The sequence below is a fragment of the Geomonas sp. Red276 genome, from assembly GCF_054784495.1.
Map to the genome: position 1 here is coordinate 1 of NZ_BLXW01000026.1, position 57,671 is coordinate 57,671.

General features: G+C 63.1%; 44 protein-coding genes (1 of these 44 running past the window's edge). 16 read left to right on the forward strand and 28 right to left on the reverse strand.

Annotated features, from left to right (window positions below; translation table 11 throughout):
* Positions 1–291 precede the first annotated feature (291 nt).
* The 5 genes from hypE (at position 292) to mtaB (ending at position 6,319) form a co-directional block, all read left to right on the forward strand.
* Positions 292–1,305 carry a HypE family hydrogenase expression/formation protein gene (hypE, locus tag ACYVL5_RS16660; RefSeq protein WP_460596702.1) on the forward strand — a complete coding sequence of 338 codons (1,014 nt, stop codon included), beginning with the start codon at positions 292–294 and terminating at the stop codon, positions 1,303–1,305.
* A gap of 349 nt (positions 1,306–1,654) precedes the next feature.
* Positions 1,655–3,043, forward strand: coding sequence for a S41 family peptidase (locus ACYVL5_RS16665; RefSeq protein ID WP_460596703.1), 1,389 nt, complete (start codon positions 1,655–1,657; stop codon positions 3,041–3,043).
* A gap of 101 nt (positions 3,044–3,144) precedes the next feature.
* On the forward strand, positions 3,145–4,023 hold the full coding sequence (gene miaA / locus ACYVL5_RS16670) for a tRNA (adenosine(37)-N6)-dimethylallyltransferase MiaA (protein WP_460596704.1): 879 nt from the start codon (positions 3,145–3,147) through the stop codon (positions 4,021–4,023).
* A gap of 199 nt (positions 4,024–4,222) precedes the next feature.
* Positions 4,223–4,903 (forward strand): serine O-acetyltransferase, encoded by a 681-nt coding sequence (gene cysE, locus ACYVL5_RS16675; protein ID WP_460596705.1) that lies wholly within the window; start codon positions 4,223–4,225, stop codon positions 4,901–4,903.
* Positions 4,904–5,026: 123 nt separating this feature from the next.
* The gene (gene mtaB / locus ACYVL5_RS16680) at positions 5,027–6,319 is read left to right on the forward strand and encodes a MiaB/RimO family radical SAM methylthiotransferase (RefSeq protein WP_460596706.1); all 1,293 of its coding nucleotides are present in this window, start codon (positions 5,027–5,029) and stop codon (positions 6,317–6,319) included.
* An 89-nt stretch (positions 6,320–6,408) separates the two neighbouring features.
* Here the strand turns inward: mtaB and ACYVL5_RS16685 are convergent, their stop codons facing one another.
* The 11 genes from ACYVL5_RS16685 to ACYVL5_RS16735 form a co-directional block, all read right to left on the reverse strand.
* Positions 6,409–7,626, reverse strand: a complete 1,218-nt coding sequence (locus tag ACYVL5_RS16685) for a response regulator (RefSeq protein WP_460596707.1) — start codon at positions 7,624–7,626, stop codon at positions 6,409–6,411.
* Between the two features lie 143 nt (positions 7,627–7,769).
* Complete coding sequence (locus tag ACYVL5_RS16690) at positions 7,770–10,460, reverse strand: cation-translocating P-type ATPase (protein WP_460596708.1); 2,691 nt, start codon at positions 10,458–10,460, stop codon at positions 7,770–7,772.
* Between the two features lie 57 nt (positions 10,461–10,517).
* Complete coding sequence (locus ACYVL5_RS16695) at positions 10,518–13,214, reverse strand: UPF0182 family membrane protein (protein WP_460596709.1); 2,697 nt, start codon at positions 13,212–13,214, stop codon at positions 10,518–10,520.
* 149 nt (positions 13,215–13,363) lie between these two features.
* Positions 13,364–13,699 carry a hypothetical protein gene (locus ACYVL5_RS16700; protein WP_460596710.1) on the reverse strand — a complete coding sequence of 112 codons (336 nt, stop codon included), beginning with the start codon at positions 13,697–13,699 and terminating at the stop codon, positions 13,364–13,366.
* A gap of 99 nt (positions 13,700–13,798) precedes the next feature.
* Positions 13,799–14,983: an amylo-alpha-1,6-glucosidase gene (locus tag ACYVL5_RS16705; RefSeq protein ID WP_460596711.1), complete on the reverse strand. Its 1,185-nt coding sequence runs from the start codon at positions 14,981–14,983 to the stop codon at positions 13,799–13,801.
* Between the two features lie 222 nt (positions 14,984–15,205).
* Complete coding sequence (locus ACYVL5_RS16710) at positions 15,206–15,343, reverse strand: hypothetical protein (protein WP_460596712.1); 138 nt, start codon at positions 15,341–15,343, stop codon at positions 15,206–15,208.
* Positions 15,344–15,534: 191 nt separating this feature from the next.
* A complete protein-coding gene (locus ACYVL5_RS16715; protein WP_460596713.1) occupies positions 15,535–16,965 on the reverse strand; it encodes a serine hydrolase domain-containing protein in 1,431 nt (476 codons plus the stop codon).
* Positions 16,966–17,791: 826 nt separating this feature from the next.
* Positions 17,792–18,631 (reverse strand): cytochrome C, encoded by an 840-nt coding sequence (locus tag ACYVL5_RS16720; RefSeq protein ID WP_460596714.1) that lies wholly within the window; start codon positions 18,629–18,631, stop codon positions 17,792–17,794.
* Between the two features lie 252 nt (positions 18,632–18,883).
* Entirely contained in the window at positions 18,884–19,783 is a 900-nt protein-coding gene (locus tag ACYVL5_RS16725) for a cation diffusion facilitator family transporter (protein ID WP_460596715.1), read from the reverse strand.
* A complete protein-coding gene (gene recJ, locus ACYVL5_RS16730) occupies positions 19,783–21,498 on the reverse strand; it encodes a single-stranded-DNA-specific exonuclease RecJ (protein ID WP_460596716.1) in 1,716 nt (571 codons plus the stop codon). Before recJ ends, ACYVL5_RS16725 begins: the two co-directional genes overlap by 1 nt.
* Before the next feature lie 192 nt (positions 21,499–21,690).
* Positions 21,691–23,232 (reverse strand): cytochrome B6, encoded by a 1,542-nt coding sequence (locus ACYVL5_RS16735; protein ID WP_460596717.1) that lies wholly within the window; start codon positions 23,230–23,232, stop codon positions 21,691–21,693.
* Positions 23,233–23,684: 452 nt separating this feature from the next.
* On the opposite strand from ACYVL5_RS16735, the gene ACYVL5_RS16740 reads away from it, so the two are divergent.
* The 4 genes from ACYVL5_RS16740 (at position 23,685) to ACYVL5_RS16755 (ending at position 27,497) form a co-directional block, all read left to right on the forward strand.
* A complete protein-coding gene (locus ACYVL5_RS16740) occupies positions 23,685–23,990 on the forward strand; it encodes a hypothetical protein (RefSeq protein WP_460596718.1) in 306 nt (101 codons plus the stop codon).
* A 270-nt stretch (positions 23,991–24,260) separates the two neighbouring features.
* Positions 24,261–25,082 (forward strand): IclR family transcriptional regulator, encoded by an 822-nt coding sequence (locus tag ACYVL5_RS16745; protein ID WP_460596719.1) that lies wholly within the window; start codon positions 24,261–24,263, stop codon positions 25,080–25,082.
* 94 nt (positions 25,083–25,176) lie between these two features.
* The gene (locus ACYVL5_RS16750; protein WP_250678188.1) at positions 25,177–25,488 is read left to right on the forward strand and encodes a DUF485 domain-containing protein; all 312 of its coding nucleotides are present in this window, start codon (positions 25,177–25,179) and stop codon (positions 25,486–25,488) included.
* Positions 25,489–25,502: 14 nt separating this feature from the next.
* Positions 25,503–27,497 carry a solute symporter family protein gene (locus ACYVL5_RS16755; protein WP_460596720.1) on the forward strand — a complete coding sequence of 665 codons (1,995 nt, stop codon included), beginning with the start codon at positions 25,503–25,505 and terminating at the stop codon, positions 27,495–27,497.
* Between the two features lie 159 nt (positions 27,498–27,656).
* Here the strand turns inward: ACYVL5_RS16755 and ACYVL5_RS16760 are convergent, their stop codons facing one another.
* The 11 genes from ACYVL5_RS16760 to ACYVL5_RS16810 all read right to left on the reverse strand — a co-directional run bounded on the left by ACYVL5_RS16760 (position 27,657) and on the right by ACYVL5_RS16810 (position 39,980).
* Entirely contained in the window at positions 27,657–28,691 is a 1,035-nt protein-coding gene (locus ACYVL5_RS16760) for an AI-2E family transporter (RefSeq protein ID WP_460596721.1), read from the reverse strand.
* A gap of 151 nt (positions 28,692–28,842) precedes the next feature.
* Entirely contained in the window at positions 28,843–30,759 is a 1,917-nt protein-coding gene (locus ACYVL5_RS16765) for an MASE3 domain-containing protein (protein ID WP_460596722.1), read from the reverse strand.
* 422 nt (positions 30,760–31,181) lie between these two features.
* Positions 31,182–32,045 carry a hypothetical protein gene (locus ACYVL5_RS16770; protein ID WP_460596723.1) on the reverse strand — a complete coding sequence of 288 codons (864 nt, stop codon included), beginning with the start codon at positions 32,043–32,045 and terminating at the stop codon, positions 31,182–31,184.
* A 63-nt stretch (positions 32,046–32,108) separates the two neighbouring features.
* Positions 32,109–32,834: a transglutaminase domain-containing protein gene (locus ACYVL5_RS16775; RefSeq protein WP_460596724.1), complete on the reverse strand. Its 726-nt coding sequence runs from the start codon at positions 32,832–32,834 to the stop codon at positions 32,109–32,111.
* A gap of 173 nt (positions 32,835–33,007) precedes the next feature.
* The gene (locus tag ACYVL5_RS16780) at positions 33,008–33,589 is read right to left on the reverse strand and encodes a tetratricopeptide repeat protein (RefSeq protein ID WP_460596725.1); all 582 of its coding nucleotides are present in this window, start codon (positions 33,587–33,589) and stop codon (positions 33,008–33,010) included.
* A 10-nt stretch (positions 33,590–33,599) separates the two neighbouring features.
* Entirely contained in the window at positions 33,600–34,496 is an 897-nt protein-coding gene (secF, locus tag ACYVL5_RS16785) for a protein translocase subunit SecF (RefSeq protein WP_460596748.1), read from the reverse strand.
* Positions 34,497–34,514: 18 nt separating this feature from the next.
* A complete protein-coding gene (gene secD, locus ACYVL5_RS16790; RefSeq protein WP_460596726.1) occupies positions 34,515–36,116 on the reverse strand; it encodes a preprotein translocase subunit SecD in 1,602 nt (533 codons plus the stop codon).
* A 30-nt stretch (positions 36,117–36,146) separates the two neighbouring features.
* The gene (gene yajC, locus ACYVL5_RS16795) at positions 36,147–36,470 is read right to left on the reverse strand and encodes a preprotein translocase subunit YajC (protein ID WP_460596727.1); all 324 of its coding nucleotides are present in this window, start codon (positions 36,468–36,470) and stop codon (positions 36,147–36,149) included.
* Positions 36,471–36,681: 211 nt separating this feature from the next.
* Entirely contained in the window at positions 36,682–37,806 is a 1,125-nt protein-coding gene (gene tgt, locus ACYVL5_RS16800) for a tRNA guanosine(34) transglycosylase Tgt (protein WP_460596728.1), read from the reverse strand.
* 37 nt (positions 37,807–37,843) lie between these two features.
* Positions 37,844–38,869, reverse strand: a complete 1,026-nt coding sequence (queA, locus tag ACYVL5_RS16805; RefSeq protein WP_460596749.1) for an S-adenosylmethionine:tRNA ribosyltransferase-isomerase — start codon at positions 38,867–38,869, stop codon at positions 37,844–37,846.
* Position 38,870: 1 nt separating this feature from the next.
* The gene (locus tag ACYVL5_RS16810; RefSeq protein WP_460596729.1) at positions 38,871–39,980 is read right to left on the reverse strand and encodes a SpoIID/LytB domain-containing protein; all 1,110 of its coding nucleotides are present in this window, start codon (positions 39,978–39,980) and stop codon (positions 38,871–38,873) included.
* Positions 39,981–40,330: 350 nt separating this feature from the next.
* On the opposite strand from ACYVL5_RS16810, the gene ACYVL5_RS16815 reads away from it, so the two are divergent.
* The 4 genes from ACYVL5_RS16815 to ACYVL5_RS16830 all read left to right on the forward strand — a co-directional run bounded on the left by ACYVL5_RS16815 (position 40,331) and on the right by ACYVL5_RS16830 (position 45,117).
* Complete coding sequence (locus ACYVL5_RS16815; protein ID WP_460596730.1) at positions 40,331–42,520, forward strand: HD domain-containing phosphohydrolase; 2,190 nt, start codon at positions 40,331–40,333, stop codon at positions 42,518–42,520.
* Between the two features lie 310 nt (positions 42,521–42,830).
* Complete coding sequence (locus ACYVL5_RS16820) at positions 42,831–43,793, forward strand: ABC transporter ATP-binding protein (RefSeq protein ID WP_460596731.1); 963 nt, start codon at positions 42,831–42,833, stop codon at positions 43,791–43,793.
* On the forward strand, positions 43,790–44,767 hold the full coding sequence (locus tag ACYVL5_RS16825) for an ABC transporter ATP-binding protein (protein WP_460596732.1): 978 nt from the start codon (positions 43,790–43,792) through the stop codon (positions 44,765–44,767). Before ACYVL5_RS16820 ends, ACYVL5_RS16825 begins: the two co-directional genes overlap by 4 nt.
* A 71-nt stretch (positions 44,768–44,838) precedes the next feature.
* Positions 44,839–45,117: an ArsR/SmtB family transcription factor gene (locus ACYVL5_RS16830; protein ID WP_460596750.1), complete on the forward strand. Its 279-nt coding sequence runs from the start codon at positions 44,839–44,841 to the stop codon at positions 45,115–45,117.
* Here ACYVL5_RS16830 and ACYVL5_RS16835 read toward each other — a convergent pair.
* The 4 genes from ACYVL5_RS16835 to ACYVL5_RS16850 form a co-directional block, all read right to left on the reverse strand.
* The gene (locus ACYVL5_RS16835) at positions 45,114–46,457 is read right to left on the reverse strand and encodes a TldD/PmbA family protein (RefSeq protein WP_460596733.1); all 1,344 of its coding nucleotides are present in this window, start codon (positions 46,455–46,457) and stop codon (positions 45,114–45,116) included. The two genes, ACYVL5_RS16830 and ACYVL5_RS16835, sit on opposite strands and share 4 nt — an antisense overlap.
* A 24-nt stretch (positions 46,458–46,481) precedes the next feature.
* The gene (locus ACYVL5_RS16840; RefSeq protein WP_460596734.1) at positions 46,482–46,931 is read right to left on the reverse strand and encodes a GNAT family N-acetyltransferase; all 450 of its coding nucleotides are present in this window, start codon (positions 46,929–46,931) and stop codon (positions 46,482–46,484) included.
* Positions 46,928–48,592: a DNA repair protein RecN gene (gene recN / locus ACYVL5_RS16845; RefSeq protein WP_460596735.1), complete on the reverse strand. Its 1,665-nt coding sequence runs from the start codon at positions 48,590–48,592 to the stop codon at positions 46,928–46,930. Before recN ends, ACYVL5_RS16840 begins: the two co-directional genes overlap by 4 nt.
* A gap of 120 nt (positions 48,593–48,712) precedes the next feature.
* Positions 48,713–49,579 (reverse strand): NAD(+)/NADH kinase, encoded by an 867-nt coding sequence (locus ACYVL5_RS16850; RefSeq protein ID WP_460596736.1) that lies wholly within the window; start codon positions 49,577–49,579, stop codon positions 48,713–48,715.
* Between the two features lie 197 nt (positions 49,580–49,776).
* Between ACYVL5_RS16850 and ACYVL5_RS16855 the strand changes: the two genes are divergently transcribed.
* From ACYVL5_RS16855 to pfkA, 3 genes are all read left to right on the forward strand, one after another.
* On the forward strand, positions 49,777–52,275 hold the full coding sequence (locus ACYVL5_RS16855) for a glycogen/starch/alpha-glucan phosphorylase (protein WP_460596751.1): 2,499 nt from the start codon (positions 49,777–49,779) through the stop codon (positions 52,273–52,275).
* Positions 52,276–53,583: a replication-associated recombination protein A gene (locus ACYVL5_RS16860; RefSeq protein ID WP_460596737.1), complete on the forward strand. Its 1,308-nt coding sequence runs from the start codon at positions 52,276–52,278 to the stop codon at positions 53,581–53,583.
* Between the two features lie 145 nt (positions 53,584–53,728).
* Positions 53,729–54,688 (forward strand): ATP-dependent 6-phosphofructokinase, encoded by a 960-nt coding sequence (pfkA, locus tag ACYVL5_RS16865; protein ID WP_460596738.1) that lies wholly within the window; start codon positions 53,729–53,731, stop codon positions 54,686–54,688.
* A 3-nt stretch (positions 54,689–54,691) separates the two neighbouring features.
* Here pfkA and ACYVL5_RS16870 read toward each other — a convergent pair whose 3' ends face one another.
* Together ACYVL5_RS16870 and ACYVL5_RS16875 are read right to left on the reverse strand one after the other, a co-directional pair.
* Positions 54,692–57,295 (reverse strand): hypothetical protein, encoded by a 2,604-nt coding sequence (locus tag ACYVL5_RS16870; RefSeq protein WP_460596739.1) that lies wholly within the window; start codon positions 57,293–57,295, stop codon positions 54,692–54,694.
* A 105-nt stretch (positions 57,296–57,400) separates the two neighbouring features.
* Positions 57,401–57,671, reverse strand: the 3' portion of a protein-coding gene (locus ACYVL5_RS16875; protein WP_460596740.1) for a VOC family protein. 116 nt of this gene lie beyond the right edge of the window; the window shows 271 of its 387 coding nt (coding positions 117–387); its start codon lies beyond the right edge, outside the window — the gene reads right to left on this strand; its stop codon occupies positions 57,401–57,403.

Consider the following 57,671-nt stretch of genomic DNA (forward strand, 5'->3'; position numbering starts at 1 on the left):
TGACTGGAACTGGAAACGATTCTTCACGGCAGCCTCCTCGGATGGAATGTGCCGTGATTATATGAACCACCTACGACGTAATATGTCGCGCTTGTCTTCCAGCGGAAGATTGGCGCTAATCAGGAAAGCTAATGCCCCCATCCTCATCCTGTCCTTCTCCTTGAAGGAGAAGGAACGATTGGGCGGATCACCTCAGAGCTTACGTCTTTCTAAGACAATCTCCCCCTTCCCTGAGCTCCCCCTCCCCTTCAAGGGGAGGGCCGGGGTGAGGATGGGGTCAAGGAGCGCACCTTGGACAACGATCTCATCCTGCTGGGTCACGGCAGCGGCGGTAAACTCTCGCACCAACTGCTGGACGACCTGATCATCCCCACCCTTTCCGGCATCCCTCAGTCGGCCCAGAACGATGCCGCCGTGCTGGCGGTCAACGGGGAGCGGCTTGCCTTCACCACCGACTCCTACGTGGTCGATCCGATCTTCTTCCCCGGCGGAAACATCGGCGACCTCGCCATCAACGGGACGGTCAACGACCTCTCCATGGTCGGCGCGGAGCCGCTCGCGATCAGCGTCGGCCTGATCCTCGAGGAAGGGTTCAGCAAAAAGGAGCTGGCCACTATCCTCGCCTCCATGCGGGAAGCGGCGGAAGCGGCGGGGGTCTCCATCGTGGCGGGGGACACCAAGGTCGTGCCGCGCGGCAAGGCGGACAAGATCTTCATCAACACCTCGGGGATCGGCGTCCTGCGCCTTCCTTTCGGGATCACGGGGGACAACGCAAAGCCGGGCGACCGGATCATCGTGAACGGCACCATCGGCGACCACGGCATCGCGGTCATGGCCAAGCGGGAAGGCCTCGACCTGGACGTCGACATCACCACCGACAGCGCCGCCTTGAACGGCCTGGTGGCCGAGATCCTCGACGAGGCAGGCGAAGCGGTCCACGTCCTGCGCGACCCGACCCGTGGCGGGGTGGCCACCACCCTGAAGGAGATCGCCCTGCAGTCCCAGGCGACCCTTACCCTGGACGAGGAAAGCCTCCCCCTCAAGCCGGCCGTTAAGGGAGTCTGCGCCGTGCTCGGGTTGGATCCCCTCTACGTCGCCAACGAAGGGAAGCTCTTGGCCATCGTGGCCCCCGAGGTGGCGGACCGGGTCCTTGAGAGGATGCGGAAACACCCGCTGGGGACGGATGCGGCCATCATCGGGGAAGTCACCGCGACCGGGACCGGCCGGCTCCAGATGGTGACCTCGGTGGGCGGCACCCGCGCCGTCGACATGCTCTCCGGTGAGCAACTCCCCCGGATCTGCTGATCCCCAGTCCCTTCTCGCTAACAGGGTGTGCCCGAAGGGCGTCCTCGTTAATCCCTCGCCCCTTCAGGGGAGAGGGTGCCCGAAGGGCGGGTGAGGGAGGTTTTCCGAGGATCCGCCCCCTCACCCTGCCCCTCTCCCCCGGGGATGATAAATGCGAGTGAGGCAGATTTCTCCTCCCGTTGATTTCCCACGCTACTTATCGAAAAGCCCCCCAGGCATCTACCAGGGGGGCTTTTTGGTATCGGAAATATTTGTTGTATCACTAGGGAGTTGACATCTCCGTCGGCAGAATTTACAGTTCACCTTTAATTCTATCCACCGCCACTTTTCCACATAAAGGCGCCACGCAATGACCACCAAACGCACCGCCCTCACCGCCCTGACCGCCATCGTAGTTCTTTCCCTGCTGATCGTGCTGCTGGTCCCGATGATCCGCCACCTGGGAGGCGGGGGGCGAAGCGACGCCGAATACCTCAACATGTTCAAGGAAGTGGTCGAGATAGTCCGGACCAGCTATGTCGACAAGGTCGACGACAAGAAGCTGATGACCGGCGCCATCAACGGCATGCTGTCGGCCCTCGACCCGCACAGCGTCTACCTTCCCCTCACCGACTACACCGAAATGAAAGTCCACATGGCAGGCGAGTTCGGCGGCCTGGGGATCCAGCTGGAGATGATCGAGGGGAAACTGATCGTCAACGCTCCCATCGAGGACACCCCTGCTTTCCGGGCCGGGATCCAGGCAGGCGACCAGATCGTCAAGATCGACAACAAGTTCGTCAAGGGACTCAAAATCGACGAGTGCGTGAGCCGCATGAGGGGGACCCCGGGAACCAAGGTGACCCTCACCATCCTCCGCAAGGACAACCCACCCCTGACCTTCCCGCTGATCAGGGCCATCATCAAGACCAAGAGCCTCAAGGCAAAGCTTTTGGAGCAGGGGTACGGATACATCCGGATCTCGGAATTCCAGGAGCACACCGGCGAGGATTTCCGGCACGCACTGGAAACGCTGAAAGCCGACAACGGTGCACAGCTCTCGGGGCTGATCCTCGACCTCCGCTACAACCCCGGCGGCCTCGTCGACCAGGCCGTCATGGTGGCCGATCGCTTCATAGGCGAAGGGCTCAACACCGACGGACTCATCGTCACCACGAAGGGGCGCGAAGAATCCTCCCAGCGCAGCATGATGGCCTACGTCGGCGAGAAGGAACCGCATTACCCGATGGTCGTGCTGATCAACGGCGGCTCCGCCTCCGCCTCCGAGATCGTCGCCGGTGCGCTCCAGGACCACAAGCGCGCGGTGATCATGGGGACCCAGAGCTTCGGCAAGGGGAGCGTGCAGTCGATCATCACTTTACCCAACGGCGACGGCCTGAAGCTAACCACCGCGCGCTACTACACCCCCAGCGGCCGCTCCATCCAGGCCAGGGGAATCAAGCCGGATATCGTGGTGGAATTCCAGCGCAAGCCGGTCAAACCGGTCAAAGAGCACGACAAGGATGACGACCTGCGCGAGCAGGACCTCGACGGTCACATCATGGCTCCGGCGGATGACCAGACGAAGACGCAGGCACCAGCCAAGGAGCCCAGCAATCCGCACCAGAACCCGATGACCGTGAAGCCCATCCCCCACGGGACTATTGCCGACATTGATATCGTCAAGGCGGACAACCAGGTTGCCCGCGCGCTGGACCTCCTCAAAGGGGTCAACCTGCTGAAGGCTACCGGACGTTGATCTCCTCCGAGACGCGTACCACTGGTGCGTCCTCCCATCCAACTCACCCCTTCCCTCACCCGGAAGGGGGGGGAGTTTCCGCTCCCCGGCAGTGTAACCTGTTGGTTGTGCTGGGACCGACCGCTTCGGGAAAGACCAGGCTGGCAGTCGAGCTGGCCGAACGGCTGAACGGCGAGATCATCTCCGCCGACTCCCGCCAGGTCTTTAGCGGCATGGATCTCGGCACCGGCAAAGATCTGCACGAATACCGCGACGTCCCCTACCACCTGATCGACATCCTTCCCGCCGGCGAAGAGTTCAACCTCTTCCGCTTCCAAAGCCACTTTCTCGACGCCTTTCACGACATCTCGAACCGGGGGCGGCTCCCTATCCTGGCGGGCGGGACGGGAATGTACCTGGACTGCGTGCTGCGGGGCTACCGGCTGATCGAGGTGCCGGAGAATCCCGCCCTGCGTGCCGAGCTCGCCGGAATGTCGATGGAAGAGATGGCCGAGCGGCTGCGCCTTGCCAACCCGAACCTCCACAACACGACCGATCTCACCGAGCGGGAACGGCTGATCCGGGCAATCGAGATAGCCGAGCATCCGGTCGAAGTGGACGAAAGCTGGCCGGATATCAGGCCGCTCGTACTGGGTATCCGGTGGGAGCGCGCCAGGATTCGTGAAAGGATCACTGCCCGCCTCAAGGAACGGCTGGAATCCGGGATGATCGAAGAGGTGCAGCGGCTGGTGGACGAAGGCGCCTCGTGGGAGCGGCTCGACTACTACGGACTCGAGTACCGCTACGTGGCCAGGTATCTCAAGGGGGAGCTGAGCCGGAACGACATGTTCCAGAAACTCAACGCCGCCATCCACGATTTCGCCAAGAAGCAGGAGAACTGGTTCAAGAGGATGGAGAAGCACGGCATCGCCATCCACTGGGTGGACGGCGCGGGAGATCCCCTGGGGGAGGCACTCGCCGTCGTTGAGGCGGAAGGCTGAAGCCTCCCTCACCCGGCCTTCGGCCACCCTCTCCGCGCCCCTTTTTCCCTCTCCCCCCGGGAGAGGGACAGGGTGAGGATGGGGTGTGGGGTCTAAGATCACAGTTAAATGTTGACGTAAACAGTGTGGTATGCTACGAGATAATCCTTGACGATTGCGCTCGGCGTACATCGAAACACAAAACCGGGGAGGCACGCCGATGTTTAAGACTCTCAAGGCGGACATCAAGGCCGTATTTGACAGAGATCCCGCAGCACGCAGCACGCTGGAAGTGATCTTCTGTTACCCCGGCCTGCATGCCGTCTGGTTTCACAGAGTGGGCCACTGGTTCTGGAAGCATAAGTTCTGGTTCCTCGGCCGGCTTACCTCGCATATCGGCCGCTTCATGACCGGTATCGAGATTCACCCCGGCGCCACCATCGGCAAGGGGTTCTTCATCGATCACGGCATGGGAGTGGTCATCGGCGAGACCGCCGAAATCGGCAACAACGTGACCCTGTACCACGGCGTGACCCTGGGCGGGGTAAGCTGGGAAAAGGTCAAACGCCACCCTACCCTCATGGACAACGTAGTGATCGGCTCGGGCGCCAAGGTGCTCGGCCCCTTCACGGTCGGCAAGGATTCCAAGGTCGGCTCCAATTCGGTCGTGGTGAAGGAAGTTCCCCCCAACTCCACCGTGGTCGGCATCCCGGGGCGCGTGGTGATGGCCACCGAGAAGCCCCAGGAGAAGATGGACCTCGAGCACGGCAAGATGCCGGACCCGGAAGCGAAAGCCATCTCCTGCCTCTTTGACCAGATCAGGGAGCTGGAGAGAAAGTACGCCGCTCTCGCCAAGGAACACGAGGCCCTGAAACAGAAGATGGAAGGGACCGGCGCGTAAGGAAGATTTTTCAGCAATTTCCTCAGTGACAGAAACGGCGGCCGGAGTGTAATATAGCTCCGGCCGCGTTATTTTTATCCCGGCGCCGCCTTTACTACTCCTGCCAAGAGATCCGCACCCTTTATGACCAAAAAGATCGCCATCAGCACCCTTGGTTGCAAGATCAACCAGTTCGAATCCGCCGCTATGACTGAAGCACTCGCCAAGGAGGGATACGAGATCGTCCCCTTCTCCGAGCAGGCCGACGTCTACGTAGTGAACAGCTGCACCGTCACGGCCAAGACCGACGCCGAGTCCCGCCGCCTGATCCGGCGCGCCTCCCGGCAAAACGCCGATGCCCGGGTGGTGGTGACCGGCTGCTACGCCCAGATGTCCGCCGAGGAGCTCCTCAAGACGCCGGGAGTCAACCTGATCCTCGGAAACAGCGAGAAGAAGGACATCGTTTCCCTCTTGCGCGAGATAGGCGACGAGCCGAAGGCGGTGGTTTCCGACATATCCAAGAGGACCGCGGGAGAAGGCGCCAAGCTCGAGAGCTTCGCCGAGCACACCCGCGCCTTTCTCCAGGTACAAAACGGCTGCGACGCCCGCTGCGCCTACTGCATCGTTCCCTTCGCCCGCGGCGCCAGCCGGAGCGTCACTCCCGGCGAAACGCTCGAGGCGATCGCCTCCTTCGTGGAGCAGGGATTCAAGGAGGTAGTGCTGACCGGCATCCACCTGGGCGCCTACGGCCTGGATCTCGCGCCGAAGACCGACCTCCTCCGGCTCATGGAGATGGTTGAGGACCACGCCCTGGTTCCCCGCCTCAGGGTGGGATCGGTGGAGCCGACCGAAGTCCCGCAGGAGATGATCGACTTCCTCTCCCGCTCGAACATGGTCTGTCCGCACCTTCACCTGCCGCTGCAAAGCGGCTCCGACAGCGTGCTCGTCCGCATGAACCGCGGTTACGATACCGCCCTCTACCGGAGCGTGGTCGAGTCGCTGGTCAAGGCCGTCCCCGGCATCTTCATCGGCGCCGACGTCATCGTCGGCTTTCCGGGCGAAACCGACCAGGAGTTCGAGGAGACCTACCGGTTCATCGACTCCCTTCCGCTGGCCGCCCTGCACGTCTTCCCCTTCTCGGTACGCCCCGGCACCGCCGCCGCCGACATGAAGCAGCAGGTGAATCCGAAGCTCATCAAGGAGCGCGGCGATGCACTGCGCCTTCTGTCAGAGAAAAAGCTCAGCCAGTATGCCGCCGGTTTCATAGGGAAGGAACTCAAGGTGTTGCTGCAGAAGGACGCCGAGGGGAAAAAGGGGCTATCGAGGAACTACCTGTCCGTGTTGGTTGAAAATGGCGCGGGCCGGGTAAATGAGGAAGTATCTGTGCTGATCACCGGCTCAAAAGGTGGAGAGTTGACGGGAAGGATCGTCGAATAGCACTATCGCGCATCACGCTACAGGTAAGGGGAGAGGGTCCCTTCTCCTTCAAGGAGAAGGACAGGATGAGGATGGGGGGGCGGTAACTGTCAAAGAGTGAAGGTTACGGTGGCTCCCCTGTTCGGTTCGGCCTCGGCCTTGACCTCCCCGCCGTGCTTGTTGACGATCCTCTTCACGATGGCGAGCCCCATCCCGACACCGGGGAATTCCTGCTGGCTGTGCAGCCTCTGGAAGGGGGCGAATAGCTTTTCCGCGTAGGTGGGATCGAACCCGACCCCGTTGTCGCGCACCGCGTATGCCGGCCGGCCATCCCACTCGGTGACGAAGAGTTCCACTCTCGGCTGCTCAACCGGCGCCGTGAAGGCCCAGGAGTTGGCCAGCAGTTTCTCAAGCACCGTCTTCATCATCTTGTAGTCCGCCTTGACCTCCACCTTTTCGGGGACCAGCAGCTCGACCTGCCTCTCCGGATACAGCTTGGCCAGCTCCCCTCCCACCTCCAGGGCCAGCGCGGTAAGATCTACGTTATCCTTCAGCACCTTGGCCCGACCCGCCCGCGATAGCTCCAAAAGGCCGTCGATCATGTCGAACATCCGGCGGCAGGACTTCTGGATACGTTCCAGGTATTCGTTCCCGGTACTGTTCAGCTTCTCCGCGAACTCGTCGGAAAGCGCCTGGCTGAAACCGTCGATGTGCCGAAGCGGCGCCCTGAGGTCGTGGGAAACCGAATAGCTGAAGATTTCCAGGTCCTTCTGGGAAGCATCCAGCTGCCCGGTGCGCTCCATGACCCGCTTCTCCAACTCCTCGTTGAGCCTTCTGAGGCTCTCGTTGGCATCGGACAGATCCCTCACCCGCTCCTCGAGCTTCCCCGCTACGATCTGGCAGTAATTTCTGAGGAATTCCTCTTCCTTAAGTGTCTCATCGCCCCCGCCGCTCTGTGACGGCGGGATGGTCAGCGCTCTCCCCACCTCCTCCCAAAGTTCGTCAGGCCCCTTGGGCTTTTCCAGAAAGGCTCGCGCCCCCATGGCGAGGGCGAGGTCGGCCTCCTTGGAACCGGTGTAGACCGAGGAATAGAAAACAAAGGGGATCGACTGGAGATCGGGGTTCTTTTTCAGCTCGTGGAGAAACTGGAAGCCATCCATGATGGGCATCAGGCAATCGGAGATGATGAGGTCGGGTTTTTCGGCAGCCGCGATTTCCAGCCCCTGGCGGCCATTGGAGGCCTCGAAGACCTGGCAACCGTGCCATTCGAAGTTGAAGCGAATCACCTTGCGGTCACTGCGGGAGTCATCGACGACAAGCACCTTCATACTTCCACTCCCCTTCAAGGGTTGCTGCCACAGCAAGTCAGGTATGAGGCCCACGCGAAATCTATCTTATGATACCACGGAAATATTCCTTGTCCCCGTTAGGACATTCTTATCGGGATCGGCACCGGAGCGCTCAATCGCTCTCACGTCAGCTCTCCCAGAAACCCGCGCCGTACCAAGTATTTTCCCAACTCAAGCACCGGTGCCACCGATACCGCGGTCAAGACGATCATCCCCCAGTCGGTTCCCGACAAGGGGTAGCTTCCGAAGGCCTCGCGAAGCGCCGGGAGGTAGATAACCACCAGGAGCAGGAGCATTTCCCACAGGACCGCCGCGTTGAGCCAGTGGTTGGCGAAGGGGCGCCTGAACAGCGAGGCCCGGTCCGACCGGAAGTTGTAGGCCTTGACCAGCTGGATCAGCACGAGGGACACGAAGGTGACCATCATCGACTCGGCCGGCGACCGGCCGGACCAGCGGGCCCAGAGGAAGAGGAAAAGATTGGCCACGGTCGACCAGATGCCCCCCAGCAGGATCAGGAAGGTCACCGGTTTGGTGAAGATCCCCCCCGAGGCCTTGCGGGGCCGGCGAAGCATCAGGCCCGGATCGGCGGGATCGACCGCCAGCGCCAGGGCGGGAAGGCCGTCGGTGGCGAGGTTCACGTAGAGAAGCTGCACGGCGCTAAGGGGAAGCGGCAATCCCAAAAGCTGGGTGACCGCCACCAGCAGGATCTCGCCGGTATTGGAGGAGAGGAGGTACATCAGGTACTTCTTGATGTTGTCGAAGATCCCCCTCCCCTCCTCGACCGCAGCCACGATGGAGGCGAAGTTGTCGTCGGTGAGGGTCATGGCCGCGGCCTCCCGGCTCACCTCGGTTCCCCCGATCCCCATGGCGATACCGATGTCGGCCTTCTTCAAGGCCGGCGCGTCGTTGACCCCGTCGCCGGTCATCGCCACCACCTCACCCTTCTTCTGAAGGGCGGTCACCACCCGCAGCTTGTCCGCCGGCGAGACCCGGGCGAAGACGTCGATCCCTTCCACCTCCCGCTCCAGCTGGGCATCGTCCATGGCGGAGAGCTCTTTGCCGCTCACCACCCTCCCCTCGACCAGGATTCCCAGCTCACGCGCCACCGCCGCCGCGGTCACCGGATGGTCGCCGGTGATCATCACCGGGCGTATCGCCGCCCTCCGGCAGGTGGCCACCGCCCCGACGGCTTCGGGACGCGGGGGATCGTTGATCCCGACCAGGCCAAGAAAGAGCATTCCCCGCTCGGCCTCGATGCTGGTGGTGGCCGACTTGGAGGCGATGGCCAGCACCCGGAGCCCGACCGAGGCCATCCCGTTCGCGACTTCCAGCACCAGGGCGCGCCCGTCCGCGTCGAGCGGGCGCTCGCCCTCGCCGGCCAGCATCCGGTTGCATCCCGCCAGGATGACCTCGGCGGCCCCCTTGGCACAGGCGAAGAGGCCTACTCCCCCCTCGTGCAGGGTGGTCATCCGTTTGCTCTCCGAGGAGAAGGGGATCTCGTCTACCCGCGGCCATGCCGCCGCCAGCACCGACTTGTCCACGCCCCCCTTGGCGGCGGCCGCCACCAGGGCGGCTTCGGTAGGATCCCCCCAGGCCACCCAGGTCTTTACTGCCGGGTCGAAACGGCACTCGGCGTCGCTCGCCAGGACGGCGGCCTCCAGCAGCCTGGCCAGTCCCGGGAAGAGCGGGACCTTCTTTCCGCCGATCCCGAAACCGCCCTCGGGGGCGTAGCCGATTCCGGAGACCTCCACCGTGGTGCCGGCCACCCAGATCCGGCGGACGGTCATTTCGTCGCGGGTGAGGGTCCCGGTCTTGTCGGAACAGATCACCGTCGTGGCACCGAGGGTTTCCACCGCGGCGAGCCGCCGCATCAGGGCGTGACGCCGGACCATCCGCTGCACGCCGAGGGCGAGCGAAATGGTGACCACGGCGGGAAGCGCCTCGGGAACCACGGCGACCGCGAGGGCGATGCCGAAGATGACCATCTTCATCAGCGGTTCGCCCCGCAAGATCCCCAGCAGCGCGATGACCACGACGCCGGCCGCCGCCGCCCTTGCCAAGAGGGTCCCCACCCGGTCCAGGTTCTCCTGCAAGGGGGTCCGCCCCGCCTCGATCCCGGCCAGCATCCCGGCAATGGCCCCGAACTCGGTGGCCATGCCGGTGGCGACCACCACTCCCCTCCCCCGTCCGTAACCGATCGCGGTGCCGGCGTAGGCCATGTTCACCCGTTCGGCCAGGACTGCGGACTCCTCGAGGGGGAAGGTGAACTTGTCGACCGACGCGGATTCCCCGGTCAAGGCCGACTCCTCCGCCCGCAGGTTGAACGACTCCACCAGCCGGAGGTCAGCCGGGATCCGGTCTCCCGCCTTCAGGACCACCAGGTCGCCCGGCACCAGTTCGGCGACCGGGACTTCCCGCTCGTCGCCGCCCCGCACCACGAGCGCCGAGGGGGCGGCAAGCTTTCGCAGCGCCTCGATGGCCCGTCCGGCCCGGTACTCCTGCACGAAGCCAAGCAAGGCGGCGAAGAAGACGATGACACCGATGGTGATCGCCTCTACGCGATGGCCGAGAAAGAGGGAGAGGAGGCAGGCGATGAGGAGGATGGCGATGAGGACGTTCTTGAACTGGGCGGCCAGCAGGGTCAGCGGGGAGACGCGCCGCGGGGGGGTGAGGATGTTCGGCCCGTGCCGGGTGAGGCGCGAGCGGGCCTCCTCATCGGAGAGACCGGCGGCGGACGACCCGACCGTGGAATAGACGACATCCACCGGCAGGGCGTGCCAGGGGGGCGACGGATCGGGGCGCGAGGAAACCATAGGGAACTCCTCTTTTGCCACACGTTTTCCACTGGGAAGGATGGACGTAGCGTTTGGTTACTGTGCGAGCCGCCTCAGTACCTGCTGCAGCTTGCGAAGCTCTTCGCCGTAGCCGGCCCAGTCCCCCTGGCGCTGGAGATTGGTGGCCCGCTCATAGATGGCCATCGCCTCACGGGCCAGCTGCTGGGTCGACGGTGCCGGGCCTGCCGCGGCCGGAGCGGCCTGGGCGGACGGAGCCGGAGCTGCCTCCCCGGCGATCTTGCCGCCGAAGATCTTCTGCAGGGCAAGCTCCAGGGTCTGCTCCATGACCACCTCGTCCCCGTAGGCGACGATCACCCGCCGCAGCTCGGGAAGCCCACCCTTCTCGGCAACCAGGTAAAGGGGCTGGACGTAGAGGAGCGACTTCTCGATCGGGATCACCAGCATGCTCCCCCGGATCACCTCGGAGCCGCGCTGGTTCCAGAGGGTGAGCTGCTGGGAGATGAAGGCGTCCTGGTTGATCCGGGCGTCGATCTGCTTCGGGCCGTAGATCAGGCGGTCGCGCGGGAAGGTGTAGGCCATGATCTTGCCGTAGTTGTCGCCGTCGCAGCGGGCGGTGAGCCAGGCCGCCAGGTTGTCGCGCTTGGAGGGGGTGAAGGGAAGAAGCAGGATGTACTCCTCGCTCTTCTCTCCCGGAAGCTTCATGACCGTGTAGTAGGGCTCCATCTGCTTCTCGCCGATCACCGGGATCTCCCAGAGGTTCTCCTTGTTGTAGAAGACCTTGGGATCGGTCATGTGGTAGGAGGCGAAGACGGAGGCCTGCAACAGGAGGAACTGGTGCGGATAGCGGACGTGGCGCCGCAGGTCCTCGGGCATGGCGGAGGCGGGCTTGAAGAGGCCGGGGTAGATGCGGGAATAGACCTTGGCCATGACGTCGGTGGGATCGTAGAGGTAGAAGGTCACCGTGCCGTCGTAGGCATCGACGCTGACCTTGACCGAGTTCCTCATGTAGTTGATCCCCCCCTTCAGGGGGTTCGAGTACGGGAGCCGGTCGGAGTAGGTATAGGCGTCGATCATCCAGGTGAGCCCGCCCGAGCCGTTGACGACCATGTAGGGGTCGTTGTCGAAGCGCAGAAAAGGCGCCAGGGTGCGGACCCGCTCGAGGATGTTGCGGTAGTAGAGGATCCGGCTCTGCGGCGTGATGTCGGAGGAGAGGAGGAGTTTGTCGGATTTGAAGCGGGCGGCGAAGAGCGCCTTGCGGGCCAAGGAATGGATGGAGACGCCCCCCTTCCCGCTGTAGGTGGTGTTGATATTCCCGGTGGCGGTCGGGTAGCTGAATTCGGGGACCTTGCTGCGGACCACCACGTAGTCGTTGGAGAGCTCCCCGTAGTAGATCTCGGGGCGGGTCACCTTGATGTCGGCCAGGCTGACCGGCGGGATGTCCTTCAGGAAGAACTCGGGGAGCCCTTCCTTGCTGATCCTGCTGACCGGCCCCATGGTGAGGCCGTTGCCGTGGGTGAAGATCAGCCGCTCGTTGATCCAGTTGCGGCTCGGGAGGTCGTTGTAGGAAAGCTCGCGCGGCGAGAGCATCACCTGGGTGTAGCGTCCGTTGACCAGGTAGCGGTCGTTGTCGACGTCGAAGAAGCGGTAGTAGGTCCGGATCTGCTGCAACTGGCTGTAGGTCTTCAAAAGGGGCTCGGTGTCCCAGAGCCGGATGTTCTTGATGGTCGCCTGGTTGGCGGTGATATCGGCGGCGGTGAGCTTACGATCGACGTCGAAGGGGATGGTCTCGATCTTCTCCAGGTCGTACCCCATGCGGGTGAACTTGATGCTGTTCTTTATGTAGGGGGTCTCCAGGTCGAGCTCGTTGGGGGCAACCTTGAACTTCTGCAAAAGGCTCGGATAGAGGGCCACTCCCAAAAGGTAGGCGGCGAAGATCACCGCCGGGGGAGCCACGGTGAGGCGCCAGTTGTTCTTCCAGAGGCCGGCCGCAAAGACGGCGCCGGCAATGGGGGCGAGGACGGTCAAGGCGCGGAAGGTTACCAGGCGGGCGTTGACGTCGGCATAGCCCGCCCCGTGGAAGCTCCCGGTGCCCCCCAGGAGGAGCTCGAAGCCGTCCAGGAAGAAGCCGAAGCCAAGGTTCAGGCCGTACAGGAAAGCGAGCACGGCGAGGTGCTTGCGAAGCTTCGGGTCGAGCACCGCCCCCTGCGGGGTGATGGAGATGCCGCCGCGGAGGTAATACATGGCGGCCACCAGGAGCGCGGAAAGCGGCAACAGGCCGCCCAGCAGGGCGTGGATCGCCTCCAAAAGCGGGAGGGAGAAAAGGTAGAAGCCGACGTCCTGCCCGAGCACCGGGTCCGGGGTCCCGACCGTGATGCCGTTAAGGAACAGCAGCGCCTCGCGCCATTGGGCCGCACCCCAGTTCCCCGCCATCAGGGCCAGCAGGAAGCAAATCAGGAGGCTGACCGGCTTGATCAGGTGGGCGGCCTGGTCGACCCGCAGCTGGTAGACGTTGCCGGACTGGCGGAAGATGCGGGTTACGTTGGCGGTGGCGTGGAAGGCAAAGTGGAGGTTGGCCAGCAGGAAGAAGAGAAAGAAGAGGCCGAAGGAGAGCCCGGAGGCGGCCTGGGCGACGATGTTCGTCTTGAGTACCGAGAGAAGGCCTGTCTCGGTGAAGAAGAGCCAATCGGTGTAGAAGTTGACCAGCAAAGAGAACGAGGGAACCAGTACGAACAGAATCAGCAGCAGTATGATGAAGGGCTTGTTCTTGAGCATCGCGGGTCCCCATTGGATGTTTTTATCAGAGATTTTTTAATACTATCACGGCTTATCCTAACACACTATGAGAGAATGCCCTAAATGAGCGATGAGGACGCACGCCACTTTGTTCCGCCTTCTGGAAGGTGACAGGGGGGAGGTGACGCTCACAGCGGCAGACGGGTACTGAGGAAGTTCATGGTGAAATAGACGAAGCTGTACGCGCCGCAGGTGCCGGCCACATGACAGGCGAGCGTCACGGCAGGATTGCGCAGCTTCCAGGCGACCGGTATGAGCAGAAAGGACATGACGGCGTAGAGAAGAAGGGTCACCAGGGAAACGGCCCCCGCCGGCCCTGCGGAGCGGTAGACGACGTCGGCGACGGTAAGAAAGACCGCGGCCGCGGCGGCCCAGAAGAGCATCCGCTTCATCCCGCCCCTGATTCCGAACCAGAAGGCGCAAAGCCAGCCGGCAGTCTTTACGAGCATCAGCAGATAGATCATGGGGCGCCTCCTGTGACAGTCCGGCCTTTTCCGCATGGCCGATCCTGGAGTATGACCACCCTCCCCCGCTATCTCATCAATAGTACCACCATCGTCTCCCTACGGCAGGTAACGCGCCCGGTCCTTTAGCGTGCGGTAGGCCAAGATGTACAGGGCGGCGTTCCAGGACTGGCGCGCCATCCCCATCGGCTCGCCGGTTTCCCCGTGCAGCCATTCGTTGAATTCCCACCCGTTGATCCTGCAGGCCGCCGCCATCGCCTCCAGTTCCTCCCACGCCTCGCGCGTCTGCCCGAGCCTGGCCAGCAGGAGGATCCAGAAGCCCCCCACGAACGGCCAGATGCCGCCGTTATGGTACTGCCAGGGGTGGTTCTGGCGATGCCGCCCCATGTAGTCCCGCCAGGCGGGATTCCCCCAGGCGATCGGGAAGCCGACCACGCGGACGGGATAGGGCCGGTTCGCCTTCATCCGCACGAGCCTCCCCACCGCCTGGCAGGCCCCGGAGGGGGAACCGACACCGACCAGGTAGGCAAGGATATTGCCGAAGACGTCGACCTCCTCCCCCCAGGTGGAGAGGTTCACGTGGCTGAGAAAAAACGGGGAAGGCTTCGAGCGGTTGCGGATGTAGTGCATGAGGAGCCGGGCCCGCCGCTGTTCGGGGACCACGCTGCCGTAGGGCCAGAAGAAGAGATTGGCGAAGTCGCGGGTCTGGGGCGCGGTGGGGATGTCATAGAGGCGCTTGGTCCAGTACCAGAGGGCGTTCGTGTAGAGGACGAAGCCTGATCGCGGCATGATGTCGGCCCAGTCGCTCGCCTCGTTTTGCTGCAGGAGAAACCAGCTCTGATGTTCCTGGCAAGAAAGCCAGTCGAGGGCGGCGGCTATCCCGGGGGAGAGTTCGTCGCGCAGGCCCTGGCGGGGATCGAGGCGGTCCAGCAGGGAGATGGCGATCAGCCACCAGAGGGTCGCATCGATACACCCCGCATACCAGAAATCGGCCTCGCCGGAGACCGGCCTGACGAACTTGGGGATCTGTCCGTTCCCGGCCTGGGCGGCCGCCAGCGTCAGGATACCCGCCCGGCCGGTCGCCGCCAGGTCGGCTTCCCCGCTGACCGCCATGCCGATGGCGCAGATGGCGGCATCCCGCGCGAAGATGCTGTCATAGCTTCGTGCCGACGCTTTCTTGCTGCGGGCCGAAGCCAGCACCCCTTCCGGGGTCGAATTCTCGCGCAGCAAGGCGAGCGCCTCGTCGTAACAGGCGGTGAGCAGGTCGTAATCCGGTTCCCGCATGCGGGCTCCTTGACCGTGGTCTGGTTTAATCCCGTGCAGATACTATCAAGCCAACTTTACCACACGGCCGGCGAGTATCGGGAGCGGCAGGAGAAAGACAGGTAAAGTGTCCGGGAGGAAAGGTTTAAAGTGCGGGAAGGGTGAAAAAACAAGGAAGGTCCCGGTCGATGTGACCCGGGACCTTCCGGTGGAGGGTGAGTTCGGCGACATTCAGTGCGAGTGTCAGCCGTTCACGGCACAGCGCTTGAAGTTGTCAATGCAGAGCTTGCATAACTCCTCGATGTCCCTGCGCTGTTCAGGGGTAAGCCCATCCACCTCCGGGAGATGGAAGGTCAGGTTGTCGCAAAAGCGACACAGCATACCAAGATCCAAAGTCGAACTCTGGCTCGCCATGGCTTTGCTCCCTTCATAGCACTACATAAGTAAAAGCTAATGCCGGAACTTACCACAGCACTGAAAGAGAATCAATAGAATATTTTAAACTTAATAGAGCTGAGGAGGGAATTTTTGCCAGTGGGGAGAAAAGCTGAGAAAGCGACGCACCGTGGAAATCAGCCCCTGATCAGGCGATGTTTCCTGGAGCGCGCCCTGCTTCTGTCAGCCTTGGCGACTCTGGAGACCCGCCCCTTGCGCACGCTGCATTTCTTGGCCGACGACTTGACGACCTTGGCGAAATGGTGCTGGACGATTTCCCGCCGGGCCTTTACGTGTTCGGGAGCGGTATGGATGTTGGTGGCGACCAGGATGCCGTCCTTCTCGTAGACCTCGATGCGCCCCGGGGTGGGAGCCGGCTCGGAGTCGGACGCGGCGGCTTCGGCGAGGAGGGCGTCGTCGTTGATCGGGAACGGCATGCTGCCGCCGTTGTAGGTGGCGGAGGCGACGGTGGAGACCTCGCGGCGGAGCTGGTTGAAGCTGTGGGTGTCGCGGTAGTTGACCCGCCGGGTCAGCAGGATGACGAAGAGATCCTGCTTGGGATCGATCCAGATCGAGGAGCCGCTGTAGCCGGTATGGCCGAAGGATGCATCCGAAAAGAGGTTCCCCTTGGGGGCCGCGAAGGGAGAGTTCATGTCCCAGCCAAGCCCGCGCCACACCTGTCCGTTGCTGCAGGAGTGGGGCGAGGTCATCTCGGCGACCACCTGCTCGGAGAGTACCCGCTGGTTGTCGAGCATTCCCATTCCCAGCATGAGCCTCGCATAGCGGGAAAGGTCGTAGGCGGAGGTGAAGAGCCCGGCATGGCCGGCGACGCCACCCAGCCGGCGGGCGTTGGGATCCTGCACCACGCCGGGGGAATACCCGGAGGTGGGAGCTATGGAAGCCTCCATGGCGCGGGAGGGAAGGAACATGGTCTCGCGGTCGCCGAGCGGGCCGAAGATCTCGTTCTGGCAGAAGACGTCCAGGGAGCTCCCGGAAACGCGGCGGACCAGCTCGCCGAGCAGGATGAAGTTGATGTCCGCATAATGGAAGCGGCCGGTGGGCGAGCGCCTCTCGGCGGCGGCCTTGCGGATGGCCGACTGCATCGGCTGATCCGAGGAAACCGAGATGTCGTCCAGCCCCGAGGTGTGGGTCAGCAGATGCTGGACGGTGATCTCGCTACGGCTGGGCTGGGCGAATTCGGGGAACCAGCGGGAGATCGGATCGGTGAGGGCTATCTTCCCCTCGTCGAGGAGCTTCATGACGGCGGGAGCGGTGGCCACCACCTTGGTCAGGGAGGCGATATCGAAGACGGTATGTTCGTCCAGCAGAGGCGAGGCCGGAGAGGGGGTGAGGTGTCCGCGCGCCGAGGTGGCGATGATGCCCTGGCGGTTGCCGATGACGACCACGCCGCCGGCGATCAGGTTCTGGGCCATGGCGCGGTCGAGCAGCGCCTCCATGGTGGAAATGCGTTGCGAGGTCGACTCGAGGGGGACGGGGGTGACGGTGGCACGGGAAAGCGAGGGGACCAGCAGGCTGCCGACTATTGCGAGGGTAAAGATATAGCGCACGTAACACCTACTTGATTAAGGGAACAGGGGATGGCTCGCGATCAACCCGATCGGGGGAAGTAGGTGCCGGGCTTTCCATACGATACGCGAGCTATCACGGTTTCCATGTGACACAGGTCACACAATCAATCATTGGAGCGGCAGCACCCGCTCCGTGAAATGCATCTCATAATCGGGCCGGGATCTCTGACAGGAAGGGAAGATCTCCGCGATTAGACGACAATGACGCCGCTGGCCAAGTCAGCAGACCTTTTCAATGGCACAGCGAATCGTGGGCCATTATATCCACTTGGAGATAATAAGAACAGCGTTTTTTTCAGTAGATACAGGAAAGCTAAAACCAGTGTCGAAACCCTATCGAAAGGTTGGGCCCTCTGAACTCGGCTGAGACAGAGGGGAGGTGGATACGCGGAATAGCGTAATGATGGTAGGAGAAGTCAAGACAGGTTGCCTCGGTGACAGTCAGGGAGAAGCCGCCGACCCATTGATAGGCGACGTTGGTGTCGTCGCCGGCCGGCCAGAGGAGGGTACTGCCCGTGGTTGCCCGGGCAAAGTGAGTGGAGGCGAATCCTACCCCACCACCGGCAAAAGGAGTGACGGGAGTGGTATTGAGAAAGTCATAGTAGAGCATGGTGATAACGGCGAGGGAGGAGAGCTCCCCGCGGACCTGTTGAACGCCTCCCCCCGCGTAGAGCCGGTAAGACAGCGCAGCTCCTGCCCCAGCGTCCCCTCCCCTTCAAGGGGAGGGACAGGGTGAGGATGGGGGGGAAAAAAAGCCCCGGAGTTTCCTCCGGGGCTTAGGTACAGCAAGGTTACGACCGGCTTACTACTTCATGCTCGGCAGGTCGTGGACGTCGAGGTGGCAGCCGAGGCATTTCGGGAACTTCTGGAGGATGCCGGCCGGGTGCGGCTGCTTGTGGCACTCGGTGCACTGCGGGATGTAGCCGTGCTTGTCGTGGTGGCACTGGGCGCAGTTCACGTTCTTGTGACGGGCCTTGGTGTGCGTCCACTTGCCGTAGATGACCTTGTGGCAGGAACCGCAGGTGGCAGCCGGCTCGTTGGAGTGGTAGGTGACCTTCTTCGGCTTGTGGACGGAGTGGCATCTGGTGCAGGAGTCGAAGGTCTGACCTTCGTAGTGCGACTTATGGCACTTGGCGCAGGAAGGCTTGAAGCCGTGGGAGGTATGGCAACGCTCGCAGCCTAGCAGGGAGTGCTTGCTCGGGAAGGCGACGAGGTCGGCCTTCGGACCCGGGTGGCAGGTGGCGCAGGAGCTGGTCAGGCGCGGGGTCATGGCGACTTTGCGCGGCGCGTGCGGATTGGCGTGGCAGGAGGAGCAGTCTTTGTTAGCCGGGCCGTGAATGTCGATGTGGCACTGCGAGCACTTCGGCATGATCTCCGCGTAGTTGGCCTTGTTCGGGTTGTAGGCGTGGATCACCTTGTGGCACTGCTGGCAGTCGAAGCGGTGCTTGCCACCGTTCTCCTTGAGCGAACCGAACTGACCGGTGTGGCACTGGGCGCACTGATTCGGGGTCAGCGGAGCCGGGGTCGCGGCGTACATCTGAGCATCCACCGGGATATCCACGGTAGCGAGCTTGGCAGCGAACGCACTGGAAGCCACCAGCAGCATCGCCACCAGCAGCAGAGTAAGGCGATTAATCTTCTTCATCTCTCCTCCCAATAACATTTTTTCTTAAAAACACGATTGACGTTAATACTACCTTCGCAAATGGTCTGTCAAGAGAGATATGTATACTGTATGCGGATTTTCCGGCCGATGCGGCAATGAATTCTGTAGCTTTTGGCAAGGCGCACATGGAGGGGAGGAAGCGGGCTGTGTCGTGATCGTGACAGCCTTTTACTTAAAGAAAATAAGACCAAAACGGTCCGATAGGAAAAGTGTGGTTTCTGGTGAGTGGGGCTACAACCTGATGAGGTCCTCGTGAGGAACGTCGGAGGGGTTTATGTGAATCATGACATCGCCCACGTTGGGGAAGGTCTCGAAGATGAGCCGCTTCACCTCGGTGGCGATTTCGTGCGAGCGTTTCACGGTCATCTCCGGGTCCATGTCGAGTTTCAGGTCGACGATGACGAACTGACCGGAGTGGCGCGCCCTGATCTCGTGGACACCGTCGACGCCGGCCACGGTGCGGGCGATGTCGGCGATGGCGGTCACCATCGCCTGCTCGGGAAGCCCGTCCATGAGCTCGTGGGCCGAGGTGCGGAAGGTGTCATAGCCGATCTTGAAGATGACGAACGAGGTGAGCCCGGCGGCGATGGGGTCCATCGCCTTCACCCCCAGGTAGGCACCGCCGACCCCGATCAAGGTGGCGATGGAGGTGATGGCATCCTTGCGATGGTCCTTGGCGATGGCGAGCAGTGCCGGGCTTTTGAGCTGGTCTCCCACCCGCACCGAGTACCGGTAGAGCGCTTCCTTGACCACGATGGTGACCGCCGCGGCCAGGACCGCGATGAGGGCCGGGGTGGCGTACTCGTTTTCCACCACGGTGGTGACGGCGGAATAGAGGATCCAGGCGCCGGTGACCCCGATGACCAGCGAGACCATGATGGCGGAGAGACTTTCGACCTTGCCGTGGCCGTAGGGATGGTCGGCGTCGAAAGGCTTTCTCCCCACCTTGAGGGCGAAGAAGGTCAGGGTGATGGCGACGAAATCGCAGGCGCTCTCGATCCCGTCGGCGAAGACCGCTTCGGAACGGCCGTAATGACCGGCGGCGAGCTTCATTCCCATCAGGAGGAAGTTGATCCAGAATCCGACCCGCATGACCCGGTCGGCCTTGTTGAACCGCTCCCCCCTCAGCACTAGCTCTCCTCCGGACGCAGATCCTTTACCGTCAGTTGCAGCGAGCGCCTGCCGTTCCATTCGTTGAATCCGGCGGTGAAGACCAGGTCGATGCGCTCCCCGATCCCAGGCTCCTTCTCGGCCAGGCCGAAGCCGATGGCGTCGAAGCTTTTCCCCTGGCTGGTGACTCGCAGCTTGAGATGCCCCCCCTTCAGCACGCGGGCCTCGCGCACCTCGGCCCCCTTGAGCAGGAAGGAGGGCTCGGGATTCCCCATCCCGAACGGTTTCATCCGGTCGAGCTCGGCGGGAAGCCCCTCGTCCACCTGGGCGGGGGAGAGCTCGGCATCGTAGGGGAGGACCGGGACCAGAGCCTCGGCATCGAGGGCACCCGCGGCCGCCTCGTCGAAGCTCAGGGCGAAACGCTCCAGCTCGGCCTCGGCGATGGAGACGCCGGCCGCGTGGCTGTGCCCTCCGTACTTGAGGAGATGGTCCGCGCAGCTGCGGATGGCGTCCAAGAGGTGGAAGCTCGGGATGCTGCGGCCCGAGCCCCTCCCGGTGCCGTCCTCCAGGGCGAAGAGGATCACCGGGCGGTGGAAGAGCTCGGCGATGCGGGAGGCCACGATCCCCACCACCCCGGGGTGCCAGAGCCTGGAGCCGAGCACGATGCTCTTTCTCCCCCGGCAGGCCCCGTCCTTCAGCATGGCCCGCGCCTCTTCCAGGGTCGCCCGCTCGATCGCCTGCCGCTCGGCGTTGCTGTCGTCGAGCTGGGTGGCGATGGCCTTGGCCTTCACCGGATCGGTAGTGAGCAGGAGCTCCAGGCCGACCGCGGCGTCCTCCAGACGCCCGGCCGCGTTGATGCGGGGCGCGAGCCGGAAGCCGACCGCGCCGCACCCCACCTCCCCCACCACGCCGGAGACCTCCTTGAGCGCACGCACCCCTACCCGGTTCCCCTGGCTAAGCTGCTTCAGGCCATAGCTCACCAGGGCGCGGTTGATCCCCAGCAGGGGGACCACGTCCGCCACCGTCCCGAGGGCGACCAGGTCGAGGTATTCGCGGATATCGGGTTCCTTCCCCTTGATGAGCCCCTTTTCCCTCAGCCGCGACCTGAGCGCGATGACGAGGTGGAAGGCGACCCCCACCCCGGCCAGCGACTTGAAGGGGTACCGGCAGCCGGGCTGCAGCGGGTTGATCACGGCAAAGGCGGCGGGAAGGGATTCCCCGGGCGAGTGGTGGTCGGTGATGATGAGATCGATCCCCCTCTCGCGGCAAAGGACGGCCTCCGCATGGGAGGTGATGCCGCAGTCGACCGTGATGAGGACGCTCGCCCTCCCCTCTTCCGCGGCCAGTACCCCCTGCGAGGAAAGGCCGTACCCTTCGGTCAACCGCTTGGGAATGTAGGAAAAGGCGTCGATCCCCACCTCGCGGAAGAAACCGATCAAAAGCGCCACCGAGGTGACGCCGTCCACGTCGTAGTCCCCGTGCACGCAGACCCGGTCGCCACGGGTAAGGGCGAGCGCGAGTCTCTCCACCGCGGTCTCCATCCCCGCGAGCGACATCGGATCGTGAAGGGTTGAGAGGGTGGGATTCAGATAGGCGCGGGCGGCGTCGGGATCGGCAATGCCGCGGTTGGCGAGGAGCCTGGCCAGGAGCAGGGAGACCCCGGAGGCGGCAACCCGCTCCGAAGCCCCCGGTTCCGCCTGCCTCGACCGCCAGATTCTGTGAGTGACGGGCTGCATTCAATCTCCGGAAAGGTTCAAGACACTAGCAATTTTACCACTCTCTCTGGGATTTGATTAACAATGTCAGAGAGAAAAGACAGCTGGCACTATAGCATGAATGAAACGATGGGGACAGACACAAACCGGCCGCCAGTGACCGTGGCCCGTCATTGACAGAATCACGGCAAGCTGGCGGCCGGTCGAGCCTGCCTAGAGAACTCTCAGGAAGGCAACCAGGTCGTATTTTTCCTGGGGATTGAGCCTTAAGAACAGCACCAGGTTGAAGAACTCGACGGTGTCCTCCAGCGTGAAGCAGCGGCCGTCGTGCAGGTACGGCGGGCTCTCCTTGATGCCCCGCAGGGTGAAGGTCTTGATCGGCCCGTCGCCCGGCTCGCGGGTGAAGCGCTCAAGCTCCAGGTCGTGCATCTGCTGGTCCATGTAGAAAGGCGGCTGATGGCAGCCGGAGCATCTCCCTTTGCCGAAGAAGATCTGCTGCCCCGATACCTCCGCCCGGGTCGCCTTGCCGGGGATCAGGTAGCCGGAGGCATCGAGCTTGGGCGCCGGCGGGACATCGAGCATGTTCTGCATCTGCGCCATGTGGGAGACCTGCACCCGGCTCAGGATGTTCATCCCCTTCTTGGCGGCGTGAATCTCGTCCCCGTTGAAGTAGGCGCTCCGCTGCTCGAATTCGGTGAAATCCTCGATGGAACGGAGGCTTCGCTTGGAGGAGTGGATCTGCTGGTTGAAGACCCCCCTGAGGCTCACGGTGTCGAGCCTGAAGCGCCGCTCCTGGGGACGGATGTCCGGGCTTAGGTGGAACTGGCCGGTGGTGTGCCCGTTCACGTGGCAGTCGAAGCAGGCCACGCCGAGGCTCGCCTGGGCCGATTTGCGGTCGTCGGTCGGGTTGAACTCCTCCTGGGGGAAGGGAGTGAGGAGCATCCTGAGGCCGTCGAGCTGGACCGGGGTGAGGAGGTCCTTGAACAGCCGGTAGTAGTTGTTGATGGAGACCACCTCGCCGCGGGAGACGTCACCCAGCTCGGGGCGATTCTGGAGGAAGATGGCCGGCGGGAATTCCGGGAGGAAGGCGTCGGGAAGGTCGAAATCGACGTCGAAGCGCTGCAGGCGGGGGAACATGTCGATCTGCATCTTCGGGAAGACCTGCCCGCCGGTCGCCTGCTTGGGATGGGGCAGCGGAGGATAGGGGAACATCCCCTCCCGCCTGATGTCCTCGGGAGAAAGGCCGGCCAGCTTGTCCCAGCCCATGCCGCGGGCCAGGCGGGCGGTGGGGCCGACGGCGATCGGTTTGCCGCGGGTCATCCGGACGTCGGGGGAGAGATGCGGAGTGAGATCGTACCGGGTCTCAAGCAGCCGCCTCTGGGCATCGTTCACCTTGTGGCGTTCGGAAACGTCCTTGCGGTAGACCTCCTCGAAGGTGGTCATCGGCTTGTCGGTGTTGAGCGGGTCGCGGTAGAAGTCGAAGCCGGAGTTCTTCCCCTCCTTGGGCTGGTGAGTGAACGCCGTGGAGTCGGGCTCGGCATTGGCCGCCTTGAAGATGTCGGAGAGGTCGTGCGGGCTCTTTCGCTGCTCCGGACGGGTGACCGGTACCTCGCGCGGAGTCAGCGCCTCCATGACGGCGTCCGGCGGCATCTGCTGAGTGTGCGGTGTCTTAAGCTCGGACCATCCTCGAGATGCAGCCAAGGCCACGACGGCGAAGGCGACCACGGCAACTGCTTTTCCTGACGGTTTAGGCATCATTGCACGCTCCTTTTATTGGTATTTTCTAATTTAAACTGAAGTGTGCCATCTGGGGGGGCTAAGTCAAGAAAAGCGGCAGCCGCCGAGGATCTCCGCCGGCACCTCATCTTCAGCGCCACCAGGCAGGTTGCCGCGATCGGGGCCGCCCATGCCCTGCGCCCAGTACGTCCCCCATCAGGCCATCCGCCGGCAGGCGAGCGTGCAGGGTGAGGATAATTGCGTTTTGCCAACACCCCGAAGCCCCCCGTCTCCCTCGTCCAAAAGCGGGGCACACCCCCCCGCTCCTACCCATCCACACACACGCCGTTTAAATGTTTTTCGACCATTTTTCCATGTATTACAGCGGGGTTAACGCAGGACCAAAAAAGTTGTTGCATTTTTTTGAGATGTCGTTATATTTTCTATCACGAATTCAATTCGAATTTGCAGCAAATGAAAAGGCCTCGAACGTGAGAAAACTTTTCCTCACAACTACCATATGCCTGCTGGCAAGCCTCCTCATCACCCTCGGGATGAGGAACCCGGCCCTTGAGCACAACAGGGGACCGAAACAGCGGCCGCGCGCGGTTGTCGAAACCAGCGTGAAGGTAGCGGATGCCAAGGCCTTCGACTGCCAGGCCTTTGCGGAGCTCCCGCCGCCCCCGGTAGTCTCGTTGGCCGCCCCCCCGACCTATGACCATCCCGAGACCGTCGTCACCACCCTCCACTCCGTCCAGCTCACCGCTACACGCCACTCTCGAGCACCACCAGCCTAACCTCACCCCGCGTCACCCTTCTCCATTGCAGTCGTGTACCGCCTGACCCTATCTGGGGCCCCGCTGTCCGTCTCCCGGTGATCGATTCACCGCGGGCCGCGACCTCCGGCGTCGCTCCCGGGCTTCGCTCCGTGCCTTGAGGGGTCTGGTCGTACCAGTTTCATCAGTCGCGTAAACGGGAAAGGACACCCACGTCCCCGTGGCACTACGTGTACCGCGTCCCCCCACGCCCGCCATCAGCCGGCTCCGGGGCGCCCGCTCGAGGTCTATATGCGAGACAAGGAATGCACCTACACGGTGTTGAACGTCAAAAAAGCGCTGGAAGTGCTGGAAAAGCTTGCGGAAAGCAGGGAGCAGCTCTCCCTGGACACCCTGGCGAAGGGTATCGGTTTCAGCCGCAACAAGACCTACCGCCTCTTGGCCACCCTCAACGAAAAGGGGCTCGTGGAACGCGACAGCGTGACCGGCGAGTACGGACTGGGAGCCAGAACCATCACCCTCGGCCACAAGCTCATCGAAAGCGAGAACCTGACCAAACATACCAAGAAGATGCTGGCCGAGCCCGCCGACGGATCGAGCCTCGTCACCTACGCCCACCCCATCATGGAGGACCTCGCGCGAAAGCATGACGAGGCGGTCTACATGACGGTCATCAAGGATAACGAGGTGCTCTTCCTGAACATGGTGGATTGCTGCCAGCCGATCAAGGCGTACCCGCTGACCGGAAGGAAATTTCCCTTTTTCACCAACGCGGCCGGGAAGGTCCTCAAGGCGGTCGATTCCTGGGACCTCCTGGAGCGGATCTGCCGGCGGGACGACGGGCTGGTCAAGGAGCCGGACCTGGAGCGTCTCGCGAGCGAGCTGCAGCAGATCCGCGCCACCGGGGTGGCCGTGGACCACGGCGGGCTCGGGGACGGCATCATCAGCGTCGCGGTTGCGGTTCGCGATTATGCCGGCAAGGTGGTGGGCGCCATAACCATGCTCGGCCCCTCCTTCCGGATGCTGGCCGACCGGATCGAGAACGAGATCATCCCATCCCTTCAGGAGGGGGCGGGGCTCATTTCCGCGCGATTCGGCTACCTCCCGGCCTGAGGAGTGCGAGACGCCAAGGACACCATCACATCTCGCCGAGCGAGACTTCCCTTCAACCCAAGCTGGGCAACCGATTTCAAACGGAGGTACGACCATGGCAGAAAAAAAGTATGACTGGTCAGCAATCGCCAGGAACCCGAAGTTCGTAGAACTTCACCACAAGAAGTCCGCTTTCCTCTTCGGCTGGTGGATCTTCAGCTGCGTCTACTACTTCCTGCTCCCCCTGGGCGCCGCCTACACCCCCGGCATCTTCAAGATCAAGCTCATCGGGCCCATCAACTTCGGCTACATCTTCGCCCTCTCCCAGTTCTTCGTCTCGTGGGGGATCGCCCTGTACTACTCCCATGTCGCCAACAAGGACTTCGACCGCCTGACCAAAGAACTCATCGACGAACTGCACATCTAAGAGAGGAGAACACCATGACCTTCAAAAAGATCTTCATCGCCGCCTCGCTGGCCCTCTCGCTGGCCGGTGCCGCCTTCGCCGATGAGCCCGCCAAGGCTCCCGCGGCCGCCGCTCCCGCCGTGAGCGCCCCCGCCGCCCAGGGCGCCGCCCCGGCCGCCACCGCAACCGCCCCCGCCGCCGAGAAATCCGCGGTAGCGGCACCCGCTCCGGCCGCACCGGCCAAAAAGGAGCTCAAGGCCAACCGCACCATCACCATCGGCATGTTCGTCCTCATCATCGGCATCACCATGGGGATCGTGGTGTGGGCCGCCAAGAAGACCAAGACCGCTTCCGACTTCTACGCCGCGGGGGGCGGAATCACCGGGGCCCAGAACGGGTGGGCGATCGCCGGCGACTACATGTCGGCAGCCTCCTTCTTAGGTATCTCCGGCCTCATCTCGCTTTACGGCTATGACGGGTTCATGTACTCGGTCGGCTGGCTGGTCGCCTACATCACCGTGCTCCTGATCGTGGCCGAGCCCTGCCGTAACGCCGGCAAGTACACCCTGGGCGACATCCTCTCCTTCCGCACCTCGCCCAAGCCGGTCCGCGCCATCGCCGCCATCTCCACCGTTTCGGTGGCCACCTTCTATCTCACCGCCCAGATGGTCGGCGCCGGCAAGCTGATGGCGCTTTTGGTCGGCATCCCCTACAAGGCCTCCATCATCGGCGTCGGCATCCTCATGGTCGGTTACGTCGTCTTCGGCGGCATGGTCGCCACCACCTGGGTCCAGATCATCAAGGCAGGCCTGCTGATGGCGGGCGCCTTCCTCCTCTCCGTGCTGGTCATGGCCAAGGCCGGTTTCAACCCGATCGGCTTCTTCAGCTCCATCGTCACCAACCCCGACATCCAGGAGCACGTCTCCAAGATGGTGCTTAAAGACGGCGTCATCCTCAACGGCGTGGACGCCGGCCAGCGCTTCCTGGAGCCCGGCCTGTTCCTGAAGAACCCGCTTGACCAGATCTCGCTCGGCATGGCCCTCGTGCTCGGCACCGCCGGGATGCCGCACATCCTCATGCGTTTCTTCACCGTCCCGACCGCCCAGGCCGCCCGCAAGTCGGTCATCATCGCCATGTTCCTGATCGGCGGCTTCTACATCCTGACCACCCTCCTGGGCTTCGGCGCCGCCATCAACCTCACCCCGCAGGGGATAAAGAGCATCGACGCCGGCGGCAACATGGCCACCCTGATGCTGGCCGAGAAACTGGGTGCCGACATCGCGCCGATCATCGGTGACCTCTTCCTGGCCTTCCTCTGCGCCGTCGCCTTCGCCACCATCCTCGCCGTGGTCTCCGGCCTGGTGCTCGCCGCCTCCGCCGCCATCGCCCACGACATCTACGTGAACGTGATCAAGGACGGCCACGCCGACCAGAACGAGCAGATGTTCGCCGCCCGTGTCACCTCCGTGGTGGTCGGCACCTGCGGCATCGTGATCGGCATCATGGCCGAGAACCAGAACGTCGCCCACCTGGTGGCACTGGCCTTCGCGGTCGCCGCCTCCGGCAACCTCCCGGTCGTCGTCCTCTCGCTGTTCTGGAGGAAGTTCAACACCGCCGGGGTCATCTCCGGCCTGGTGGTCGGCACCATCGTCTCCGTCGTGCTGGTGATGGTATCCCCCAACATGACCTATCCCAAGGCAGTCGCCGCCGGCGCCAAGAAGGTGGTCGCCGCCATGGAGAAGAAGCAGGCCGCCCTCCCGGCCGGTGCCACCCTCGACGAGAAGGACCTGAAGGCGCTGACCAAAGCCAGGAAGGATTACGAGACCAACAAGGACGGCACCTCCATCATGGGGCTCGACAAACCGATCTTCACCCTGAAGAACCCGGGCATCATCTCCATCCCGCTGGGCTTCCTGGCCGCCATCATCGGCGCCCTCGCCTTCCCGAGCCGCCGCTCCGAAGAGATGTTCGACGAAGTCTATGTCCGCCAGAACACCGGCATCGGCATGGCCAAGGCCATCGACCACTAGTCCCGGCTCCGTCCCGGACGAAAAAAAGGCTGGTGACTCCAGGGTCACCAGCCTTTTTCTTTTCTTCCCTCCCCTCCCCCTCCAGGCGGGGCCAGGGTCACTACGAGAATCACCTCCGCCCCCTTTGGACAGGGGAGATTTGATTCCGGGAGCCTGCGGTCAGCCATTCGCCTCCGGGGCGGCAGGCCGCGGGGCCTGCAGTTCGCCGACCGTCGGCGCCCTGAGCACCTCCGCCTTCAGCCAGGCATAGAGAATGGGAGCGGCGATGACCCCGTGCAGCCCGAAGACCGCCTCGAGGGTCACCATGGCGCAGAGGAGCTCCCACGCCTTCGCATTGACCTCGTGGCCGATGATCCTCGCGTTGAGGAAGTACTCGAGCTTGTGCACGACCACCAGAAACAGCAGCGAGCCGATGCCGACCAGCAGCGAGGTCCCCAGACTCAGGATCACGATGACGCTGTTGGAGATGAGATTCCCGATGACCGGGATGAGCCCGGCCACGAAGGTGAGGAGTACCAATAGCGACACCATCGGCAGGTGCACGTTGCAAAGAGGGAGGATCAGCCAGAGATAGATCGCGGTCAGCGCCGTGTTGACGGCGGAGATCTTCAGCTGGGCGAAGACGACCTTTTCAAAGGAAAGGGTGAGCATCTTGGCCCTGTCGTACAGCTTGGACAGGAACGGATGGTCGTTGTCGGCGATCCTGACCCGGGCGATGGAAGTCATGCCGCCGATCACCATGCCGATCAGGATGTGCGCGAAGGTGATGAGCCCTTCCGCTCCGGCGGAGGAAAGCTCCTTCCCGTTCTCCCTCAGAAAGGAAACCACGCTTTCCTGGAGCTCGTTGGCCGACCCGGGCAGCGAGCTTGCCATGTCGAGGGGAAGCGACCGCTTGACCTTTTCCAGGGTCTCGGCCGACGCCATCATCAGGGCGCTGAATCCCTGGAACCCCTTCATCATCGAGTAGAGGGCGAAGCCGCCGGCCACGAAGGCACCCACTACCCCGACCGCCAGGCCGATGGCGGCCGCCTCGCGGGCGAGGCCATTCTCCTTGATCGGCAGCCGTCCCGCCAGCTTGCAGGTCACCACGTGCACCGCGAGCCCGGCCAGGACGGTAGGCAATAGATGGAACTTCAAGACCACCACCGTCCCCAAAACCGAAAGGACGTAGCTTGTCATCAAGCCGTTGAGCATTCGTCGACCTCCATGATGATTGCCGGCAGCGGGACTGAGCCGCCAGCCATGACATTGAATAGTGTAATGATCCCTGCAAGGTATCCGGGGATCACCGTCAAAAAGCGGGAGGTTTCTCTTTACCCATTATTGCCGGGGATGTCAACCCGGGTCAGGCGTCGTGCCCTTCCAGCTCACGGATCCGCTCCTTAAGTTCCACCATGCGCAGCTCCCGTCCCACGAAAAGCCTGTTGGCGTGTTCCAGTTCCTCGTTCTTCATCTCCAGCTCGGCGGTTCGCTCTTTGACCCGGAGCTCCAGCTCGGCGTTAAGGAATCTCAGCCCCTCCTCCGCGCTCTTTCTCTCGCTTATGTCGCGCGCCAGCGCCAGATTGAATTCGTGGCCATCGTACTCCAGGTAGTTGGCGCTGATCTCCACCGGGACAAGCCTTCCGCCCTTGGTCCGGTGACGCCCTTCGAAGGTGAGCGAACGGTGCTCCTTCAGTTCCGCCCAGTGCTCGGGCCAGCGGTCGCCCGGAAAATCGGGATCGACGTCGGCTACCCCCAGGGTCAAAAGTTCATCGCGCCGGTATCCCAGCGCCCGGCACGCCTCCTCGTTCACATAAAGAAAACGCGCCTGTTGGTCGATCAGGAAGGCCGCCTCCCGCACGTTGTCCAGGGCAAATTCGAGAAGCGTGCTGGTCCGCTCGGCCTCCTTGCGGGCGCGGCGGCTGCGCAGGCCCCGGATGCCGAAGGCGAGGTCCGCGGCCAGCTCCTCCAGGAGCCTGATCTCGTCCGGGGGGAACGCGTCGGGATGGGAGGCGTATATGGTAAGGGCCCCGAAGGTTGCCCCCTTTTCGTCCTTCAACGGCAGCGAGACGGTCGAGCGGTAGCCGCGTTGCAAGGCCCTCTCCCTCCAGGGGACAGCCAGGGGATCGGTGGCGAAATCCTGGAAACAGGCGCTGGTGCCGTTGCGGATGCAGGCTCCGGTGGCACCGCGCCCCAGGTCGGTATCGGCCCAGGTTATCCGCGCCTCTGCCAGGTAGCCGTCATCGAGTCCCCCCCTCGCCACCGGGGTGACACTCTTAGCCGGATCGTCCTGGGCGTATCCCACCCACGCCATCCGGTATCCCCCCTCCTCGCAGACTATGCGGCAGATTTCGTCCAGCAGCGTCTGCTCGTCCTCGGCCCGCACCAGCACCTCGTTACACCTGCTGATGGCCCGCAGTTCCCGGTTCAGGCGGGAAAGGGCCACCTCGGCCAGCCGGTGCTCTGCCACCTCCTCTTCCAAGGCAACGGTCCGCTCCCGTACCTGCTCCTCGAGGGTCTCCTGGTGATGGAGCAGGGCCAGTTCGGCCTGCTTCAGGTCACGGAAGATCACTTCGAACGGTTGCTGGACGCCGGTGACGATCAAGGCCCGGTAGGCCAGCGCGAAGGCGGCGAGCTTCAGGAAATGCCCGATCATGTTGGCAGAGCCGTACACACTGACGTACGAGGTGAAGGCGACCTCCGACCCGATGGTACAGACGATGCCGGCCACCAGAAGGCCAAAGACCTTCGCGTTGAACGCCGACCGCACCCTGACGAAGAGGATCAGGGCCCCAAAAAGGGTGGCGCTGATCAGGTATTCGGCGGCGATCTTGAACGGGGTCAGCCCCTTCCCCTCAATGAAGCAGTCGGGGAAATCCCCGGTGAAGACCAGCGTGGTGACGGTACCCGTGGCGACGAGGGCTATGGCGAGGAAAGCGTGCTCGTCGAGGTTGCGCCGGGCGTAAAGGGGAGCCACGCAGAGCAGCAGAGCCTGCAGTGAGCGCGCCGCGATCCAGAGTTGGGTGGGGAGGTTCGCACCATACGCGGGGAAGACCCCCATTCCCTTGTAGGTGAGGGTATGGATCAGGTCGATGATGGCAATGAGACCGTAGCCGATGCCGAGCACCTTGATACAGCCGGAGGTCAGAAACCGGCGGGAATTCCAGGTGAGGGTAACGAGGGAAAAGGCGATGGCAATGGTGGTGACTTCGATGAGGCTGTGGAACAGGAGATAACTGTGCAGGCTGCTGGCATAGAGGATGACGATTACGACGAAGATCACCCCCGCATGAACGACTTGGCCGGAGCGATCTCTCGTGAAGTCAACAAACCTACTACTTCCGCTGGCACGGTCCGTCGCCATCAGGAATCGGTACCTCTTTCTTTCCCGATCTGTTCCAGCAACTTCACGAGCCCCGGGTCGTTCCCGGCCGACTATGACAAAGCGGAAGTTGCCAAAGCCACTACGTCAACACGCAAAACGTATCCCAACTTTGCAACTTTGCAACCCTCCCCCTCCCCTTCTCACCACCGCTCAGTGAAAGCCCTAAGAGAGGATCACAGCCGTTCAGTACTAATTTTTGAAGATCTGGTCGATGGCAGGAAAAGTGTAGGGTGGGCGGCCCCCTGCCCACCGGGCCGCTGGTCTTTTGCCGACAAGCTGGTCCATCTACCGCTTGGGTACGGAGCGCCCAGCCCGCGGGCTTACTGGATTCCGGTTTTCAAACGGTTGTCATGGCCTGAAACGAAATCGACGCCTTTAAACGTGAGTTTCAAGCGCCCTTTTTCGAACATCACCAGTTCAAGCTTGGAGAGAGCTCGTATGATGTCTGCCGCGGAGCGGGAGTCGCGAATGTGCACCGTGGCACCGGCAAAGTCCTGCAGGGCCAGTTTTCGCACCACGATCACGGCATCGTTCAGTTCCGATTCCGCAAGACCGCGCCAAAGCCACCGGCTACCCAACAAGGCACCGTATGACTCAAGGATCAAGTTAGCGACCGACCCGGCAAAACCGAGGCTGATATGGGCTCGGTCAAGGTCGTCGCGAAGGGTGAAAGGATTGTCGACCAGGTACGGTCCGACTACCCAGCCGATGTAATAGTCGTCATGGGGCTCGTAGGCTTTGCCGAGACATCCCAGCATGGCCATGGCCAAGATGAGATAAAGGGACCAGAACCAGCCGGCATGGGAGACGGGTAGACGGGTAAGGTAGGAGAAAGCGAGGATTACACAGAAGATCACCATGCCCGCGAAGGCCCAGGTATTGTCATCGTCATGACAAAGATATTTCTCCTTGGGGCGCAGAAAATACGATATCCCCATGAAGGCGAGGCAGAGGTTAACCCCGGCGAGAAAGGAGTCCCGGTACACCAGATGCTCGATCCATCCGCGATTCACCATCCCAAAAGCAAAAATCATGGTGAATATGAAGACCACAAAGGCGACGGGGGTCAACAACACCGTCGATACCGCGAAAACGAGCGCGTCCCGTCGCGCAGTTGCGCAAAGCTCCCGCAGTCTGCTGCGCAATGCGCGCGACAACTTTTGATCCTCGGTCAACTCGGTCATCTACCACCTGCTACTTGCAGCTGTTCCGGCGTGGTTATTGCCTTCGCGGGGCACCCAAACGGCCTACCGTTTGAGCCATTCCTGGTAGGTCAGGGGCTTCTCCAGAAGCTGCCATTGCGGGTCGTTTGGGAAGTGGTGATTGAGGAAATCCTCGGGCGGGTTGAGGAAGCTGTGGCGGGTGACATCGACAAGCCCCCATTTCCCGTCCACCTTCACGGCGTTCCAGGCGTGGGCTTCCTGGCGAAAGCCGCTGGCCCTGCCGGTGACGACCGCGCTTGGCAATCCCATCTTCTCGGTGAGCGCCGCGAAGAGATTGGCCATTCCTTCACAGACCCCTCTCTTCGCGGCGAGTACTCCTTCCGGACTCTGGTCACCGCCGTGCTGGCCGTATCTTCTTTGCCACTTGGAAGCGTTGTCGTAGTAGATGTTGGAACGGATCCAGGCGAAAGCGGCGTAGGCCTTGTCTCTGTCGGTGGACGCACTTTCCAGCAGAGACTTCGCCAATCGATCGAGCTCCGTCTGCGGCTGGGGAGGCGTATTCGGCTGCTCTTCCCGCTTCGAGAGGGCCACGGGCGCCGCGGTGGAAACCGCCGGCTTAGCCACCACCGGAGCTTCCTCGGGCTGGTCGAATCCCTTGAGTGGGACCGCTTTCTTCCGGTATTTGGGAGGGATTGTCCGGGAATCGTCGGTGAAATGCTGGGTGCCTTGGCTGTCCGTCCAGGTGAAGACCTCGGCGAACAGTGTGCTGGACCACAACAACAACGTTACTGCGAGAAGTATCGCCCTCATTACCTTCCTTTCCGTCACCACGCGCAACATCTTCTTCCTGGTCGCTGCGACTAAGCTTGATGCGCATTGCGCCCTGGACCCGAGGGAGGGACGGAACAACTTGTAGTTGCCCAGCAGAAACGGTGGTACGAAAAAAGGCCCTGCCGGTCGGCAGGGCCTTTTGTTTTCGTGGGCTATTTACCACCCATTCCTTTACCCATGCCGGCGGGCATGGCGGAAATGTCGGCCTTGATCTGCTGGGCCGTCGGGCTGGTGGAATCGAACTGGAGATACTTGGTCCATATCTCCTTGGCCTTCTCGGGCTGCTTGAGATCGACCATGTACACCACGCCGAGGTTATACAGACTCTGCAGGTGCTTGGGATCGATCGACTGCGCCTTCTCGAAGTTGGCGATCGCCTTGTCGTACCAGCCGATCTTCCGGTACATGATCCCCTGGTCGGTCATGGCATTCACGTTCTTCGGCTCCAGCTCGATTACCTTCGAATACGCGTTGACCGCCTTTTGGGCCTGATCGGTATCGAAGTAGTCGTTGGCGAGCTGGTTCCAGACCTGGGCGTTGGTCGGGTCCTTCGCCACGATCTTCTCGGCCTCGGCAATCCGCTTCTGGTAATCCATCGGGGATCCGGCCCCCTGAGGAATCGAAACCTCCGCCGGAAGCTGCTGCTTGTGACCGGCGATGTTGATGACCAGGTAGCCGCCGAGGAGGCCGATGATGGCGGCCACGACGAGGGTGAGAACGTTCTCCTTGCTCACGGAAATCTCCTTAGGCTTTCGCCTCTTCGGCGGGTTTCTCCCACAGGGCCACGATGGGGCTTGCCACAAAGATGGAGGAGTAAGTGCCGACCAGCACGCCGCAAAGAAGTGCAAAAGCGAAGTCGTGAATCACCTCACCCCCGAACAGGAACAGGGTGACGGACGCCAGGAAGACGGTCAGCGAGGTGACGATGGTACGGGAAAGGACCTCGTTGATGCTGCGATTGAAGACCTGGGGAAGCGGGTCTTTGAGGCTCTTGTGAAGGTTCTCGCGGATACGGTCGAAGACGACGACCGTGTCGGTGAGCGAGTAACCGGCGATGGTCAACACCGCGGTGATGAACAGGAGGTTGACCTCCTTCCCGGCAACGTAGAAGACGGCGATCATGAAAAGCACGTCGTGCATGGTGGCAACTACGGCCCCTACCCCGAACTTGTAGTCGAACCGCCAGGCGATGTAGACGACGATCCCCAGCATGGAGATGATCACGGCGATCATGGTGTCGTGCTTGAGTTTATCGCCGATGGAGGGGCCAATTTCGGTGGAGCTGTCCACCGTGTAAGGGTTGCCCGGCATCTCCTTTTTGAAGGCGGCCTCCACGGCGTCGGCCACCTTGCCGCTCTTCCTCATCTTGACGAGGAGCTTATTGCCGTCCTTGATCTCCTGCAGGTCCACTTCCTTGATCCCCTCCTTGGAGAGGGCGGAGCGTGCCTGCTCGGTGCTGACCGGCTGGGCGAACTTGAGCTGGATCTCGGTGCCGCCCGAGAAGTCGATACCCATGTTGGCGGCGCCGCGGGCGATCTGCACGATACCGATCAGCCCGATGATGGCGAAAATTCCGGAGATGACGAAGGAAACCTTCTTCATCCCAATGAAATCGATGTTGGTCTTTCCAAGCAGTTCCATTGACATGATCCCCTCCCCTTATATGCTCAGTCGCTTCACGTGGACGCGGTCCAGGAAGGCATCGAAGATGACCTTGGTGCCGACCAGCGACGTGAAGAGGTTGATGATGACACCAAGACTCAGGGAGACGGCGAAACCTTTGACCGGGCCGGTGCCGAACTGGAAGAGCACGGCGGCAGTGATCAGCGTGGTGACGTGCGAGTCCATGATGGTCAAAAACGCCTTGTCGTAGCCGGCGTCGAGCGCCGCGTGTGGCGTCTTGCCGAGCTTCAACTCCTCACGGATCCTCTCGAAGATGAGGACGTTGGAGTCGACCGACATACCGACGAGGAGGACGATAGCGGCGATGCCGGGCAGGGTCAGAGTGGCGCCCAGGGCGGCCAGGGACCCCATCAGGTACACGAGGTTGAGCACCATCCCGAAGTTGGCCACCATGCCGGCCGCCCGGTAGTAGATCCCCATGAAGATGACCACCAAGGCGACGCCGGCCAGACCGGCCATGAGACCCTTGTGGATGGAGTCCTGACCGAGGGAAGGACCGACGGTGACGTTCTGGAGGATCTTGACCGGCGCGGGGAGCGAGCCGGCACGCAGCACGATGGCCAGGTCGGCGGCTTCCTTCTCGGTGAAGGAACCGGAGATCTGGGCGCTGCCGCCCGAGATACGCTCGCGGATGACCGGGGCGGAGTAGATGTTGTTATCGAGCACGATGGCGAAGCGCTTGCCGACGTTGGCGGCGGTCACCTGGTCGAAGAGCCGTGCGCCGGTGGAGTTGAACTCGATGGCGACGTAGGGCTGGTTGTACTGGGAATCGATCCTGATCTGGGCGTCGGTCAGAAGGTCGCCGGTGATCATCGCCTTCTTCTTCACGACGAGCGGGGTCTCGGAAACGGCGCCGGTGGTGGCGTCGGTCTTCTTCTCGAAGAGGAGCTCGTCGTCGTCGGGAACGCTCGACGGGGTAGCGGTGGCGGCGTTCACGTTCTCGTCCACGAGCTTGAACTCGAGGCGGGCGGTCTTGCCGATCAGGTCGATGGCGCGCTTGGGATCCTTGATGCCCGGGAGCTGGACGACGATGTGGTCGATCCCCTCGCGCTGGATCACCGGCTCGGAGACGCCGAACTGGTCAATCCTGTTACGGATGGTCTCCAGCGCCTGGGCGACGGCGCGGTCTTTGCGGACCTGGGCCTCTTTCTCGTTGATGCGAAGCTGCATGTTGACGAAGCCACCCTCGTCGAAGGCCGGGAGGATCTCGAGGTCGGGATACTTCTTCTTGACCATCTTCTGCACGTTATCGGCGGTGGCGCGATCGTACAGGACCAGCTGGACCTTGTCGGACCCGAGCTTGCCGATGTTTTTGAAGCGCAGGTTCTGGGAGTTGAGGGAATCCTCCAGGTCGGTGGCGATCAGGTCCAGGGAGCCCTCGACCGCCTTCTGGGTCTCTACCTCCATAACAAGGTGAGTACCACCCTGCAGGTCAAGACCGAGATGGATCTTGTCCTTGGGAAGCACCCCGCTCCACCAGGAAGGGAGCTGGGAAGCGAGCGTCGGCACCATGTAGATGCACGAGGCGATAATAAAAACAGCGATGAGGGAGATACGCCAGGTATAGCCTTTCGTCATGGAAAAGCTCCTTTCGGGAGTTTGATGATGCTAGTCCTTCTTGACCGTTGCGATGTAGCCCTTGTTGATTTTGACGTTGACGCCCGGGGCGATCTCCAGGGTCACCACCTGGTCGTCGAGCGCGGTCACCTTGCCGTGCATACCGCCGGCGGTCACTACCTGGTCCCCTTTCTTCAGGGCATCCAGGAGGGCCCTGTGCTCCTTGGCCTTCTTCTGCTGGGGCCTGATGAGGAGGAAGTAAAAGATGGCGAACATCAAGATGAGGGGAATCATCCCCTGAAACTGGGCCAGCGGCCCGGCAGCCCCGGCAGCTCCGCCGGACGGGGGCGCCATAGCAAACGCCAAACCAAACATACTGTTACCTCCTGGGTGGAATGTGAAAAAACAACTAAAAACTAAAAATTAAAAAGCGATAGAACGCGGATGACACGGATTTAACGGATAAAGGCGGATCAAGCGAAAAACTTTTTATTGTTTGAGCCTTAACCCCTTTTTAAGCCTTATCCGCGCAAATCCGTTTAATCCGCCTTGATCCGCGTGCAAAGTTTTTGACTTTATCCGCCGTTTAGACGAGAGGGACCATCCCCCGCTTTGCGTAAAACTCCCGCCGGAACTCGGCGAAGCGCCCCTCGGCGATGGCGCCCCGCGCCTTCTCCATGAGCTTCAGGTAGAAGTGCAGGTTGTGCCAGGTGTTCAGCCGGGAGGCCAGGATCTCCTGGCTCCGGTACAGGTGCCTCAGATACGCGCGGCTGTAGTTGCGGCAGACGTAGCAGTCGCATTCCGGATCGATGGGGCCGGTGTCCTCGGCAAAGACGGCCGACTTGATGTTGATCCTCCCGGTGCCGGTGAAAAGGGCGCCGTTTCTGGCGTTCCTGGTCGGCATCACGCAGTCGAACATATCGAAGCCGGCGTGGATCCCTTCGATGAGGTCCTCGGGGGCCCCGATCCCCATGATGTAGCGCGGTCCGTTTTCCGGGAGGATATCGGAGCAGGCCTGCATCATCTCGTGCATGAGCCCCTTCTCCTCGCCCACCGAAAGCCCACCGAGCGCATAGCCGTCGAAGCCGATCTCCTGCAGCTGCTGGGCGCTCTCTCTTCTCAGCTCGGGGTGCATCCCCCCCTGCACGATCCCGAACAGGGCCTGGTCCTCCCGGCGATGGGCCTCCTTGCAGCGCCTGGCCCAGCGGGTGGTGAGCTCCAGCGACTTCTGCACGTAGGAGCGCTCCGCGGGGTACGGCGGGCATTCGTCGAAGACCATGGCGATGTCGGAGCCTAACGCCTCCTGGATGGCGATGGAAACCTCGGGAGAGATGAAGTGGGTGGAGCCGTCGATGTGCGACCGGAACTTCACCCCCTCTTCGGTGATCTTCCTCAGCTCTCCGAGCGAGAAGACCTGGAACCCTCCGCTGTCGGTGAGAATGGGGCCGTTCCAGTGCATGAAGCGGTGCAGCCCCCCCAGCCGGCCGATCAGCTCGTGCCCGGGACGCAGGTAGAGGTGATAGGTGTTGGCCAGGATGATCTGGGAGCCGACCTCGGTGAGCTCCTCGGGGGTCATCGCCTTGACCGTGGCCTGGGTACCCACCGGCATGAAGATCGGAGTCTCAATCTTGCCGTGCGTGGTTGTCAGAGAGCCGAGCCGGGCAGCGGAGCCCGGGTCTTTCTTTATCAATTCAAAGGTGAGTGCCGGCAAAAAACTATCCTGTGTCTGGGAAACTTCCCGCTACGCCCTAGCTTATGAACATCGCGTCGCCGTAACTGAAGAACCGGAAGCGCCTTTTGACTGCCTCCCGGTAGGCGGCTGTCATGGTCTCCTGGCCGCCAAAAGCGCACACTAGCATAAATAGGGTGGATTTGGGGAGATGAAAATTTGTTATCAGAGCATCTACTGCCTTAAAAGAGTATCCGGGAAGGATAAAGAGATCGGCTTCCCGTTCCCCGGCCTTGATTTCTCCGGTGGCCGCCGCGTGCTCCAGGGCCCTTAGCGACGTGGTTCCCAGGGCCACCACCCTCCCCCCGGCCGCCTTGCAGGAGGCGATGGCGTCGACGGTGGACTGCGGGATCCGGTAGATCTCCCGGTGCATGCTGTGCCGGGAGAGATCCTCCACCCGGACCGGCATGAAGGTCCCCAGCCCCACGTGCAGGGTGAGCGGCGCGATTTCCACGCCCCGCGCCCGGATGGCGTCGAGCAGTTCCGGAGTGAAATGGAGTCCCGCCGTGGGAGCGGCCACCGCCCCCTTCTCGCGGGCGAACACGGTCTGGTACCGCTCCCGGTCCTCCCCCTCGGGGCTCCTCTTTATGTAGGGGGGAAGCGGCATGCTCCCCGCCCCCTCCAGCCACCCCATGAAATCCTCGGCTCCCTCGAAGAGGACCCGCCACTCGCCATCCTCGCGGGCGGTCACCGTGGCGGTGACGTCGCCGGGCAGGAGCACCCGGCAGCCGGGGCCCGGGGTCTTGGAGGCCTTCATGAGGCAGCTCCAGAGCTCCCCCTCGCCGTTTAGCCGGCGGACCAGGAAGATCTCCACCGCGCCCCCCGATTCCTTCTTCCCCAGCAGGCGGGCCGGGATCACCCGGGTGTCGTTGAGGACCAGGACGTCCCCCGGCCTGAAGAGCGAGGCGATGCCCGGGACCGACGTCTCCCCGAGCGCACCGTTTCCGCGGTCGACGGTCATCACCCGGGATGCGTCGCGGCGTTCGGCCGGATGCTGGGCGATCAGCTCGGGGGGCAGTTGGTAATCGAAGTCGGAAAGGAGCATCTTACTGGCCGTACCCCTTGGCAAGCTTCACCCCGGGATAGTAGTAGGACAGGATCTCCTGGTAGTCGAAGCCGTCGGCGGCCCGCTGCTTGGCCCCCCACTGGCAAAGGCCGACGCCGTGCCCGCTCCCGGTGCCGCTGATGAGCGCCTCGTCGCCGGCCATCCTGATCTCGAAGTTGGTACTTTTCACCACGCCGTAACCGATGGCCTTGCGGAAGGCGACCCCGGAAACGGCGACCCGCCCCCGGGAGCCGGAGACGGTAAGCTCCTGGACGCGGCCGCTTTCGTTTCTCGACTGCACCCGGATATCCCTCACCCCCCCAACCTGGTAGCCGGCGGCCCTGAGCGCCACCTCCACCTTCTTGAGCGGAAGCTTGAGATCCCAGCGCATGGGGTTCGCGTCCAGGCAGTAGCGGCAAGGGACCCCGCGCAGGTACGGAAGCGACATCCCCCACACGTTCTTCGAGTTCTCGGTGTGACCGCCGCAATTGGAATGATAGAAGGCCTGGATGACCTTGTCGTCGTAGGTGAGGACCTCGCCGGCGGTCTCCAGCACCGCGCGGGCGGCTCGGCTGTCCTCGATGTCGCACCCTTCGTAGACCTGGTCCATGACGCTCGACTCGAGCTGGTAGGGGGCACCGCGGCGGGTATTTTTCTGGTAGACCGCGTAGGAACGGGCGATGACGGCCTGGGCCTTCACCGCCTCCAGCGGCCAGGAGGAGGAGATCTCGCAGTTGATGAGGCCGATCAGGTAGTCCTCGATGGGAAGCTCGTTCACCACGAGGAGCCCGCGGTCGCCCGAGGTGACCTCGACGATCCCCCGGTACCCCTTGCCGTTCACGTCGATCCGGACCGGCGCCGAGGCGACCAGGCCGGAGATGGTGACACCGTTGGCGGTGATCCGGCTCCCGGCGCGCCTGACCTCGATCGGCATCTCGATCCTGAGCGGTTCCCCGCGGGTGTCGGTCAATAGCACCCCGGTACCGTCCAGCTGGAGGGTATCGCCCCCCTTGACCACGGCAACCCTGATGGTTTCCGGCCGCCAGGCGGCGGAACTACCACCCGCGACCAGACAGACAACCAGTATGATGAAAATCCTGAAAAAGCTCATGTAATCCATGCACCACAGGCCGACTGGGGCCCTTGCTAAAAGCCTCAAATATAAACCATGGAACTGCCCGCAAAGTCAATAATTTTATGTTTCTAAGAAAGTGCGCCGGCTCCATAATTGGCAAGCGGTTTGCTTTTAATATCATTAAATTGATGGGCGCCCGAGCACGGCAGACAAAGACCGCCGGCCGTGACACTCTAAACGGCCGCGATGGCGCGGGGAAGCTGGCTTTCGTTAGCTCCAACTCCCGAAATAACTGTTGCTATCTCGGTGAAATTGCGTTATATCGCTGGGCAATGACTGCGCGAAATCGCGGTGTGTACTGTTTTATCCTAATGCGGACGGGGTCGATGGTTAATTCTCTCAAAATCAAGATTTTGGCACTGGTAACACTGATCCTGATTTTGGTGATATCGTCCGTATCATACATGAACTACGTGCAGCAGAAAGAGATGCTGCACGAGATTGCCAACCGCAACACCTCCGTTCTCGTGGAGACCATCAAGAGCAGCATCGGCAATGCCATGCTCTCCGGGCGCTCCGACGAGGTGGGGAACATCTTCCGCCGCATCAAGTCCCGCGAGCTGGTCAAGTCGATCAGGATCGTGGACACCAACGGGGTCATCCTCAACTCGGCCGACCCCGCCGAGATCGGGACCCGGACCGTCGAGGCGCCCCAGCACCGCCCCACCTCTCCGAATCTGAACATCCTTCCCGACGACGGACTGTTCATCTCCTACGCCAAGATCTTCAACGCCCCCCAGTGCTACCAGTGCCACCCCGCCGGACAGGAGACGCTCGGGCTCTTGGAGATCCGCCTCTCCCTCGACTACCTCAACAACTTCCTAAGCCGCGAGCGCGACACCGCGGTCGCCTCCAGCGCCACCCTGATCATCCTCACCTTCGTCACCATCTGCGCCCTCCTCTATCTCTATGTCGACCGCCCCATCCGGAGGCTCGTCGCCTACATGGAGCAGGTCGAGCAGGGAGATTTCGACCACCGCGTGCAGATCACCAGCTCGGTGGAGATGAAGAGCCTGTCCGAAAGCTTCAACCGGATGGTGGTGAGATTGAAGGCGATGATGGAAAGGACCATCTCCCACGAGCGCGAGCTCGCCCGCGCCCAGGAGAAGCTCTCCTTCCACCGCGAGACCCACCTGATGAACGGGCGGCTCGAGGAGCAGATCCGGGAGATCGAGAACCTCAACATCACGCTCGAGGAGCGGATCGAGGAGATCGAGGAGGCCAACTACAAGATCGCGGACCTGGCCGGGGAGCTGGAGGATAAGAACACCAACCTCGAGAAGGCGGTCGCCAAGCTTTCCACCCTCTACCGCCTGGGTCTTGCCATCAACTCCACCATGGAGGTGGAAAGCCTCTACCACCTGGTGGTGAAGACCACCATGGAGACGCTGCAGGCCCAGATCGGCTACATCATCCTCTACGATCCCAACTGCGAGATCCTCCGGGTCACCAACCTGATCGGGCTGAACGATCCCCTCCCCAGCGAAGGGAAGGTCCCGATGAAGGAGACCGGGGTCTCCACCTGGGTGATCACCAACCGCAAGCCGCTTTTGATCTCGGACATCAACCAGAACCCCGAGTTCGACCGTTTCAGCCTTCTGGGGTACGAACGCAAGACGGTGATCTGCGCCCCGCTCATGGTGAAGGACGAGATCATCGGCACCCTCACCATGGTGAACAAGGCGGACAGCACCACCTACAACCACGAAGAGCTGGAGCTGTTGAGCACCATCGCCGCCCAGGCCTCCATCGCCATCAAGAACGCGATGCTCTACGACGAGCAGCAGAGGACCTACCTGAACACCATCCAGGCCCTGGTCTCCGCCATCGAGGCCTCCGACAGCTACACCCGCGGCCATTCCGAGCGGGTGACCAAGTTCTCGCTGGCTTTAGCCCGCAAGCTGGAGCTCCCGCAGGACCGCCTCAAGGTCATCGAGCGGGCGGCCATCCTCCACGATATCGGCAAGATCGGCATCGATCTCTCGCTGCTCCACAAGGAGGCCAACCTCACCGAGGCGGACGTCGAGGAGCTGCAGCAGCATCCCAACATCGGGATGAGGATCCTGGAGCCGATCGAGTTCCTCCACGACGTGAGGCTCTGCATCGGGCAGCACCACGAGCGCTACGACGGCCTCGGGTATCCCAACCAGCTCACCGCCGACGATCTCCTTTTGGAGTCCCGCATCCTGGCCATCGCCGACTCCTTCGACGCCATGACCTCCGACCGCCCCTACCGAAAGGCTTTGGGGGTGGACCTGGCCATCCAGGAGCTCGCGGAAAACGCCGGCACCCAGTTCGACCCGGTGCTGGTCCCCATCTTCATCGATCTCCTCAAGACCCCCAACTTCCTCCCGGACCGCCACGCCACCCCGGCGCAGCAGCGGGAGGCGGTGCTGGCCGCCCTCCCGGACGATTCCGGCGAGGAGACCCTGGTCGCCCAGCTCGCCGCCGAGCGGGTACGGAAGCAGCACTCCACGAGCATCTACCACTCCCGGATTGCCCAAGCCGCCGAATGATGCTATAAATGTGCCTGGCGACTGAGGTCCCGCCGGAATCCGGCAGGACGCTCCCCCCGGCGATCGAGCATCCGGTCTTCCCCAAATCCAGCACGACCTGCTTCGACCGCCCTTTCTTTTTGCACCACCCCCATCCTCAACCTCTCCTTCTCCTTGAAGGAGAAGGAACGCTACGCAAAGCCCGCTCCGATCGCCGCTTACGTCTCATTTCTCGATCCATCGAGGAGAGAAGGTGGCCAGGGGCTCCCTCCCCTTCAAGGGGAGGGGCGGGGTGAGGATGGGGTAGAAATGCCGCCACAAGGAGCCGCTTTTGTCAACTCTTCTGCAGGTCAAAGGATTGCGCACCGAGTTCCGTCTCCCCACCGGCGTCCTCAAGGCGGTGCGCGGGGTGGACCTCGAGCTCGAGGCGGGGGAGACCCTGGCCCTGGTCGGCGAATCGGGGTGCGGCAAAAGCATCACCGCCGCCTCCATCATGCGGCTGGTTCCCCCTCCCGGCAAGATCGTGGCGGGCTCCATCCTCTTCCAGGGGGAGGACCTGCTCGCCCTCTCCGAGGACGCCATGCGGAGGATCCGGGGCAACCGGATGGCCATGGTCTTCCAGGACCCCATGACCTCCCTGAACCCGGTCTTCACCATCGGGATGCAGATCGGCGAGGGGCTCCGGATCCACCGCGGTCTCTCCAAGGCGGAGGCCGCCCGGGAGACCGAAAAGCTCCTCTCCGAGGTCGGCATCCCCGCGCCGGCCGAGCGGACCGCCGACTACCCGCACCAGTTGAGCGGAGGGATGCGTCAGCGGGTCATGATCGCCATGGCGCTCGCCTGCCGCCCCGAGCTCCTCATCGCCGACGAGCCGACCACCGCCCTCGACGTCACCATCCAGGCCCAGATCCTGGAGCTCCTCGACCGCCTCAAGGACGAGAACCGGATGGGTCTCATCCTGATCACCCACAACCTCGGCATCGTGGCCGAAAGGGCCCACCGCACCGCCATCATGTACGCGGGGCAGATCGTGGAGATGGCCTCCACCGCCGAGCTCTTCAAGAACCCGCTCCACCCCTACACCCGGGGACTTCTCGCCTCGCTCCCCGAATTCGGCCGTCCCGGCGAGCCGCTGGCCACCATCGCCGGCACGGTGCCGGACCTGCGCGAGGATATCGCCGGCTGCGCCTTCCGCGCCCGCTGCCCCATCGGCGACGACGGCTGCAGCCGCCACCCCATCGAAATGACGGAGGCAGGCCCGGGCCACCTGGTCCGCTGCCTGAAGGCAACATGAACCCGATCCTCTCCACCGAAAACCTCTACCGCCAGTTCCCGGTCCACGGCAGCGCCTTCGGCGAGAAGCGGGTGCTCACCGCGGTGGCCGGCGTCGAGCTCGCCATCATGCCGGGGGAGACCCTGGGAATCGCCGGCGAGTCCGGCTGCGGAAAGTCCACCTTGGCGCGCCTTTTGACCGCCCTCATGCCCCCCACCGAAGGGGTGATCCGCTACCAGGGGAAGGATCTCTGGAAGATGTCCAAGGGGGAGCTGTCGCTTTTCCGGAAGGATGTCCAGATGATCTTCCAGGACCCCTTCTCCTCCCTCAATCCCCGCATGCGGGTCTACGACATCATCGCCGAGCCGCTCGCCATCCATAAGATAGGGAGCGTGGCCGGGCGGCGCGAGCGGGTGGCTAAGCTTCTCGAGCGGGTGGGACTCTCCGGCGACCAGCTGACCCGCTTCCCGCACGAGTTCTCAGGGGGCCAAAGGCAGCGGATAGGGATCGCCCGGGCCCTCGCCGTCTCTCCCAAGGTGATCATCGCCGACGAGCCGGTCTCCGCCCTCGACCTCTCCATCCAGGCCCAGATCATGAACCTTTTGCAGGAGGTGCAGAGGGAGTTGAAGCTCTCCTTCCTCTTCATCACCCACGACCTCTCGGTCTTAAAGCACCTGAGCGACCGGATCGCCATCATGTACCTTGGCCGGATCGTGGAGAGCGGCAGCCGGGACCAGGTCCTCTCCTCGCCGCTGCACCCCTACACGGAGGCGCTTTTAAGCGCCATCCCGAGCATCGATCCGGAGAAGAGAAGACGCCGGGTGATCGCCCGCGGCGAGCTCCCCTCCCCGCTCTCCCCACCTTCCGGCTGCCCCTTCCATACCCGGTGCCCCTACGCGGAGAAGATCTGCCTCGAGGTGCCGCCGGATCTTTCCGAGAAGGAGCCGGGACACCGCGCCGCCTGCCACTTCAGCGAACGGATCTACCGTTCTTGATAATGGCGATTGACAAAAAATCAATTCCTATATATAGACTATTCCGGTAGGAATAACCGGAGGTTGTGAAATTGGCATTTGACAAGACGAGAGAATTTGGGAAGGAAGCCGAAATGCTGAAGGTGCTCGGGCACCCGATCCGGCTCAAGATAGTGGCAGGACTCTGCACCCAGGAGTGCAACGTGAAGCATATCTGGGAATGCCTGGGACTTCCCCAGGCGACCGTTTCCCAGCACCTGGCGCTTTTGAAGAACAAGGGGATCATCGAGGGGACCCGTGACGGGGTCGAGGTGCACTACGCCGTGGTGAGCCCGTTCGTGCGCAGGCTGATCGAAATTCTCAACAACTAGGAGCCGCTGACGTCCAGTTCGGCGAGCCGTAGCGAAGGTGCGCCGGAGGATCCGAAGAAACGGAGGTCTCCGGCAACCCGGTCCACCCCGCGGAATATCTCCAGGAGATTGCCGGCGATGGCGATCCCCTTCACCGGACGGACGATCTCCCCGTTCTCGAGGTAGAATCCCGAAGCGCCCACCGAGAAATCGCCGGAGATGGGATTGGCGGTATGGATCCCCATCACGTCGGTGATAAGCACCCCGCGGCCGATACCGGCCAGAAGCTCCTCCGCACCCCCGCTCCCCGGCTCGATGAAGAGGTTATGCGCACCCATCCGGGGAGGCGCCTTGATCCCCCCACGGGAGGAGTTCCCCGTCGAGGCCGCTCCCATCCTCTTTCCCCAGTAGGTATCGAAGAGAAATCCCTTCACCACCCCCTGGTCGACCAGCAGGGTGTTCTGCTGCGGCACCCCTTCGCCGTCGCAGGGGGCGGTCCCCATTCCACCCGGACGCAGCCCCTCGTCCCTGATGGTGATCCGATCCGAGAAGAGCCGCTCCCCCACCCGGCCGGCCAGCAGCGATTTTCCCTTGTGGACGTTTTCGGCGAGAAAGGAGGAGGAAAGGACGTCGAGCAGGTCGGCGGCCACCCGGTTGTCGAGCACGGCCGGGCAGCGCATGGTGGGGAGGGTGCCGGCGCCAAGGAGCGAGGTGGCCTTGCGGGCGGCGCGGTCGGCGAGGGTGGCGAGGTCGAGGCCGTCGTAGCGGTTCGCGTAGTCGAAATCCCACCCCATCTGGGCGGCTCCCCCCTCCTCGGCGATCACCGAGACGCTGGCGGAGACCTGGGAGCCCCGGTAGAAGGCCTCGAGGCCGTGGGAGTTCCTGATCAGGGTCTCGTAGCGGGAGTCGCTGTAGCTGCACTTGCGGACCCTTTTCAGGCGCGGATCGCGCGAGAGGACCAGGCGCTCGAGCTCGAGCACCCGCTCGATCTTCTCCTCCTCGGAAACGGCGGAAAGCTGCGGGTCGAAAAGGCCGGGGACCTCCGGATAACGGGCGGCCGGGATCGGGAATCCGTGGCAGGGATCGGAGCTTTGCAGCCTGGCGGCCACCAGGGCCCCCTCCACCATCCGCTCGAGGGCCGGCCGGTCCATGGCGGTCGAGAAGGAGAAGCCGAGCCCATCGCCGTCGAGCACCCGGACCGCCACCCCCGACGGCTCGGCGAAGCGGAAGGTATCGAGCCTTCCCTCCTTGGCCTCCAGGTTCAAGTCGCGGGAGTTGACCGCCACGATCTCGTACCCCGTCACCCCCTTCTCCTTCAGGAGCGCCTCGACGGCATCCGCCTGTCTCGCCATTTGTTCCATGAGCGCCTCCCCTCCCCTTCCCTTTTAGAGATCGAGGATCATGGCGATCTCGTCGCAGTCGGGGAACTTCACGCACTTGATGCAGTCCCCCCAGACCTTGTGGGGGAGCTCCGATTTGTCGACCACCTTGAAGCCGAGCTTGGAGAAGAATTCCGGCTTGTAGGTCAGGCAGAAGAGCCTCTTAAGGCCCAGGGTGCGCGCCTCGTCGAGGCAGGCCCCCACCACCTGGCTTCCGACGCCGCGCCTTCCGGCCTCGGCGGCCACCGCCACCGAACGGACCTCGGCCAGGTCCTCCCATACGATGTGCAGGGCGGAGGTACCCAGAAGCTTCCCCTCCTCCTCGAAGATGTAGAAATCGCGCAGCGACTCGTAAAGCTCGGAGAGCGAGCGGGAGAGCATGTCCCCCTTGTTCGCGTACCCGGTCAGAAGTTTCTGGATCTCCTTCACGTCGCTGATCTTTGCCTTCCTGATCATGCTGCTGCCTCCTGAATCATCTCCCTGGCGTGCTCCAGGGTCTTCTCGGTCACCCGGGCGCCCCCCAGCATGCGGGCCACCTCGGCGATCCTCCCCTCCCCGTCCAGCGTCTGCACCGAGGTCGCGGTCCGCCCGTCGCGCACCCCCTTCTCCACCCGGAGATGGAGATCGGCAAAGGCCGCCACCTGGGGGAGATGGGTGATGGCCAGCACCTGCTGGCTGCCGGCCACCTTCTTGAGTTTCACCCCGACCAGGGCCGAGGTCGCCCCGCCGATTCCCGTGTCCACCTCGTCGAAGATGAGGGTGGGGACCTCACTCTCGGGGTGGAGCTGCTTCAAGGCGAGCATCAGGCGGGAGAGCTCGCCCCCGGAGGCGACCCTGGCCAGCGGGCGGGGGGGCTCGCCGGGGTTGGGGGAAAAGAGGAACTCGGCCTTCTCGAAGCCGTAGGCGCGCGGCTCGGCGCTCGGCTCGAAGGAGGTCTCGAAGACGGCGTGGGTCATGGCCAGTTCGGCCAGTTCCCGCTCCATCCCGGCCTTGAGGGACTGGGCCCCATCGGCGCGTTTCTTAGAGAGGTGGGCGCCGAGCTCGACGAGCTCCTCCTTCAGCCGGGCGATCCGCAGGGAGAGTTCCTCCTTGGCCTCCTCCCGGTTGGAGAGGGTGGCGAGCTCCCGGTCCACCTCCGCGGCGTAGGCTAAGACCTCGGCCACGTCGGCGCCGTATTTTCTTTTCAGCCGGTTGATGAGGTCGAGCCGGTCCTCGAGCTGCTCCAGGCGCCCCGGGTCGGCCTCCACGTTGGCCGCATAGTCGCGCAGGGTCAAGGAGGCGTCTTCGAGCTGGGCGTAGGCCCCTTCCAGCGCCTCGGCCACCGGGGAGAGCGTCTTGTCGTAGGAGCCCGCCTCGGCCACCCCGGAGATCACCCGGCGCAGGGTCCCGAGGATGGCGGCATCGCTTCCGTAGATGGCCTCGAAGGCCTGCTGGGAGAGCCCCAGGAGCTTCTCGCCGTGGGCAAGCCGCTCGCGTTCCTCCTCGAGCTCCTCTTCCTCGCCGACATAGAGCTTCGCCTCGGCGATCTCGCCACTTTGGAAGGAGAGGAGATCGAGCCGGCGGGCGGCCTCGCGCTCCCCCTGTTCCAGCGCTTCCAGCTTATGGCGGGCCTGCTGGTACTGCTCGAAGCGGGCGGCGAAGGAGGCGCGCAGCTCGAGGGCGCCGGCATAGCCGTCCAGCAGGCGGAGATGGTGTTCGGTCCGCAGAAGGGACTGGGAATCGTGCTGCCCGCAGATGTTGATGAGGGAGCGGGTGACCTCGCCCAGGGTGGCGATGGTGCCGAGCCCCCCGCCGATGAAGACGCGGTTCTTGCCGCTGCGGGAGACGGTACGGCGCACCAGGAGCTCGTCCCCCTCGCAGTCGATGCCGTTCTCGGAAAGGCGCTCACGCAGGGCCGGGGCACCTTCCAGGTCGAAGACCGCCTCCACCGACGCCTCCTCGGCACCGGTCCTGATCAGCTCGGAGCTCGCCCGCCCGCCGAGGATCAGGTTCACCGCGTCGATGATGATGGATTTCCCGGCGCCGGTCTCCCCGGTCAGGATGTTGAGCCCCGGTCGAAACTCCACGTGGAGCTTCTCGATGATGGCCAGGTTGGTGATCAGCAGTTCTCTTAGCATGGCTTGATTGGTCGCCCCTTGTCAGAAACAGGCAATGGCCAAATTCCCACCGGTAAGGCTCTCCCTCTCCCGCCGGGATAGGGGATCGTTGACGGCAGGACAAAAGGAATATAGAGAGGTTTACCTCTCGCCCCACTTGAGCTTGGTCCGTAAGACCTCGAAGTAATCCTTGCTGCGGGACTGGACCAGGCGGGTGACGTGCTCGGAGCGCCGGATCTTCACCAGGTCGCCGTTCACGAGCTTGACCCCCACCTGGCCGTCCAGGGTGAGAAAGACCGCTTCGTCGACTCCGGAGACGAGCTTGATGTCGATGTCGGCGTCCTTGGCCACCACCAGCGGCCGGTTCGTCAGCGTGTGGGGGCAGATGGGGGTGATGGAGATGCACTCCAGGGCCGGATGGATGATCGGACCGTTGGCGGAAAGCGAGTAACCGGTGGAACCGGTGGGGGTGGATACGATCAGGCCGTCGGCCTTGAAGGTGGTCAGGTAGCGGCTGTCGACCGAGGTTTCCATGTCGATGATGCGGGCCAGGGCCCCCTTGTTGATGACCACGTCGTTCAAGACCCGGTGGTTTTCGATGACCTCGCCCTCGCGCTCCACCATAGCGAGCAGCATCATCCGCTCGCTCACCTCGTAATCGTCGGCGAGGCAGCGTTCCACGGAGGGATAGAGTTCGTCGAGGGTGATTTCGGTCAGAAAGCCTAAGCTTCCGAGGTTTACCGCCAGGATGGGGACTTCGGCCTCCCCCACCATGCGGGAGGCGGCGATCAGGGTTCCATCGCCCCCGAGCACCACGATGAGGTCGGCGTCTTGGGCTATTTCCGAGCTCTCCACCGTCTGCGTCTGGCTCGGCCGACGCAGCCGTTTGGAGAGGTGATCCTCCACTTTCGCGGTCACGCCACGCTGCGCCAGCCACTCAGTCAACTGTTGCGCGACACCCAGACAACGGGGGTCGTGGACTTTGGCAAAAATGGCGACTTTTTTCACTAACGCCCCTTTACTTGTATTGTAATCTAGGATTTACTAGCATATATACTTTACCATGTCCAACGGAAACTCCATCGCCTCCAGCCGCTTGTAACAAGGCTCCGGAGGCGTACTCCATTGTGCTTTCTACGGGTGGTCTCATGACTGATGGGCTTCTGACGGAAGAGGGAACCGGCATGACTCAAGACGACACCCCCATGACGGGGGAGATGATCGGCGTCAGCGAAGAGCTCGACAAGCAGATGACCATCATCAAGACCTTCCTGGAACACCTCGAATACACCCTCGGCAAAGACAAATACTCCGCCACCAAGTACGACGCCTTCAACGCGCTCGCCTACGCGGTGAGAAACCACCTGGTGGAGCGCTGGCTGGATACCCAGCAGGCCTACTACAACCTCGACAACAAGAGGGTCTACTACATCTCCATGGAGTTCCTGATGGGGCGGGCTCTCGGCAACAGCCTGATCAACCTCGGGCTCTGGGGCGACTTCAAGGAGGCGGTGGAGTCGCTCGGGCGCGACTTCGAGGAGCTTTTGAACGAGGAGCAGGACGCGGGGCTTGGTAACGGCGGCTTGGGGCGTCTCGCCGCCTGCTTCCTCGACTCCATGGCCACCATGTCCATCCCCGCCTACGGCTACGGGATCCGCTACGAGTACGGCATCTTCCGCCAGGCCATCGCCGACGGCGCCCAGGTGGAGATCCCCGACAACTGGCTGCGCTACCGCAACCCCTGGGAGCTCGACCGCCAGGAACACCTGCACACCGTCAAGTTCTACGGCCGGGTGATCACCACCATCGACAAGGAGACCGGGAAACTCGTCCGCGAGTGGGTGGACACCGAGGACGTCATGGCCATGGCCTACGACACCCCGATCCCCGGCTACCAGACCCATACGGTCAACACGCTGAGACTCTGGAGCGCCAAGTCCAGCCGCGAATTCGACCTCCGCTTCTTCAACGAGGGGAACTACATCCGTGCCGTGGAAAAGAAGATGCAGTCGGAGACCATCTCCAAGGTCCTCTACCCGGCCGACAACGTGATCGAGGGTAAGGAGCTCCGCTTCAAGCAGGAGTACTTCCTCGCCTCGGCCACCGTGCACGACGTCCTCTACCGTTTCAAGAAGATGCACACCGACATGCGGCTACTCCCCGAGAAGGTGGCCATCCAGCTGAACGACACCCACCCCACCCTCGCCATTCCCGAGATGATGCGGGTGCTGATCGACCTCGAGCAGCTCGATTGGGAGGAGGCCTGGGACATCACCAGGCGGGTCTTCGCCTACACGAACCACACCATCCTTCCCGAGGCCTTGGAGCAGTGGCCGGTCTGGTTCTTCGAGCAGATCCTCCCCAGGCACCTCCAGATCGTCTACGAGATCAACGACTACTTCATCAAGGAGATCAAGGCGGCCTTCCCGGACGACCCGCACCGGATCGCCCGCATGTCGATCGTCGAGGAGCACTGGGAGAGGAAGATCCGCATGGCGCACCTGGCCATCGTCGGGAGCCATTCGGTCAACGGGGTGGCGGCGCTGCACTCCGAGATCCTCAAGAAGGACCTCTTCCGCGACTTCTACGAGATGTACCCGGAGAAGTTCAACAACAAGACCAACGGGATCACCCAGCGCCGCTGGCTCAAGATGGCCAACCCGCTCCTCTCCTCGCTGATCGACGAGTACATAGGCGACTGCTGGACCCGCGACCTCTACGAGCTCAACGCGAAGCTAAAGCCGCTCGCCGCCAACCCCGAGTTCCTGGCCAAGTGGATGAACGTCAAGCGGAAGAACAAGGAGAAGCTCTGCCGCTACATCCACAAGATGAACGAGATCGAGGTCGACCCCGATTCGCTCTTCGACGTCCAGGTCAAGCGGATCCACGAGTACAAGCGGCAGCTTCTGAACGTCTTGCACATCATCACCCTCTACAACCGGATCAAGGACAACCCGAAGGCCTTCGTGGTGCCGCGCACCTTCATCTTCGCCGGCAAGGCGGCCCCGGCCTACGCGGCGGCCAAGCTCATCATCAGGCTGATCAACGGCGTCGCGGCGGTGGTCAACGACGACCCCGACGTCGCCGGCCGCATCAAGGTGGTCTTTTTGGCCAACTACAGCGTCACGCTCGCCGAGAGCATCTTCCCCGCCTCCGACCTCTCCGAGCAGATCTCCACCGCCGGCACCGAGGCCTCGGGAACCGGCAACATGAAGTTCGCCTTGAACGGCGCCCTCACCATCGGGACCCTGGACGGCGCCAACATCGAGATCATGGAGGAGGTCGGCCGAGACAACATCTTCATCTTCGGGCTGAACGCGGCCGAGGTGGCCGAGCTCAAGGAGCGCCGCTACAACCCGAGGGACTACTACAACGCGGACCCGGAGCTTAAGAGGGTGCTGGACCAGATCGCCTCCGGCTTCTTCTCCCCGGAGATCCCCGATCTCTTCACTCCCCTTACCGACTCGCTTTTGAACCTGGGAGACCACTACATGCTCTTGGCCGACTACGCCTCCTACGTCGCCTGCCAGGAGCGGGTCGGCGCCCTCTTCCTCAACAAGGAGGAATGGGCGAGGAAAGCGGTGCTCAACGCGGCCGGCATGGGGAAATTCTCCAGCGACCGGACCATCAAGGAGTACGCCGAGGAGATCTGGGGGATCAAGCCGATCGACATCCGCCCCGGCGGCGCCGAAATGGAGCACTGATTGGATCTATTCGACAAGAACACCTCCCAAACCGCCCCCCTGGCCGAAAGGATGAGGCCGCGCAGCATCTCCGAATACCTTGGACAGAGCCATCTCCTCGGAGAAGGGAAGATGCTGCGCCGCCTCATCGAGAGTGACCGCCTCACCTCGCTGATCTTCTGGGGCCCCCCCGGAAGCGGCAAGACCACCCTCGGCAAGATCATCGCCAACGCCACCGAGTCCCACTTCGTCTTCTTCTCCGCCATCATGAGCGGGATCAAGGAGATCCGCGAGGTGGTCAAGGAGGCGGAGGACACCCTGAAGTACCAGGGGAAGCGGACCATCCTCTTCGTGGACGAGATCCACCGCTTCAACAAGTCCCAGCAGGACGCCTTTCTCCCCTACGTCGAGCGCGGCACCTTCACCATGATCGGCGCCACCACGGAGAACCCCTCCTTCGAGGTCATCGCCCCTCTTCTGTCACGCTGCAAGGTGCTGGTGCTGAATCCCCTCACCGAGGAGGAGGTGAGCCGCATCCTCCAAAACGCCCTCGAGGACCGGGAGCGTGGGCTTGGGGTGCTGAATCTCACCGTCGCCCCCGAGGCGCTCGCCTTCATGGCCGACCAGGCCGGTGGCGACGCGCGCATGGCGCTCAACACGCTGGAGACCGCGTCGCGGCTCGCCCAGGACGGGGAGATCACCCTGGAGACCGCCCGCGAGGCGCTCCAGAAGAAGGCGATCCTCTACGACAAGGGGGGCGATGAGCACTACAACGTCATCTCCGCCTTCATCAAGTCGATGCGCGGCTCCGACCCCGACGCGGCGCTCTACTGGCTCGCCCGCATGCTGGAGGCGGGAGAGGACCCCCTCTTCATCATCCGCAGGATGGTGGTCTTCGCCTCGGAGGACGTGGGAAACGCCGACCCCAGGGCGCTGCAGATCGCCATCTCGACGCTCCAGGGGTTCCAGCTGGTGGGGATGCCGGAGGGAAGGATCATCCTCGGACAGGCGGTCACCTATCTCGCCACCGCCCCCAAGTCCAACGCCTCCTACCTGGGGATCAACCAGGCCTCTGCGGAAGTGCGCCAGACGGGCGCCCTCCCCGTCCCGATCCACATCCGCAACGCCCCCACCAAGCTCATGAAGAACTTGGGCTACGGCAAGGAGTACCGCTACCCGCACGACTACGAGGGTGGCTACGTAGCCCAGGGGTACCTCCCGGACCAGCTGGCCGGCAAACGCTTCTATCAGCCCAAGGAATCGGGATACGAACGCAGTATCAAGGAACGGCTGGAATGGATCAAAGGGGAGCGGGAGAAGGATAAGTAGGAACCTCTCCCTGGCATTGCTGCTCGATAGTCCCTCTCACTCCAGTTAATTGAAAATGAACTGCCGCGTGGTATGCTCATTGCTGTCCTGCCGGGCGCGCTGCCCAAACAGGCCTTCCATGAAACCTGAAAATCCGGAGTAACGAATGAAGAAAATAGGGATTCTCACCAGCGGCGGCGACTGCTCGGGGATGAATGCGGCCATCAGGGCGGTCACCAGGACGGCCCTCGGGCACGGGGTGGAAGTCATCGGCTTCCGTAAGGGATACGCGGGGCTTTTGAAGCCGGACTACCTGGAGATGGGAACGAAGGACGTGGCGGGGATCCTCCACCGCGGAGGGACCTTCCTGCAGTCGGCGCGCAGCGAGGAGTTCAGGACCCCGCTGGGGAGGGAGAAGGCGGCTCGCCACATCGAGGAGATGGGAATCGGCGGGCTGGTCATCATCGGCGGGGACGGTTCCTTAAACGGCGCGCTGGCGCTGCATCGGATGGGGGTCCCGGTGATCGGCATCCCGGCCAGCATCGACAACGACATCCCCTTCACCGACATGGCCCTCGGCGTGGACACCGCCCTCAACAACATCCTCTATGCCATCGACTGCATCAAGGACACCGCGAGCTCCCACGACCGCGCCTTCGTGATCGAGGTGATGGGGAGAAACTCCGGGTACCTCGCAGCCACCTCCGCCATCGCCTCGGGGGCCGAGTACGCGATCGTCCCCGAGGTGGAGTGCGATCTGGCCGATCTCTGCGAGCAGCTGAGGCACCGCTGGGAGGAAGGTCGCAGTAACGCCATCATCGTCCTGGCCGAGGGGGCCGGCAAGGCCCAGAACATCGCCGACACCATCAAGGACGTCATCGGCTTCGAGACCAGGGTCACCGTGCTCGGCCACTACCAGCGGGGAGGCGCCCCGTCGGTGTTCGACCGTCTCCTCGGAAGCAGGCTCGGCCACGCCGCCGTTGAGCTCCTCCTGGCCGGACAAAAGGGGAAGATGGTGGGACTTTGCTGCAACGCGATCGTCCCGACCCTGCTGGAGACGGTGGTGGTGAGCGAGAGGAGGCAGCAGGACGACCTCCACAGCCTCTCGCTCATCCTCGGCATCTGATCGCTATCGATTTAGGCCGTTTCCGCCGGAGGCGGAAACCGCCCTTTTCCCCGCCCCCACCCTGGCCGCCACCTGGTCGCTCACGAGCTTCGCGCAGAAGATATCGGCATCCGCCCGGGCCGCCGAAGCCCGGGCGGTGAACCCCTCCATGCTGGCCGGATTCACCTCCAGGTACATCCAGTGATCCCTCCCCGTCTCGGTCTTGACCAGGTACGCCCCCCCTTCCCGCACCCTAACCAGTTTCTGGACCCCTTCGGCCTCGGCCAGCAAGCGCTCGCCGTGGATAGGGTGCGTTTGCTGCCGTCTGGCGAGGGAGTCGACCAGCTCATGCAGGGCCACGTCGGGACCTGCCTGCCAGGTAAGCTTGATGACCGTGGGAGCGCCCGCCTTGCCGGTCGACGCTTCAACCGGCTCTCCGGGGACGGCGGGCCCGGCGGCATCCCGGGGGATGGCAGAGCCCCCCGGCGGAGGAGGCCCGACGTGCCTCGCCATCCGCGCCATCCTCACCTCTCGTGCATGCTCCTTCGCCCTCGCCTCCCTGAGCACCCGGTCCGGGTGCCCCCTCTGCGTGCTAACCTTTTCCCCCTGGGGATCACCCGGAAGGGACGCCGCTAGGGGCTCGTCCCCGGCAGACAGGGGAATCGCGTCAGCCACCCGGGAGGGTACCGCCCTCCGGGAGCGGCCGGCTTCCCGGCCACCTCTGGCGCCTGACCTCCCCCCCATGCCGCCGTGAGGAGAGCGGTGCAGCTTCGCCAGGATGGTGTCCCTGCCGGCCAGCGAGACACCTCCGCTCAGCGTGAAGCTCTTGCCGAGCATCGGGTAGGGAGCGGAGCTTAAAAGCGGCAGCGATTCCGTCCTTTGCCCCAGCGCCGAGGCGTCCAGGAAGGTGATCCCCAGCCGGGCCAATACCGGCTCCTGGCTGCTCCAGGTGGCGAAATCGAGGTCGTGCCGTACCGGGTACGAGGAGAGAAAGGCGAGCTGGCGGGATTTCTTCTCCTTGAGCACCATCAACGCACAGCTCCACTTCTGGATCTGGTCCAGCTTGTGGTAGTACGGCTCGTAGGCGGCCACCGCCTCGTAATGCCGGTCCCACCAGCCGAGGAACGCGGCGCTTTGGTAGTTGGCCTTGCTCTCCTTGCCGGGTACCAGGGGATCGGAGGAGGCCGCATAGACGCGGGTGACGGAAGGGGTGAAGAGGATGGTATCGTCTCCGTAGATGTCGAACCCGTCCCCGCGCAGACCGAACCAGAGCCTGGTCTGGGAGAGACGGATGAAGTCGTTCCAGTTGAGCTTGGGGACCGCGATCTCCTGCATCTTGCGAAAGCCGGTGACGGCACCCCGGGGGGCGCTGTTTTGGTAGTCGAGCGCCCACAGCTTGGCGAGGAGGTCGGTGTAGAAGAGGGCCATCCCCACCCCGGTCCCCTGCAGGTTGCCGTCGTAGCGGGCCGACTGGAAGCTCCGCCTTTCCTGCAGCATCCTGAGGAGGCCGCCCAGCCGCTGTTCGACCGGGTCCCGCGACGCCTCGTAGCGCCTTCTCAGTTCCAAAAGCGGCCGCAGGTCGTGACGATGGGCCAGGTGCCGCACCACGTTTTCCAACTCCCCCCGCCGGGCGGCCAGGTAGCCGGCCACCGCCTCGTTACCTCCGTGCTGGAAGGCCATCTCCCCCGTCTCCGCCTTGCGGATGTCACTGGCGAGGCTGAGATAATCGACCTGCGGATCGAGAGAGAACCCGACCTGGGAGCCCGTGGCGCCCCCCCTCACCTCGCGCCTGATCCGGGCCAGCACCTTCCTCTTCTTGGCGGGATCCCGGGCCAGTACCCCCTGCAACCGTGCGTCCCTGCGGACGAGATCGTCGTACCGGGCGTGGACCCGCGCCTCCAGCAGGGCGGGAGTGAGGGGCGGAGGGTTGTAGGCCTGGTAGAGAGCGGCGAGGTCGTCGAGGTTCAGCGCCCTCCTCGCCTGCCGGTACCTGCGCCCCCCCAGGGCCAGCTTCCCGTTCTTCCAGCTGAAGCTCACCAGGTCGTCGGTCTGGGCGAGAAAACCTGCCAGTTCGGAGAGGGAATCGACCCGCGAGCGGCGGTAACCGTACCGGGCGGTGAAAAAGTCGCCGATCGGGATGGAGCGGGAGGGGGTGATCTCGAGGGTGGCAGCCTCCTGGTCGAACCGGTAACTGTAGATATCGACGGTGGAGGGGAGGGTTCCGGTGAGGCCGTACTCGCGATCGATCGCCCCGGCCAGGGCCGGCAGGTCCTCCAGCAGTAAAGGGGGGACGACCAGGCACCACCGCCGCCGGGAGAGCTTGAGAAGACGCGACCGGCCGACCTCCCCCGGGTGCTCGGCGGTCAAGGCCGGATGGCGCACGGGGACTTCTTCGCGGGTGCCGGGAACGAGGACCTTTTGGAGACCGTAGCGGGCCCAGTCCCGCAGCTGTTCCTCGCGCTCGTCGGGAGGGAGGGAATCCAGCAGCCTGGAAAGGTTGGAAACGTCGAGGACGGCAAGGGGGGATGCGCCGTCGTCTGCCACGCGGCCGCCGCTCCCCGAGGCGGGGAGGGTGCAGAAAAGGACAAGGAGGAGCGCGGCCGGCAACATGAGGCGGTAGTAAGACATGCCGCGCAGTATAGAAAACAGCGCCTCCCAATGCAACCGGGAAGGTGGGGATGGGTTCAAGTAATCGTGAGGAAGGAGAGGTTCATCTCCGGGAGAAAGGGGGGATCACTCTCCTCGCGTGTAGCTGATGGCGGTGATGATGGCCCCCTGAGGATCCCTTATCACGCAGAAGCGCCCCACCCTCGGTATGTCGGTCGGCTCGACCAGTACCTTGCCGCCCAGCTCGGGAGCCTTCCTGGCGGTGGCGTCGACGTCGGTAACGGTGACATAGATTCCCCAGCGGCTGGTCCCGAGCGCCTCGACCGAAGGGGTCTCGACGATGCCCCCCACCTCGCGGCCGTTCACCTTGATGAGGCGGTATCCCTCCTTGCCGGTC

Coding starts and splice junctions, on each gene's coding strand:
- ACYVL5_RS16690 (WP_460596708.1), bottom strand. CDS start 10,460: ATGGTTTCCTCGCGCCCCGATCCGTCGCCCCCCTGGCACGCCCTGCCG.
- ACYVL5_RS16695 (WP_460596709.1), bottom strand. CDS start 13,214: ATGCTCAAGAACAAGCCCTTCATCATACTGCTGCTGATTCTGTTCGTA.
- ACYVL5_RS16745 (WP_460596719.1), top strand. CDS start 24,261: ATGCGAGACAAGGAATGCACCTACACGGTGTTGAACGTCAAAAAAGCG.
- ACYVL5_RS16750 (WP_250678188.1), top strand. CDS start 25,177: ATGGCAGAAAAAAAGTATGACTGGTCAGCAATCGCCAGGAACCCGAAG.
- ACYVL5_RS16840 (WP_460596734.1), bottom strand. CDS start 46,931: ATGATCAGGAAGGCAAAGATCAGCGACGTGAAGGAGATCCAGAAACTT.
- secD (WP_460596726.1), bottom strand. CDS start 36,116: ATGACGAAAGGCTATACCTGGCGTATCTCCCTCATCGCTGTTTTTATT.
- ACYVL5_RS16685 (WP_460596707.1), bottom strand. CDS start 7,626: ATGAAGGTGCTTGTCGTCGATGACTCCCGCAGTGACCGCAAGGTGATT.
- recN (WP_460596735.1), bottom strand. CDS start 48,592: ATGCTAAGAGAACTGCTGATCACCAACCTGGCCATCATCGAGAAGCTC.
- yajC (WP_460596727.1), bottom strand. CDS start 36,470: ATGTTTGGTTTGGCGTTTGCTATGGCGCCCCCGTCCGGCGGAGCTGCC.
- ACYVL5_RS16760 (WP_460596721.1), bottom strand. CDS start 28,691: ATGCTCAACGGCTTGATGACAAGCTACGTCCTTTCGGTTTTGGGGACG.
- ACYVL5_RS16755 (WP_460596720.1), top strand. CDS start 25,503: ATGACCTTCAAAAAGATCTTCATCGCCGCCTCGCTGGCCCTCTCGCTG.
- ACYVL5_RS16870 (WP_460596739.1), bottom strand. CDS start 57,295: ATGTCTTACTACCGCCTCATGTTGCCGGCCGCGCTCCTCCTTGTCCTT.
- pfkA (WP_460596738.1), top strand. CDS start 53,729: ATGAAGAAAATAGGGATTCTCACCAGCGGCGGCGACTGCTCGGGGATG.
- ACYVL5_RS16735 (WP_460596717.1), bottom strand. CDS start 23,232: ATGCCTAAACCGTCAGGAAAAGCAGTTGCCGTGGTCGCCTTCGCCGTC.
- ACYVL5_RS16815 (WP_460596730.1), top strand. CDS start 40,331: ATGGTTAATTCTCTCAAAATCAAGATTTTGGCACTGGTAACACTGATC.
- ACYVL5_RS16810 (WP_460596729.1), bottom strand. CDS start 39,980: ATGAGCTTTTTCAGGATTTTCATCATACTGGTTGTCTGTCTGGTCGCG.
- ACYVL5_RS16770 (WP_460596723.1), bottom strand. CDS start 32,045: ATGACCGAGTTGACCGAGGATCAAAAGTTGTCGCGCGCATTGCGCAGC.
- secF (WP_460596748.1), bottom strand. CDS start 34,496: ATGGAACTGCTTGGAAAGACCAACATCGATTTCATTGGGATGAAGAAG.
- recJ (WP_460596716.1), bottom strand. CDS start 21,498: ATGCAGCCCGTCACTCACAGAATCTGGCGGTCGAGGCAGGCGGAACCG.
- ACYVL5_RS16775 (WP_460596724.1), bottom strand. CDS start 32,834: ATGAGGGCGATACTTCTCGCAGTAACGTTGTTGTTGTGGTCCAGCACA.
- ACYVL5_RS16855 (WP_460596751.1), top strand. CDS start 49,777: ATGACGGGGGAGATGATCGGCGTCAGCGAAGAGCTCGACAAGCAGATG.
- ACYVL5_RS16835 (WP_460596733.1), bottom strand. CDS start 46,457: ATGGAACAAATGGCGAGACAGGCGGATGCCGTCGAGGCGCTCCTGAAG.
- ACYVL5_RS16720 (WP_460596714.1), bottom strand. CDS start 18,631: ATGAAGAAGATTAATCGCCTTACTCTGCTGCTGGTGGCGATGCTGCTG.
- ACYVL5_RS16705 (WP_460596711.1), bottom strand. CDS start 14,983: ATGCGGGAACCGGATTACGACCTGCTCACCGCCTGTTACGACGAGGCG.
- queA (WP_460596749.1), bottom strand. CDS start 38,869: ATGCTCCTTTCCGACTTCGATTACCAACTGCCCCCCGAGCTGATCGCC.
- cysE (WP_460596705.1), top strand. CDS start 4,223: ATGTTTAAGACTCTCAAGGCGGACATCAAGGCCGTATTTGACAGAGAT.
- ACYVL5_RS16700 (WP_460596710.1), bottom strand. CDS start 13,699: ATGATCTATCTGCTGATGCTCGTAAAGACTGCCGGCTGGCTTTGCGCC.
- mtaB (WP_460596706.1), top strand. CDS start 5,027: ATGACCAAAAAGATCGCCATCAGCACCCTTGGTTGCAAGATCAACCAG.
- ACYVL5_RS16665 (WP_460596703.1), top strand. CDS start 1,655: ATGACCACCAAACGCACCGCCCTCACCGCCCTGACCGCCATCGTAGTT.
- ACYVL5_RS16710 (WP_460596712.1), bottom strand. CDS start 15,343: ATGCTGTGTCGCTTTTGCGACAACCTGACCTTCCATCTCCCGGAGGTG.
- ACYVL5_RS16825 (WP_460596732.1), top strand. CDS start 43,790: ATGAACCCGATCCTCTCCACCGAAAACCTCTACCGCCAGTTCCCGGTC.